Source organism: Pseudomonadota bacterium (assembly GCA_030859565.1).
Lineage (GTDB): Bacteria > Pseudomonadota > Gammaproteobacteria > JACCXJ01 > JACCXJ01 > USCg-Taylor.
Genome location: JALZJW010000008.1, coordinates 1 through 51,833, shown reverse-complemented (window position 1 = coordinate 51,833; position 51,833 = coordinate 1). Strand labels below are relative to the sequence as shown.

Below are 51,833 nucleotides of genomic sequence, written 5' to 3'. Positions count from 1 at the left end.
GTTTATCGCCGGGCGATTCGATTCGATTACGGACCGACCTGGGCCAACGGAACTTTACGCTCGCCGGTGTTTATTATCACTATGGATCCGATCAGGGACTCGTCGCGATAAGCAGACCTATCTTCGACCGTTACTGGCGCGACACGGGTGTGTCTAGCGTAGGAGTCTATGCCGCCCCAGGCGTCGATCAGGAGCGACTAAAAGCGCGGATCAGAGCCTTATCGGGGCCATCGCAGATGATTGCGGTGAAATCAAACCGGGCTTTATTCGTGAGCTCATTGCGCATCTTTGACCGCACGTTCCTCATCACCACGGTTCTACGGGTGCTCGCGGGCTGCGTCGCCTTCGTTGGCGTTTTTAGCGCCTTAATGGCGATGCAACTGGAGCGGGCGCACGAGCGCTGTGTGCTTCGCGCCTGCGGGGTAACCCCCAGGCAGATCGGAAGGCTCATCATCTTAGAAACGGCCTTTATGGGCCTCATCGCCGGTATCATCGCTCTCCCGGTAGGCATCATCATTGCCGTGGTGCTCGAGATGGTGGTGATACCGCGTTCCTTCGGTTGGGTCATGACGGTACACATTGTTCCCTCGATTCTGCTTCAAGGCCTGATGATCGGCGTATTGGCGGCCGCGTTCGCCGCCCTCTACCCCGCCTGGAGAACCACCCGCGGCACGCTGGCCGATCTCAGGCGGCATGAGTGAGCAGTGATCCCCATCTCGCCGCGCGGCGGATCTCTGCAATGACGAGAAGCCGGGCGTCGGCTCCCTGGACATCCCACCGATCACATCCCTCTGGAATCGATTGGAGGGCTATCTATTTCTTGGCGGGGTTACTAACATGGCGCGACGCTGCTATCCGATTACCCTGGCTTGGTACGAACGAAGTTCATGCTGATCCCGCTCAGAGACGATCTCCGTCTTCGATCTCGCCCGCTCGTGACCTACACACTCATCGGCGCATGTATTCTCCCATTTTTGTTGCAGCAATCATTAGAAGAGGTCGAGTTTCAGCGTCTAATTTATAGTTTCGGTTTCATTCCCGCCCTGCTGCTTGAACATGCGCGGCTGGCGCCCGGGCTGGTGTTCGTATCTCCCGAAGCGACGCTGTTTACATCCATGTTTTTGCACGCCGGATGGATCCATCTGATTGGGAACATGCTTTACCTGTGGATATTTGGCGACGACGTGGAAGACTCGATGGGCCGCCGTCGCTATCTAGTTTTCTATTTGCTTTGTGGCCTCGCCGGAGCACTGAGCCATGTCGCGGCGCATCCGACGTCGGGGATACCGGTGGTCGGCGCAAGCGGGGCGGTATCCGGCGTGCTTGGCGCCTACCTGCTCCTGTATCCGCACGCGCGGATCTTAGTGCTCCTGCCGATGCCTAAATTCTCCCGCTTAGTCCGATTACCCGCCTTTTTAGTGCTGGGTTTTTGGATTGTGTTTCAGTTGCTTAATACAGCGTTCGCCGGCGCCCAAGAAGGCGGGGTCGCGTGGTACGTCCATATCGGCGGTTTCGTGACGGGAATGGCGCTGGTTCCACTTTTTAAGTACCGAAAAGTCGGTCTGTTACAACCTGCCCATGGTTCCCGCCGTTGGCTGCGGAAATTATGACGGAATCTTAGCAACCCGGAAACGTGCCCCATCGCCCGCCCCATCTAACGTGGAACGTACGTGATGGCATGGTTTTTTCATCCGCTCTTCGAGCGGTGACTTTTTCGTGGCGCGTATCGTCACCATGAGATTTTGCCGCGATTGGCCCCCGGATCCCATGGGATTCAACTAAAGACCTAGCGAGTATAGCGAATGGTACGTGTCCCCATTTTCAACACGGTCGATTTAAAACGGTTAGTGCGGATCGACCACATTAGTTATTTATATAGATCCGCGTTATCGGAAATAGGCGTCGGAACGCTGTTAGCAATCGTTGCGTTCTGCTCGCTTTGGGGAAGCAACACCCACGGGGTAGCGGCTTTTTGGACTGGCGCCCTGGTGTGCATTTACGCGCTCCGCATCGCGCTAAGCAGTCTTTACCAACGATCGCGCACACGTGATAAAAATGAAGCGCTGTGGTTGACCGCAATTCTTTCAAGCATCGCGATCACCGGTATCGCATGGGGGGTGTTCAATGTAACGATCTCCGCCTACGGCACCGGATATAGTCCGACCTTGATCTTGCTATGCACAGGATGTCTCGCCATGGCTATGCTTGCCATCTACTCGGGCGCATCGGATGCTGTTTTCGCGTATGCGATGCCAGCACTGGCGCCAACCATCGCCTACCATATTTTCCACGTGAACGCAGATAATCTGGCGGTTGCCGTAGTACTAGTAATATATACAGCTACATTGCTTATCGCTTCGCGCCGCTTGAATGAGACGCTATTTGCCTACTGGCGATCCCGCGAAGAAGGCAGGCTTTTGCTCCACGCCGTCGATGACGGCAATGAGCAAGTCAGTACGCTAAATATTGCACTCAAGACCCATGCGGAACAACAAGAACGCACGGCGTCGGAATTGCAGCGGACCACGGCTGTCTTGGAGTCATCGGAGCTAAAAGCCAGGGCCTTAGCCGGCACCCTGGTCCGCATCTCAACCAAATGCTCCATCACGGGTTTGCTCAATACCCGCCATTTCACGGAAATCCTCGCTACGGAATGGCCGCGCCTGATGCGCGACAAGAAGCCGCTCTCCTTGATCATGTTCGATCTCGATGATGGCGAACGGAATCGGGACTTTTACCGATCGACCCAAGGCGCGAAGTGCCTGCGGCGCATAGCCGGTATCATACGGAATTTCTCTCGACGCGCGGGAGACGTGGCGGCCCGTCACGATGGTACACGATTCAGTATCCTGCTGCCGGGAGCCGACACGGCAAGTGCAAACCGCATCGCGGAGAGTTTGCGGCGCGAGGTGGAAACGCAAAGGGTGATTCATGCCGCATTAGATCCGGGAGCGATAGTAACGATCCATACCGGCGTCGCGACAGTGATCCCATCTCGGTCCCGAAACCCGAACGACTTGATCGAGTACGTCGATACCGCGCTCTATGAAGCCAGGTTTCAGGGCGGCAATCGGGTTGTATGTTATCGAGCTTTACAAAATTTTATGCTGGAACGCTGGGACAACCGTACCGACGGACAACCGTCCGAAGAAGGTGTCGTCAAGAAACTCGCGCTTCGCGGCTACCAAGGTCGGACGAATCAATATGAGCCCGATTCCAAGATTTCGGATCATTGCCCCGATATCGATTCGGTCCACGCGGTTTTGCGTGGTCGACTTCGTATCACACTTGACGGTCAATCCATGGTATTACGTCCCGGCGATTGCTTGTTTTTCCCGCCTGGCGCAACTTGCAGCGCCGAGGTTGCTAGTAACGAAGCCGTCTATCTATTGGCGGCGGTAAAGGCTCAATAACCCCCTCATCAACTTCGATTACGCCAGCGGGGAGGAAATCCCGTGGAACGCCCAACGGGAAGGCCTGCGTTTCTCCCCCATTTAAAACCGCATCGCCACGGTTCCCGCTCTATTACCCGGGGAGCAAATTTAAACATCCAACCGCCCATTGCTAAAGGTCCAAATATCAGCGCCGATAGCATGCTGATGCTCGCTCTTGGACCCCATGTTGATCCCTATCTTATTCCTGGCAGGAGTACCTTGATGACAGGGTCAACCGGAGAAATCACAGCGCGCACTGCCACCAATTATGAGGAATTGGCCGAAGCCGTGAACGGCCTTTTTACTGAATCCGACAGCGAAACCGATCAGGCACTCAACCGCGTGGAGCATTATCTGCAACAAAAAGTACGCAGCGTCCTGGACGGTGAATATCCATTAGATAGCTTACCTCTGATGCCGGCCACGGTAAGCGCGCTTCTTCCCAAGCTCAACGAAGCGCCATTTACCGTCGGCCGTGTTTATCCCTTCGCCATGCAAGATCCCGCGGTGGCGGCGGAAATTATTCGTTTTGCAAACGAGGGCTCGCGCAAGGGCTCCGCGAAACCGATTTCCAATCTCAATCAAGCCTTAGAAGAACTTGCGCCGGACACGCTAAGATCGGTATTAACAAAGGTATTGCTTCGGCCCACTATTCCAATTAAACCGATATTCGTTCAACTGATTGGCAAACCTCTGTGGGACCATGCACGTGATTGTGCGCAAGCATGTGCCGAGTTGGCATACGAAAACCAAGTGGATGCGAATGATGCGGCTTTTATCGGACTGACCCACGACGTTGGCAAGTTGGTAATATTCAAGCTTCTATGCGTTGCGTTCCGGGCCACCGGTTCGTCCGTTTCTCCGCGCGCCGCAGTGGTTGCTCAAATCGTACGGCAATATGCGTTTAAACTGTCGCGATTCGTTGCAGAATATTGGAATTTTCCTCAGGTATACGTGCAGGCACTCGAAGATCAGGCGTCCGCCAGCGCTGCGGGTGAGATGTCGTCACTCGCACGCACTTTATACTACGGTAATCTCCTTGCCGAAGCCTATGCAGTGCTTCAGAAATACCGCTATTCCGGCCCCGATCTGGAGCAAGCGCTGCAACAGCTCGGAATGTCCTTATCTCGCGTTTACGATATATTTCCCGCCGCACCGCGACTCGCATACCGATAGCTCCCGCGAGAAATACCTGATATATATATAACGTTTGGCGAAGGATGCCGCGAGAATCGGAACACGGAAGCTGATTTAGTCTCGCAGGTTGGCCTGCAGCTCAGCGCAATCTCTTGCCAACCACTGAGCGCCGAACTTCTCTTTTAGCTGCCGCCGAATCGAGGGGTTCTCGCTCGCCATGGAATCGACCCAGTGCTGTTTTACGACTTTGTGACGCGGGCGAACGCTCGGGTCGAATCCTTTCTTCCGCAGTTCTGACCGTCGTATCTCCAGCGATCCTTCGGTGCTGTACAACCCGAGGGAGATTATCCCCTTTGAAGCCGAGTCTCTGAACAGCATATAGTCTTCCACCCCTTTGGTCTTAAGATCTTCAAGAATAGCGCGAGCGGCGCTTTCGGGCTCAGCTGGCTCTATGAATATCCAGTATCTCTTAGCAGTGATCTTCTCGTCCTGCCTAGTCCAGTTACGCGCGTTCAAGTGACCCAGCCACGATGTCGCCTCGCTCGCCGCCCGTTCATCCACAAACGGCCCGACCGTAAAGCAGAAAACATGCGGTTGACCGGGCGCAGGATCCGCGGAGCGTGCGGCCTTCGATGTAGAATCGGCCTTCGCTTTTTGTTGCTCATCCGCGAGCGCCGTGACTGGCGCCGTTGGCTTGGACGTATTGCTCGCTTGTCCGATGTTTGATACTCTTCCCGCATCGTCCCTATGCTCGGGATCCTCGTCCACGGCTGGGCCGGTACGCGCGCGAGGCGTTCGCGGCAGGTCGAGTTCACGCAATAGTTTCAGACTTTCCACGTGTTGCGGGATGGGCTGATCATGCGTTGCTCTTTTCATAGCATCGCGCAGCAGCGCGTTATATTCCCAGCTAAAGTACAGAATATTAGCGGTCAGGAGTACGAATACAAACCATTTCATGGCTGAGGACGCCGGCCCCAAATTAGCAAGCCTTGGAGTACGAGGTTTGGAATCATGACGAACCGATGCGTTAACAGAGGTGTGATAAATCGAGCGTCGCCCCCGGTAATAATACACTGAGTTTCATTGAATCGACGCTTGATCTCGTTAGCGACGCGGTCTATACACGCAGCGATCGCGTGAGCCGTTCCGGCCACCACCCCATCTCGGGTGTTGTGCGCCAGGAGCACCGCGTCCCCGGCGCGCGTCTCCTCGATTGCGTCGGTGTGTGCGGCCAAAGCGCGCCGCATGAGCGACAGCCCGGGTAGAACGAGTCCTCCGATGTGCTGACCCACCGGCGACAAACCATCAACTGTCACCGCCGTTCCACAATCCACTAGGCACGCCGGCGATGCATGGCGATGCCAAACCGCGATCAAGCCTAACCAGCGATCCACGCCAAGCTGCGTTGGTTTGTCGTAACCGTTTCTCACACCGCACGCCGCCGCGCTAACCGTTGCAAATTCCGGGGCGACGCGCCATCTCTCCACGGCCCATCGAGTCAGTCGCTCGGCGATACCTTCACCGGCAACGTTCGAGACGAGTAGCCGCTGTGGATTCGGAAGTTTTACCCACGCGCAATCGACTAGCCCGCTGAACGCGCTTCTTGTATCGGCGCTTCCCTGGGCCAGCGTGTATCCATCCTTCCAGAACTCCCATTTGATCCGACTATTGCCAACGTCAACGATTAGCACCAATCGGCCGGCCTCAAACTTAAATCACCTGTTTCAAAACGGCAAGTCGAATCCTCCAACTCCAGGGACAATGCCCCACTCGGGTCGATGCCAAAGGCGCGGCCGACCAGGCGCGCCCCGCGCCAGGATAATTGTACTTTTTGCCCATAAACGACGTCATACCCTCGACACTCATCGTAAAACGGAGCAAATCCGAAACGCTCGAAGAGCGTGAACGCGGTATGAAGTTCGTGCAGCAAGGCCGTGGCAAGAGCATTGCGTGAAACGCCGCGCCCCAGCGCTGTCTGTATATCCGTATACGGTTGTTCTATTTCGCGTAGTCTCCGTTGAGGAAACGCCACGTTGATACCGATCCCGGCCACGGCCGTGTGCTTATTGTGCGGCCCGACCCTGGTTTCAACCAGAATGCCGCCCAGCTTGCGGTTTTTCCACCAGATGTCATTCGGCCATTTTATCCCGACATCATCGATCCCCAGGTTTCTCAGAACGCGCGCTGCGACGGTGGCCGTCGTCAACCCGAGCGACGGCAGGATCTCGGGAGCGACGCGGAGATCCCAGGCGACGGACATACATAACCCGCTTCCAAGCGGAGCCAACCACGCTTTCCCGCGCCGGCCTCGGCCCATGCGCTGGAACTCGGCCAGGCATACATGCCGGTGAGTATCCTCTCGGCCCGCTCTCCCCATAAGCGCCTGGTTAGTGGAATCGATCGAGAACGCTAGATCAAGGCGATGAGGAGCAGAACCGGATCGCTCTAGAGCGGTCACTATCCGATCCGCCTCCAAGAGCTCGATGGGGTGCTTCAATCTCAACCCGTCATCGCCCGCAACCTCGATCTCCACACCGTAAGAACCAAGCAACACGGACAGTGTTTCTAACGGAGGTGTTTCACCGCCGAACGCTGAAGCTACTCTGGCGGTGGAATAGATATTTCCGTCCGCGAGAAGCTTTAAAAGCTGCTCATCCCGCGCCGGGTTAGGTAACAACGCCGATTTGGTTAGCACGGCAATGCTCTGAGATCGTCCCCGTTTAGGCGAATATTATTCGCTATGACGCGCCACAGGGCGGGAGGGATCTGCGCACCATTCGCTCCAGGATCCCGCATAAAGCCGGCCCATCTCCAGCCCGGCGTGCTTGATCGCCAGGAGATTATGGCAGGCAGTCACACCGGAACCGCAATAAACGGAGACCTGCTGCGGAGGCGTTTCTTTGAACAGCGTTGTGAATTGCAGGTGCAATTCGTCCGCGGAGAGAAATAGACCTTCGGCATCGAGGTTATCTTTCCACCAGCGATTTATCGCTCCGGGGATGTGGCCCGCCACGCGATCTATGGGCTCATAGTCTCCGCGATAGCGGGCGGGATCACGCGAATCCAACAGCAATGATGCCCGCGTGAGCTCGTCGATCGTATGCAAGAGATGACGCTCGGGTGCGCCGTGAAACCCCCCCGCGGTGTTGGATTGTTTACCGGCCGTGACCGGAAAGTCCATGGCGATCCATTGCTGCCACCCCCCGTCGAGGACGGCAACCTTGTCGTGCCCCATATAGCGGAGTAACCACCACAAACGCGCCGCGATGGAACCACCAGCGGCGTCGTAGGCCACGACCTGCGTGCGGTCTTCGATACCCAGGCGCACGAACAGCGTTTCCAGCGCTTGCGTGCTTGGCAAAGGATGCCGTCCGTGGTCTATCAAAGGGGAGCCGGTCAAGTCGTGTTCGAGATCGGCGTACACCGCACCCCAAATATGACTCGCACGGTAGGCTACCCGCCCCGCCAGCTTGTTCGTTAGATCAAACCGGCAATCAACGATAACCCATCCGGCCGCACCAAGATGCTGCTTTAAGCGTTCCCGATCAATGATCGTCTCGAACATAAGGCAAATCCTGCACTCGATCCCCTGGCATCGGGATCCCACACCGTCGCGTGCGAGATGGAATGCTGCACAAGCTTGAGCACGCAAACAACGGGAATTCTATACGAAAATAGGCCGGATGCGCATGGGGATCCGCCGCAAACCTTCTCGGGAACAATCGCGCGGCTTGGTTTAACGGCTGCCCTCTTATTGAGTCTATCGTGAGAGCTTGTGAAAAACCTAGGACTTATGGTCAGGTGGGGATGGTTCGCCGAGCTGGCCCGCTACGCTATGGCCTACAAGATGCCGGAAGAACGCGGAACGCTCGCTCGGAGTTAGCTCCGCGATCGCCGTGACTCGTTGGTAGAACTTTCGGAAGTCCTGGTTCACATTGTTAAAAAGCCGTTCGAATGCCCGGGTGTGCTCCCGATAAGTAACGATCGAAGAGAGCTTGGCATTGTTTAAGTCCCGCGCCATCCATGCATCGTAGCCCGAATAGCCCCCCCATTGATCGCGCACCGCGCGGTAGCGCTCGCGTAAATCTGTAAAAATGCCTTGTTTCGCGGCGCGCATCTCCGCTGAAATCAATCGCGATGCGTAGAGGTCCTGCAAGCGCCTCGCCGTATCGAGCACCAGCGTGACGAAGGCATCTTCGTGGCGCTTCGCTAAATCAAAATCTTTGAGTTTTTCATGCTGTTTGGTTTGCACCAGCCAGTGCCGGACGCCTTGCGTGGCCACCGTCGTCGCAAAGGCTTCGTTGAAAGCGCTATCGCCCGGAACATAAACCGTTTGATGCGCCATTTCATGCAGGATAAGCTCGCCGATCCGCGTGTCGCTCCAGCTTAGCATGGTGCTATAGACCGGATCTCGAAACCAGCCGAGCGTAGAGTAAGCCGCGACCCCGCCTACAAAAACGTCGTTGCCGGCCTTCGATAGTCCCGCCGCCGCGCTATGAGCTCGGTTCTCGGAAAAATAGCCGTGATAGCTCAAACAGCCGGCGAACGGGAAACACCAGTTCAAGGGGCTGAGTGAAAACTCCGGAGTTGCGAATACGTTCCACGCAACCGCCCTGCGATCGAGATCCACGAAGGTAAGATAGCTTCCATTATCCGTGAGGCCGAGCGTGTCGATTGCAAAGCTGCGCAGATCCAGAACCACATGCAGTTTATGTCTGATTGGCGCGGGCGTTTGCGGTTCGGCGATAACGGAACTGATCGGTCTCCTTTTTAATAGCAATGCAGCTTGTCCCCTCACCGACTGGGCGTAATAGCTCAAATTCGCCCACGGGCAGTACAAAAGAAGCGATAAAGCCAAAGGCGTGATCCAGTACAAGGCCCCTGCACGCACCTCCGCGCATTCTGCTTCCACCCGTTGAATCATCACATTCCTTCTCGTAAATCTTCGCTGCAAACGCCGGAGACATGCCCGTTCTATGGCGATTCCCGCGAGCCCGGATCCCGGCATAATAAATTCGTTGCAGTGATTCAGTATGCCAAGACCATGCCGAAATAAAAAGTCCGGCAGTCGAGTTTTTCAGATCCAGTGTAGCGATGGTAGAGTGGGGGACACGCGTTTGGATTGCGATCCCGTAACACTGCCGCCCGGCCGCAAGGTCCTGAGGTCGCAAGCTTTAAGGCAGACGACCTACGGCCGGTTGGGTGCGGTATTTGCCCCCGGCGGGACGGTTATAATAATGTCAGCAAGAAATACGGCATCGCTTACCGTTATAAGCTATGTTATCCAAGTATACGCAGAAATTTTTTAATCGAGGACCGTTATGTGCGGAATCGTCGGCGGAGTTGCACAGCGAGATGTGACGCCCATTCTTGTCGAAGGGCTAAGGCGCTTGGAGTATCGCGGATACGACTCGGCGGGGATCGCGGTAATCGATAATAAGCGGTCGTTGGAGCGCCTGCGTGTTTTAGGCAAGGTCGATAAGCTTCAGGCGGCGCTCAAAGACACCGTGGTTCAGGGATCTTTGGGCATTGCCCATACGCGCTGGGCGACCCATGGCGAACCGAGCACCCGCAACGCCCATCCCCACGTCTCCAATGATTGCGTCGCATTGGTGCATAACGGAATCATCGAGAACCACAATAAGCTCCGCTTGCGGCAGAGCGAAAAAGGCTATCAGTTCACCTCCGACACCGATACCGAAGTCGCGGTTCACCAGATATACGACCACATAAAGACCGGGAAAGACTTGCTTACCGCGGTGCTTGACACCGCGCAAGAGCTCGAGGGCGCGTTTGCCCTCGGCGTCATTAGCGCATCGGAACCCGACCGGCTCATTGCTGCGAGGCGCGGCAGCCCGCTCGTCATCGGAATAGGTATCGGAGAAACTTTCATCGCCTCCGATGTTTTCGCGCTCCTGCCGGTGACCCCGAGGTTTATTTTTTTGGAGGAAGGCGATGTTGCGGACATCCGGCGCGACAGCGTCGCGATTTATGATGCCGGGCGCCGGCCCGTCGAACGGCCGATTTCCATCTCGCAACTTTCCGCCGATGCCGCTGACAAGGCAGGCTACCGGCATTACATGTTAAAGGAGATTTTCACCCAAGCGCGGGCGGTGGCCGACACCTTAGAGGGCAGAACCCAAGAAGGCAGGGTCGTCGAGGACGCATTTGGTTTCGGGGCGCATGCTGTTTTCGACCAGGTGCGCGCGGTCCAAGTCATTGCCTGCGGAACGAGCTTCCATGCTGGTCTCGTCACCCGCTACTGGATGGAAGGGGTCGCCGGCATCCCGTGCAGCGTCGAGATAGCGAGTGAATTCCGCTATCGCAAGTCCGTGGTGCAGCCGGGCACATTATTCGTCGCGATCTCGCAATCGGGAGAAACGGCCGACACATTGGCCGCGTTACGACTCGCGAAATCCTCAGGATATTTGGATACCTTGGCGATTTGCAATGTCCCCGAAAGCTCGCTCACGCGCGAAGCCGGCCTCGTCTTCTTAACGCGGGCGGGCCCCGAAATCGGCGTGGCCTCAACGAAGGCATTCACGACCCAGCTTACGGCCATGCTGCTCCTGGTGGTCGCGCTCGGTCGGCGGCGCGGTTTGGATGCAGCGGCCGAGAAAGCGTTGGTGGCAACGATAGAAAGCCTGCCCGGGAAGCTGAACCAGGCATTACTGCTCAACGATCGGGTTAAGCAGTTGTCCGAGCAGTTCGCGGATAAACATCATGCCTTGTATTTAGGCCGTGGCGCGATGTATCCAGTCGCGATGGAAGGTGCCCTCAAGCTGAAAGAAATTTCTTATATTCACGCCGAGGCCTATCCGGCCGGCGAATTAAAGCACGGGCCCTTGGCGCTGGTGGACGAAGATATGCCGGTCATCGCCGTCGCGCCAAACAACGAATTACTGGAAAAGCTGAAATCGAATTTGGAGGAAGTCAGGGCACGAAAGGGCAAGCTTTATGTCTTTGCCGATCCGAGTATCGGAATGCAAAGCGCCAACAACGTCGTTGCCATCGAAGCGGTTTCCGTCGATGACCTCATCGCCCCAATTGTCTATACGGTACCGTTGCAACTGCTTGCCTATCACGTCGCCGTGCTTAAAGGGGCCGACATCGATCAACCGCGTAATCTCGCTAAATCCGTGACCGTGGAATAAAAGCGGTAGGATGGCTGAGCCGACGAAGTCTATGCAATATCGCGTTCTTCTCGTAGACGACGATCGGGACATGATCTCGCTGTTATCCTCGTGGCTGAAGGATGCGGGTTTCGAGGTCGATCCCGTGATGTCGGGAAGCGAAGCGATGGCTCGCATCGATGTTATTCGTCCTCATCTGATAATCACTGATCTCGTGATGCAGGGTATGGATGGCATGACCTTGCTTTCGAAGATCCACCGCCAGAACCCGCTGATGCCAGTGATCATGCTGAGCGGCAAGGCGCAAATCGCCGATGCCGTTAAAGCCATGCACCTCGGGATCGCGGAGTTTCTGACCAAACCTATCGCCAAGGAAGAGCTCGTGGCCCGCGTACGGCATACGCTACGGCTCGCGGCCGGCGAGTCGGACTCCGGTTTGAATTTCGGCAAGGAAATAATATATCGCAGCGCGAAGATCACTCAGCTCTTAGAACAAGCGAAACTCCTCGCCGCGACCGACGTTACGATCTTGATCACCGGCGCCACGGGCACCGGCAAGGAAGTGCTGGCCAAGGCCATTCACGAGGGCAGTGCGCGCAAGGAACAGCCCTTTGTCGCGATCAACTGTGCCGCCATTCCCGAGCAACTCCTCGAGTCGGAGTTATTTGGACATGAGAAAGGTGCGTTTACGGGCGCGCAAACGAAACATGAGGGGCTGTTTCAAGCGGCCAATGGAGGCACGATTTTTCTGGACGAAGTCGGCGACATGCCTTTGGGCTTGCAAGTGAAGCTGCTGCGCGTGTTGCAAGACTTCGCGGTTCGCCCCGTGGGATCGGTCCGCGGGATCCCCGTCAATGTTCGCGTGATCTCCGCGACCAACACGGATTTGGAACAAGGGGTCAAGTCCAGCCGGTTTCGGGAGGACCTGTATTACCGGCTGAACGTGGTACCGCTTCACCTACCCCCCTTAGCGGAGCGCCGCGAAGACATTCAGCCGCTTTTAAATCACTTCTTGGAACGTGTAGGCCAGCGCGACAATAAGAAACGGAAGCGCTTTGCACCGGAGGCGGTTGAATATTTAGCCTCGGCTCCGTGGCCCGGAAACATTCGGCAAATTATGAATGTCGTTGAATTATGCTGCGCCCTCACGAGTACCGATATTATCCCGCTGGCCATGGCGCAAAAGGCGCTGCGGGACCAGCCCACTCATGCTCAGACGTTAAAGGACGCCAAAGAGGATTTCGAGCGAAGTTATCTCGTGAGCGTCTTGCGGGTCACGAACGGCCACGTTTCCCACGCGGCGCGGCTCGCCGGACGCAATCGAACGGAATTCTACAAGCTGCTTAAACAGCATCATATCGAACCGGAGGAGTTTAGAACGTCGCGGCGAGCCTCAGAGGAAGATTAGGGTTGAGAGGTTAAGATCGAAAATAATGGCAACGAGAATTGTTCGCGTAGACCCAGAGCTGAAAGATCTTATCCCGGGCTTTTTGAATAATAGGCGGCAGGATGCATTGACGATTCGCGCAGCCTTAGCGCAAGAGGATATGGAAACGGTGCGGATCCTAGGTCATAGCATGAAAGGTTGCGGGGGCGGGTATGGCTTCAATGCCCTGAGTGAGCTTGGCGGGATTATAGAACGGGGCGCGCAGAACCGGGACAGCGAAGCGATAACGAACGCCGTGGACGAGTTACATGCCTACCTCGAACAGGTCGAGATCAGCTACGATTAATCCCGTGGAGGGGCGTTACCGCGTGAAGGAGGTGCGGCACGCGTCGCCGCCGTTGATATATGCCATAAGCACGATCTTCGGCGCGGCGTTTTCTTTGCTGCTTGTGATGTTAGCGTGGCAGAATGCGCTCGAGGCCGAGAAAAAGGAATTCGCTTTTGACTCGATACTGTTACGGGATACAGTCAAACTCAGCGCTTCGGCCGCTCATAACTCTCTTTACAATATCGCCGCGCTTGTGGAGGGGCTGGATGCCTCTGCGGTAGCCACATTACCCGCCTTTCTGAAATCGCTGCTCGCGCGTAATCCATTCATCGAATCAATTTCGTTTCATAGGAGCGGCGTTTCTCTAAATCACTCGCCGAAAGATATGGCGTTGAGACCGGATGCGAGCGGGGATCCTCCGCCCGCGGGCCCCACGATCTTGTGGGGTAGCGGCGGCGAGTTATACATCGGTCGAAACCCCGCGAAAGAAGCGCTCTACAACGATCAAATTCTCTCCGACCCGCGTTTTACGGATGCCCTGCGGGCGGCGGTCGACACCGGTATGGTGGTCCCTGGCCCCCCCGCCTCGGACACTGAGAGAATTCGTCCCTATACGCTCATCAAAGCGATCGGCGCCGGTCCGGCGCAGGGCGCCGGCGCGGACCAACGATCGAATACCGTGCCCGCCCCGTTTGTGGCTATCCTCGTGAATCCCGGCCATTTATTCAGCGAGTCCCTATTACGCGATGATGTTTCGGTAAGCTTGTATACGGAATCCCAGGGCGTCACGGGACGGCAACTCGTATTCGAGCAGCGCGGCGCCGTGGCGCCGGAAAACGCGAATTTTTCCATCGGCGCGTTCAAGGAAGAAACACTTGCGCAGTTTCCCTATTATTCGATGAAGTTGGTCGTGGAAAAGCAAGTGCTTTGGAGAGAGATCGACAAGGGATTGATCGCTACCGCCATCGTGCTAGGAATCGGTGTGACGACATTAATCGTAGCCCTCGCCCGGGCGAGGGAAATACAGGCGTGGGAGTTAAGCCGGCGGAATCAGGAAATCGAACGCCAGGTTAGCTTGCAAACCAAAGAGCTTGCCGTTACCCGTGATGCGGCCATCAAGGCATCCACGGTGAAAACCGAGTTTCTGGCAAGCATGAGCCATGAGATCCGGACGCCGCTGAACGCGATTATCGGCATGGGCGAGCTGCTCAGCGAGACGCCGCTGACGCGCGTGCAAAAACGCTATGTCGGCGTCTTCAAAAAGGCTGGAGAAGCATTGCTGGCGCTGGTAAACGAGATACTGGACCTCTCGAAGATCGAAGCCGGGCAGTTGGATCTCGAGGAAATCCCGTTCAATTTACGTACTTTGATCGAAGAAACAGTCGATATTCACGCGTTGAGAGCCGACGAGAAGAATCTCGAGTTGCTCTGTCACATCGGCACGGATGTTCCGGCCCAAGTGAAGGGCGACGCGGCGCGGCTGCGCCAGATCCTTTTAAACCTCGTCGGGAATGCAATCAAATTCACCCAAAAGGGCGAGGTAGTGGTCAAGGTCTCGCCTAATCCCGACATAAGCGATCCCTATCGGCTTTTATTCTCGGTAGAGGATACCGGGATCGGCATTCCCGCGGACAAAATCGACACGATCTTCGATAGCTTTTCCCAAGCTGATTCATCCACGACCCGACAGTACGGAGGGACGGGGCTCGGCCTCACGATTTCCAAGCGCTTGGTGGAGCTTATGGGTGGGCGGATACGTGCGGAGAGTGTCGAAGGAAAAGGTAGCGTTTTATCGTTCGCGATCACTCTGGGATCCGTCCCGGAACCCCAGGCTAGAATTGCTACGGATGCATTCTTTAGTCTTAAGGAGGTTCGTGTGCTCATCATCGATGATAATTCGACTAATCGACTGATCTTGCGCGAAGTACTGAGCGCTCAAGGCGCGTTGGTGAGCGAGGCCCACGGAGGCGCGGAGGGCATCAAGCTATTCCGGGAGGCGAGCCGCACGGGCCAAGATTACGCTGTCGTCATTACCGATTGTCGCATGCCGGAGGTCGATGGCTTCGCGGTGGTTGAGGCGTTGCGTACCGCGGGCGGATGGTGCAAAACGATACTAATGGTATCTTCCTCGCAACTTTCCAGTGATATGAGCACAGCCAGCGCGCTTGGGATCGGCGCCTACTTGATCAAGCCGGTAAAGTCCGTGGAGCTGATCAAAGCAATCAATGTCGCCATGCTAAAAACCTTAGACGAAACGCAAGACCACATCGTCACAACGCCGTCACTTGCACGGCGTGCGGAAAATTTACCTATCCTATTGGTGGAAGACACGCCCGATAACCGGCTGCTCATCAAAGCTTATCTGCGAAAAACGCCATACAAAATCGAGGAGGCTGAAAATGGGAGCGTGGCGCTCCAGAAGTTCAAGGCCCGCGCCTATGGTCTGGTATTGATGGATATCCAGATGCCGGTGATGGACGGTCACCAGGCAACGCGCGCCATGCGCGAGTGGGAAACGGAACAGGGCCGCGCTCCGACCCCGATTATCGCCCTGACGGCTCATGCCATAAAGCAGGAAATGGATAAGAGTATCACCGCGGGATGCACGGCGCATTTAATCAAACCGATTAAGAAGGAAACGTTGTTGCAAATCGTCCAGAAATGTTTGCCGGTGTCACCAGCGAGTTAGAGACCCCCGCGGCGACACCGCGAGAGGGAGATCAATACCTTAATCGGGCGGGAGGCGCGCCTGCCGATGTCTCGGGTCATGGCGTGAGAGTTGGTGAAAAAACCGTCGCGAGCGAAGGGAGGTCGCGTTCCGCCGGAGCGCAGGAACCGGAGTGTATATTGAAATACATGAGGATTCCGAGCACCGCCGGAACGCGAGATCCCGAGCGTAGTAGGTTTTTTCACAAACTCTGAGCCGCGGGCATCTTTAAGAAACGTTCTGCGCCGCGACCATGAAATAAAGCATAGGGATCGAAAACATCGTATTGAAGCGGCTCGCCAACATCGCCGTGCGCGCTGCCGCTTTTTTTTGCTCGTCGGACGCCTCGACCATGCCCAGGACCTTTCGCTGGTTAGGCCAGATGATCATCCACACATTGTAGGCCATAATGAGGCCCATCCACATGCCGATCCCGATGTAGGTGTCCCGGCCACCGGTCCCGATGCCGAGGATAAGGGCGTTGACGATATAACCGTTCATGATCGCTACCAGGAGCCCGGTCACGACCGTCGACAACGCGGCCCACCGGAACCAGAACAACGCCGTTGGCGCGATGACCTTGCTGATGGCGGGTTTGTGCTCATCGGGGATCTTGGGCATCGAGGGGATCTGCACGAAATTGAAGTACCACAGGAGCCCGATCCACATCACGCCGGAAATCACATGCAGCCACCGGAATAAGAAGGTAAACCATGCGTACGACGCCTCGACGGCGCCGACCGCGAGGGCTAAAACCGTGACCAGGACGGCCCCAAAGATAAGCGTTCGTTCGAGCTTATCTAAACCGACTTTGGCCAGCGTATCGAAGATTTTCACCATAATAGCGTTCATGAGTTGCCTCCCCTTTTATTATTCCAAACCCACCGGATCCACACTACGTCAAGAAGGAGCGGATATCAATAACTCCAAGGAGTTATACCCGAGATCCCCAGGCCAGTAAGAGTTCGCGCGTGTCACCGGTTCGGCATCGGTCGCGCGCCCCGCGTGTACACTATAAACCATGGATCCGATGAACCAAGGCATACGCTACCCGCCGAACCGGGCTCGTGACGCGTTGCATCGCGTGCTGTTCGGTCTCGTCGCGGCGCCCGGTCCCAGCTTTCAGGACTGGATCCTGCGTCATTTCTTCGAACGCCTCTACCGGCGGCCCAACCCCTGGTCTTACGAGGGTTCACCGTATCAAAACCACAAATGCGGCCAGGCGCTCGCGCGGATCCCACAGAACGCCTACGGGCGGGTGTTAGAGGTCGGGTGCGGGGAAGGGGCGTTCTCCGAGCGACTCCTTGCGGAGCGCGACGTGCGTGAGTTTATCGGCGTGGACATCTCCACGCGCGCAATCGTTCGGGCGCAGAGCCGCTGTTCCCGGCACGAAAACGCGCGCTTCGACGCGGAAAACATCTTCTCGGCGCGTCTCCCGGCCGCGTTTGACCTCATCGTCGTCTGCGAGGTCCTCTACTACCTCGGCGGATCGGCGCCGGATCTCGCGGCGCTGCTCATCCCGATGCTGTCTCCCCGCGGCCGCTTGCTCTTGGTGCATCTTTGGCCCGAGGCCGAACAGTTGCACCGCGCTTTCCTTGCGAGTGGCGATCTGAGCGTGCTCGATGAGCTCATCGATCGGCACAGCGTGCGGCCGTTCTGTGTTTCTCTACTGGGGAGGGGACCTTGAATTAAGCGCGATCGCGTTCAGTTTACCGCCTCCGCGGGCTTCGCCGCGGCGCCTTTCCGGATGGTGGCCACCGTAATGACAAGGATGCTCAGGAGCATCGCCCCGATACCGATTATTTTGATCGCGGGAAACTCTTCGCCAAACACACCGTAACCGGCCAACAACGTCACCGGCCGTTGGGTAATGATCACCAAGGGCACGCTGACCGAGACATCACCGTGCGCCAAGGCGATCTGCATGAAGATAAAGCCGATGAGGCTGAATATGACGATGAATAGGACAGGCCAAAGGGTGATAAACGCGCTGAGACTTTCCCAGGAGGTGATCGAAAAATAGCCGAGCTGCGAGGCGATCAGATTGGTATTCACCTTGAGAAACATTTCGACGTTTCCGAAAGCGATCCCGGCGCAAGTGGCGAAATAGATTTCATGGATCGGGCGCTCGTCCCGCAGCGCCGCCGCCACTAGAGCGATGATCGCGATCAACGACAGCCCGGTGACGACACCCAGTGGTAATAGGAAGGTTTCGTGGCCTGTCGATGGATTGCTGACAAAGAGCAGGATGACCGTACCCAAGATCGCGGTGATCACACCGATCCATTGCTCCCGGGAGAGAATTTCCTGCAGGAACAGATAACCTAGGATCAGCGTAAAGACATAGGCAAAGTTCAGGAGCGGGTAGACCAGCGTGATATCCGCCAACGACTGGATCTCGATGATGATCAGGTTGGCGCTTGCCCCCGCCAGCCAACCCGCGAGCCAGTACTTGTTGCGGATTGCCGCCCGCGCCTTTTGTTTCCAGCTCGCGCCCTGCGGCAGCTCACGTTGGAGCGCATACTTGCAAAGCACCGCGCTCGCCCCGTACAGGACGCAACAAAAGATCACGATCGCTCCGTATAGAAACATTTATACTTCGGTTCTTTGAGTCCGCGCGGACTGCGCAAGCGCTTACCCGTTCGATGATGACACCAATCCGCGCCGATTGTAACCCTGTAGGATAAAAGTGAGGCTGCGATGAAAAACGCTGAGGCCGCTGGCGTCGATACGACGGCCTTGGCCCACCAGGTCGGGAAAAAGCTCGCCATGCACATCGGCGCGCTGGTTAGCCTGGCAATCGTCACGCTTGCCCTCTGGGTCTTGTATCACACCCTGCACGAGATCCATCTCCGTGACGTCATTAATAGCTTCAACGAACTCCCGGCTGCATCGATCCTCTTAGCGTTCCTGATCACCGCGGTAAGCTACTTCGTCGTCACCGGCTACGACGTTCTCGCATTGCACCATCTCCAAAGGCCCTTACCGTACTGGCGCGCAGCGCTCGCCTCGTTCCTCGCCTCGGCGTTTGGCAATAACGTCGGGTTCACCATGCTCACCGGCGGCTCGATAAGGTATCGGATCTATTCGCAAGCGGGGCTCTCGGCGATCGAGATCGCCGGCGTCACCACCATGTGCTCCCTGACCACCGTGATGGGGATGGTCTTTATCTTCGCGGTGTCGCTGCTGTTTGCGAGCGGGGACGTCAGCGACACCGCGCTTCAACTCCCGCCGGGCGTGCGCCGCTACGTGGGCTTTTCCATCATGGCCGTGATACTGGGGTATTTAATCGTGTCCGCCCTACGCCCGATCACATTCACGACCGAGAATTGGTCGCTGCGGCTCCCGACCGCCAAGACCGCCTTGGCGCAAGGCGGGCTCGCGACGTTCGACCTGCTCCTCGTCGGCACCCTGATTTATACCCTGCTGCCAACGCATGCGGGAACCGACTTTATTAGCTTTTTAGGCATCTTCGCGCTCGCCCTGATGGCCGGTAGCATGAGCAACGTCCCGGGCGGCATCGGGGTGTTCGAGACCGTACTGCTGCTCGGTCTTCCCGAGATCCCACCCGCCGCGCTGCTAGGTTCCGTGCTCTTGTTCCGATGCGTATATTACCTCTCGCCCTTGAGCCTCGCGGCCATCCTGTTCGCCGCCTACGAGCTGGTTTTGCGGCGCGCCCGCATCCTTCGCATCCACGGTGCCGCCACCGATTGGCTGGCGGAAATTGGTCCTCAGATCATGAGCGTAATTATCGTTTTCGCCGGCGTCGTGCTGCTTTTTTCGGGCGCCATACCCACCTACGGCGAGCGACTACGCATCCTGCGTGACTCCGTACCGCTTGGCATTGTCGAGTTCGCCCATCTCGTCGCTAGCGCCGCAGGGGTTGGGCTCATTATCCTCGCGCGCGGCATTTCCCGGCGCTTGTCCAGGGCCTATGGTCTCTCGGCGCTACTGCTCGGGATCGGGATCCCAGCCGTCCTGCTTAAGGGCTTGGACTACCAGGAAGCGGCCATTCTCGCTACCGTCCTCATCGTGCTGCTGCCCACGCGCAGGGCGTTTCAGCGTCGCGCCTCCCTGTTTAGCCAAGGGTTTACCGTGGGATGGGTCTCCGCGCTAACGGCGATCCTAGCGGTCACGATTTGGCTCGGGCTCTTCAATTTTAAGCACCTTACCTACTCCCACGAGCTTTGGTTGCAATTCGCCTACGATGCCGATCTGTCGCGCTTCCTGCGCGCTATGTTCGTCGTCTTCTGGATCACGGGCGGCGTCATGCTTGTTAACCTAGTTCGCCCGGACCCGGTACCCGAGCCTCCACATGATCTCGACAAAGCCCGGCGCATCGTGCGAAAAGACCCCGATACGCGGGCGAACATCGCCCTTCTCGGCGACAAGCGTTTGCTTTTCAGCCACTCAGGAAATGCCTTCATCATGTACCAGGTCCAAGGCAAAAGCTGGGTCGCCTTGGGGGACCCCGTGGGCGCACCGGAAGAGCGGTCGCGGTTGATCTGGGCCTACCGCGAGCTATGTGACCGCTACGGCGGCTGGCCCGTGTTTTACTTGGTGGATGCCGCCAACCTTTCCCTGTACGTCGACCTCGGACTCTCGCTCCTCAAGCTCGGCGATGAGGCTCGGGTACGCTTGGATGAATTTTCACCCCTCAACGTCGCCAGCGCCCAATTGCGTGAGGTACACCGCAAGGTTCGCGAGCAAGGCATGCGCTTCGAGATGGTGCGCTCCGCCTATGTCGCTCCGCTGCTCCCGGAACTCAAAGAGGTCTCCGAGGCTTGGCTGCACGAAAAGCAAGCCCGTGAACAGGGCTTCTCTAAGGGATATTTCGACGAGGGTTACATTGGCCGGCTTCCCATCGCCGTGGTCCGCGCTGGGCAGCGCATCGTCGCCTTCGCTATCTTGTGGGCCAGCCGCAACAAAGAGGAACTGGCGCTCGACCTTATGCGTTACCATCCCGATGCCCCGGCCGGGATCATGGATTATCTTTTAGTCGAGCTCATGCTCGGCGGCAAGGCGCAAGCTTATCGCTGGTTCAACCTCGGGATTGCCCCGCTCTCAAGCCTCGACGCACACCCCCTCGCGCCGCTTTGGCAGCGCATCGGCAAGCTCATGTACCGGCAGAGCGAGCACTTCCAGAACATCGAAAGCCTGCGCCGTTACGAAGAGAACTTCAAACCCGTATGGCGCCCAAAATACCTCGCCTCGCCGGGAGGTTTCAATCTGCCAAGGATCCTCAGGGACATCGGGCACTTGATCGCGGGCGGTCGAAGCGCGTAGCCGGACGCTAGATTCGGCATGAGAAACTACAAGATTGCGCTGGTGAGTGACTGGTACTACCCGCGGGTGGGCGGTATCGAGTACGCGATCGACGCGCTCGGCCGTGGGCTTGTCGCGCTGGGTCACGAGGTACACATCATCGCGCGGCTTTACGGCCGCGCCTCGGCAAATGAGGCCAGTAACGGCCTTCCGATTGTAAGGCTGGAGGGTTGTCCGGTATCGGAACATCTCTTGGCTCCGCGGGGATATAGATCGCTGCGAGAAACCTTGCGCGCGGGGGAATTCGATATTATTCATGGTCACGGCCTCGACTCGCCGATGGCGATGGTGTCGCTCACTATCGCCGCCAAGCTCGGGATCCCGAGCATTATCACCAGCCATTCGCTGTTGGGAGACTCGCTGTTACAACGCGCCCTCGCAGCGGGCGCCAATATCTTTCTCCGGCCTGCACAAGCGATCATTGCCGTAAGCTCTCCCGTCGAGCGCCAGGCACGGGCGATGTTCAGGGGCGCGGTCTTTCGCATCCCGAACGGCATCGACACGAGATCCCCCAACGGAGCGCTGGAACCCATCGCCCTGCCCCAAGGCCATGGGCCGGTCGTCGCCACGGTGGCGCGGATGAATAAACGCAAAGGCGTTCAGGATCTCATCGCCGTCGCCACGATATTAGTACCAAAACACCCGGACCTCCTGTTCCTCATGGTCGGCGACGGCCCGCTGCGACTCCGCCTCGAACAAGGGATCCAGGCGTCAGGGCTCGGCCGGCATTTCCTGTTTACCGGTGGCGTTTCCCGCGCGACCGTGTTACACCTTTTGGGTCAGTCCGATGTCTTCGTCTCGCCTTCGCCGCGCGAGGCCTTCGGGATCTGCGTGCTCGAGGCGTTTCTGAAAAAGGTCCCGGTCGTCGCCCGGGGAAACACCGGGGTTTCAGACATCATTTGCCACGAGCGGACGGGCTTCCTTGCCGACGACGTGGCCGGCATTGCACGCTATATTGATGCGCTCATCCAGGACCCGGAACTGCGTTCGGCCGTCGCTCATCGAGCTCACGAAGAACTCAACAAATACCGGTGGAACACGGTCGCCAGGCAGGTCGAGGATGTCTATGAGTTTGTGAAAAAACCGTCGCGAGCGAAGGGAGGTCGCGTTCCGCCGGAGCGCAGGAACCGGAGTGTATATTGAAATACATGAGGATTCCGAGCGCCGCCGGAACGCGAGATCCCGAGCGTAGTAGGTTTTTCACAAACTCTATGCGCATGCCACCCGTGAAACGCGCCGTTATTTCGGTTGACGTAGAGCAAGACTGTCCGCCGTTCCTCGATTCGATGCGCGGCGTCGAGCAGGGCTTGCCGCGGCTACTCGCGATGTTCGCGGCCGAAGGCGTATCGGCAACGTTCTTTTCCACCGGCCGGATCGCCGAGCTATATCCCGAGCGCATCAGGGATATCTGCGCCGGGGGCCATGAGGTGGGCGGTCACGGCTATTCACACCGGCGCTTCGATCACATGGACGATGCCGAAGCAAGGACCGATCTGGCAAAGACTCGACAGGCGCTCGATCCTTTCAATTCGCGGTTAACTTCCTTCCGTGCGCCCAATCTGCAACTGCCCGCACGCTATGTGCCGTTACTGAGCGCCCACGGCTTCGGTATCGATTCATCGCTGGCCGCTTACAAACCCCCTTTCGCGCGCACAACCGTGGTCGCAAACGGCATCACGCGCGTTCCCGTGTCCGTGACCTCCTCCGTACTGCGGCTACCGCTACCACTCGTCAAGGCCGTGCTTGGGCGGGCGCGCGACCCGGTGCTGTTCGTGCATCCCTGGGAGTTCGTCGATATGTCTGGGACGGGGATCCGCCTCGATTGCCGCTTCAATACCGGCGAGCCGGCGCTCGCAAACCTAAGTGCGATCATTCGCTGGCTCAAAAAGACCGGCTACCGATTCCTGACCTTAAGCGAGCTTGCATCCGCGCAGACCACGCGGGGTGGATCAGAAGGGTAAATACGCGAGCGTATCACCGAGGCGCCGGCTTAAAGCGTAACCACGGCCCGCCAGCATCGCCTCGCACCGTTTTCGTTCCACCCGGCGCATATATTCGTGCTCATAAAGCAGCACCCGCGGCCGCACGCTTTCAAAATCGATCTGCCGGAGGATTTCGTGGTCGTGACCTTCGGTATCGATGCTCAAAACATCGACCCGGGTAACGGCATGTTTCCGCAGTAAGGAACTCAAGGTGACGCAGTGCACGATCTCCTCGACAATGTAGCGTTCGAGGTCGGGGATCGCCCAGCGGTGGGACAGCAGCACCTCGCGATGAAAGCTCCCCAAGCCCGCGCACCACTGGGGCAAATAATCACAATCCTCCCGGATGCGAAATAACGCCCGTTGCTCTTCACGGTCCGAAATAGCGGCGTTCTCAAAGATGAGGTTCGGGTGAGCGCGATAGTTTTCTTGGAGCGTTGCGAAATAACACCGTGCCGGCTCGACCAATAACCCCGGCCAGCGGTAACGCCGCACGTAGTGGTAGAGAGGGTCGTAGATCACGCCGTCGTTGGCCCCGATCTGGACAAAAAACAAATCCGGAATGGTAGCGCCGCAGTAGTTCATCACCTTGCGCAAGGTCGGCCACGGCGGCAGACGGCATAAGAGGTCGAATAACTTGACCAAGCCCAAGCGAAGCTTGAGCCTAGCGTCGAGCGGCGGCACGCTAAGGGCCGGCGGCACGGGCAAGCAAGCGACGGTAAACCAGCAGCGTCCTTTGCCCGGCCGTCCACAGCGTCGCTAAGGCGAGAAGATAAATCACTTCGACCAAGAGGCCCGAGAGGAGGCCGATGACCAGCAAGATCACCCGCTCCGGCCGCGTGACTAACCCTTCCGCGCATGCAATCCCCAAGATTTCCGCACGCGAGCGGACATAACTCGTCATCATCCCGCCGAACATCGCGATGAATACGGCGGTGGCCGCGAGTGCGCGGCCTTCCAGCGCGAATTGATACGCGATCGCCGCGAACATGCTCGCTTCCCCGACGCGATCGAGGAGCGAGTCGAGGAACCCGCCCAGTTCGGTCACCCGGCCCGTGATCCGCGCGAGCATACCATCAACCATATCGAACGAGCCGGCGCCCCAGAAAAGCAGACCGGCGGCCACCGGGTATCCAAGCAAGAACACCCAGCTCGAGACAATCGTTACCAGGCAACTGGCGAACGTCACTTGGTTCGGCGACACGCCGCAGCGCGCTAATCCATGTGCCACCGCATCCGCCAAGGCGAGCACCCCGCGCTTCGGATAACTGCCTATCAGCAGAGCGAGCCGCCATCCTCTTGTGAGCGCTGGGATCATGCTTGCAGCACCAAGCGTAATCGAAGGTGACAACTTTCTCCACGCTAGCGTGGAAGGCCGGGGGGATCCCTAAGCGATGGCCGCCGGAACCTCCCGCCGCGTCTGATCGGAAAGCTCATGCGGATCGCGAAAACCGCCTTTGATGAAGGCTTCCGTCATCCGAAAGGCCTCGTCATCCTGGATCTGAAATGGCGGGTGTTTGTAAAAAAAGGCCGCGGGCGCGTGCAACACCCCAGATTGGCCTCGCTCCAGCGCCAGTTTGGCGCAACGAATGGCGTCGATGGCGACCCCCGCGGAGTTCGGCGAGTCTTCCACCGATAGCCTTAACTCGATATTTACCGGGACATCCCCGAAGATCCGGCCTTCCATCCGGACGAAGCACACCTTGTTATCTTTCTGCCAGGGGACGAAGTCACTCGGACCGATATGGATGTTCTCGTCGGATAATCTCTCCCCCGCGACCGATTGGACCGCCTCGGTTTTCGAGCGCCTTTTCGATTTCACCCGGGCACGGTTCAGCATATTGAGGAAATCCGTATTACCGCCGGTATTGAGCTGGTAGGTGCGCTCCAGCTTCACGCCGCGTTTACGGAAGAGATCCGTGAGCACGCGGTGGGTGATGGTTGCTCCCAACTGGGATTTGATATCGTCGCCGATAAGCGGCAGCCGGGCTTCGTAAAAGCGGCGCGCCCATACCGGATCACTGGCTATAAAAACAGGAATATTGTTGACCAAGGCCAAGCCCGCCTTCAAGGCGCAACCGGCATAAAAGCGTGTCGCGTCCTCGGAACCGACCGGCAGGTAGTTGACCAGTATCTCGGCGCCTGACTCCGATAATGCGCGCACGACTTCCTCTTCGCTCGGCTCGGGCGCAAGGGCCGTGACGAAGCTATGCCGCTCATCGTAATCGTGCATGTGCTCGGATACCCCATCGAGCACGCGGCCCATGCGCACCGTGACACCGGCTCTGGCGATGTCCCGATGAAACACCTGTGTACAGTTCGGCGGCGCAAAGATCGCTTGCGCGAGGTCCTGGCCCACTTTACGCCTATCGATATCGAATGCCGCGACCACCTCGAGATCCCGCGGGAGGTACCCGCCGATGTCCCAGTGCATTAAGCCGACGGCCTCCTCCGGATTTTTCTCCGCATAGTAATGAATACCCTGGATCAGCGAAGAGGCGCAATTTCCAATGCCCACGACGGCCAGCTTGACCTTTTTGTTGTTCATTATTCGTTACCCCTATAGCCAGACTCAGCGCTAAACTAAAGTGCGTCGATGGTGACTTTAGGCGCCCTTCGGGGGTAAAGCAAGCGTGCGGAAATCAATATACTTCGCGGGCGGGGTATGAACCCCGCCCTTGACCAAAGGGGAGAGCTGCGCTTCTCCCCTTTGGAAACCCCATCGCTAACGTACCCGCGACAAGACCGCGGGGTATGCGTTTAATAAGAGCGCGGGACTCTACTGCAGTCCACTAGAGGGACTATGCAGGCAAATCATGCGGCTCCTGGTTCTTTGCCGAGGGCGATTCCGGAGCGGCGCTCCTCCAGCATGCGCTTGACGTAGTGGGCGGATTCTGCCGCGGCGCGCTCCGGGCGCCTGCCGCGGGCGTGGATACCGCAAACTGCGGTAGTGCAGGAATGATCGAGCCCCGGATCCCACCGCGAGCGGCCGGCCGCATCGCGGCCATAGGTCAAGTAGACGGAAAGTGTATCGAGGCCGGTCCCGGGACGCTCCCCGATAAAATGCACGATCACGTCCGCATCGATCAGGGCTCCGATATGGTATCCGGCCCGCACCCGCCCATCGGTCACGACGATATCGATTGCGCCTAAGCGGCAATCGGCGAGAGCGTGCCTAAAGGCAGGCAGGACGGCGCGCAGGTTTTCGTTGACCGCGTTGGCATTGAGCCCATCGGAAATCACGACTTGCACCTGCGGCTTGCGGTAAGGATACAACGAGCGCACGGCCGCGGTATCCACGGCCCGGATACGTTCGCCGGCGCCCGGGTGGGCGATGTAGTCGTCGCGGTTTTCGGCCGCGGACCGCACCCGGAGACGGCGCGGGCACACATCGCCGATCACGGCATCCGCCAAGCGCGCGTAGAGCGCGTTGCGGGCGTGTGTGTAGATCTCATCCAGCCGTGTCTGAACCTCGGGCGGCGCGGCATACGCTCCGGCATAGCCGTATCCGAGATCGAAGCCCTTTTGTTGCATTGCCGCAATCCGCTTGCGGCCTTCCTCGCACAGCAATTCCCTCTCCCGGGTGTCACCGCCGACCTGGCGGTAGGACGCATAGAGATCGACCGTAGCCTCGGCCGGCGGCCGGACCTCACCGGCCTCCGACATGACACCGAGATCGGTCAACCGATGCCGCATCTTGGTCGTGATGCGGCGGCCGCATAACTCTCTCAAGCGCGGGTGTTCGCGAAAGGACGTGGTCATATAACCCAGCATCGGATCCGCATTCCCTGCCACCGCCATCAGATAGGCGGGGGCGGCCTCGGCGACGATGGACTGAGTCAGACTGTGCAATTGCGCCGGGTCGACGCCCATGTGAAAGGTCGAGCACACATCCAGGCCCATCGTCAACCCGTGGAGCTTCGCCATGACCGTGTCTTCGAGGCAGGTCCGGCGGAGCTGGTCCGGGCCTCGAAATACCTCGGGCCCGATGAATCCGGCCACGTCGTTCACGATCATCCATGCCGGTCGATCCGGAAAACGCTTGCGTAACGCCTGCCCAATGACCCGGGCGACGCCGTAGGTGCGGGCTTCCAAGGTCACCATGTCGATGCCTTCGGCGGCGCCATTGGTAACCTCCGATCCCTGACCCGTCTCGAAATACAGGCCATCGAACCCGAAGGCGAGATCGGCGATCCCATCGACATCCAACCCGACCATGCCGAGCAAGGCCTTGGACGTACCCGCAAGGCTCTGAAACCCCACGTCCACGCGCGTCCGCCGGCGCGCCTCGGTCTGCTTCACGATATCGGAGAGCACGCAGTAGCGCGTCGGCAGCTCCAGCCGGTCCACCACGCTTTGCAGCAGGCGTTCCAAGCGCACGATGGTCTCGACATCATCACTCGCCGGGTTCAATCCTATGATCACATCACCGCAACCGTAGCACAGTCCTTCGAGGATGGAGAACAAGATCTCTTCGTCGTCATCGCCCGGGCTGTTGGGCTGGATGCGGGCGCCGAAATGCTCCGGCGCCCCGACCGCGACGCCCTCTGCGGGCCCCGTACCTGGCAGAGGATTAAACAATCGTTTGGCGATATGAGAAAGCTCGGCATTGCCCATCAGCTTGACGACTGCCGCGATCATCTCGCTGCTCAAGCGCGCGCCGTACTCCCGGGCCCAGCGCGGCCCCGCGGGCGCCAATAAGCTGTCCTTAACCTGATTGAGCGTGAGATGTGCGATGTCGCCGGGAACGGGCTTCAAGGTCCGCGACAGCGATTCGCTGACGGCATCCTCGACCAGCACGGTCGCGGCCAGGGTCCGCAGCTTGACGGCGCCGAGTGCCCGGCGAGCTTCCGAGCGCACGGCGTTATCACGGGTTCCGCCGACCGGAAGATCCCCTTCCTTGAACTCATTCGCGAGCACGAAGAGTTTTTGCAGCGTTTGGCCATCCACGTGCGGGGCCGAATCACTCCCGATCTCGGTGCACGCTGCCGGGGGAAAAAGCCGGAACGCATACCGCCATGTATTCGGCCCCCCCGGGCGTGCTGTACTGGACCCACTCCCCGGCCGGAGCGATCACGGCCTGCCCGCCGTTGACCTCAATGATGCCGCTTTTTGTCGTAACGCGCAGGCTCCCCCGCAGCACCACGGTGTATTCATCAAATTCGGGTGTTTGGCCCGGCTCGACCCACCCCGAGGGGCTTACCATTCTGGCGATGCTGATACCGCCGGCGCCGGTGCTCACGCGGCCGACGAACTCTTCGATCCGCTTCGGCATACTGCCGGCGCTTTGAACGATGGCCGGAGCATCGATGCGCTTTACCACCCACTCCTCCGGCCCATGACGATTGGATGGCCAGAGAAGCGTGCGTTTAGCGGCACAAAACAACGCACCGCGCCGCAACGCCCGGATAAAGGCGCATCATTTACCCGGCGACCGATTAGAATCGCTTGGGTCTCCTGGGACGATCATCGGTTTTCGGTCTGGCCACATTGACCGTGATATTTCTTCCACTGAGCATCGACCCATTGAGCTCTTTAATGGCTTTCTCAGCTTCCGCTTGGATGGGCATCTCGACGAATGCGAAGCCCTTGGACTGACTGCTGAATTTGTCCGTGATGATCTTAGCTGACTCGACTTGGCCGAATGCGGCAAACGCGTTACGCAGTTCATCGTCCGTGACCCGATACGACAAGTTACCGACATAAATATTCATAATCTATTCATCCCCGAAAATGCGCTATTGACCTAGGAACGCCAGAGCTCAACTAATAGCACAAAATTTGAGCACTGACTCTCAATGCACTGATGAGTACCGTGTGGTTGGCACTCGGTACATCCAAAACTGTCGGCGTGTCTAACGGGTCCACGAAATATGCAGCGAAGTTCGCTGAACGGGCGAGGTCGTTTGAAGTGTCAGAAAGCCGTAGTCACTAAGCAGGCATCGTCGATTCAAGGGGCATACCTTTCGCTTCGCTCGATAGCCACCTTGGGAACGTAGTATAGCGCTTTTTTTTACCGTGGTAGATAGGGATCACAACGCATCAAGGAAGCTCTTGGGTTCTACGCAGTTCCTTGGCGATCATACGCGCGAGATGCTTGTTCCGCGCATCGCGTAATGCAAGCTCCGCGCCCGTCCTGATCATGGCCATGGTCAGGCTGCCGGCCAGTAATAGCAGCAGCATCGCGATCCCCCAAGCGAGAAAATACGAAAGCCTCAAGGCGTCCGGCGCGCGCGACTCCTTCGCGGGCGCCTCGTCCGAGGCCGCCGTGTACGAGGCCAGCACCCGATCCAGATGCGATCCGGATTCAACCGCTGTCGCCAGGACCTCGATGCGGTGAGGCATGCGGTAAAGATTCCAGGCTTCGATGACCACCTTAAGTCCTATCCACAGACCCGCAATCACTAGCACGACACCCAACAGCCGCACAAAGATGTCGATGTATTGAGTTGTCGCCGAGGCGAATTGTGACTCCTCGGGCAACTCCTGCGGAGTGTATGGCATCGGGCGTTTAGAGGGTCGGACTGGCCAGATTTTATCGGCTTCTATTCGCACGGGAATGCTGCGCTAGTGTAGTGTCTCGTAAATAACTGGTCGCGTTTGCCCCGTCATTCCGGGCGAAGGTGCGAAGCGCCGGAGACCCGGAATCCACAAAAGACGTTGGATTCCCGCTTTCGCGGGAATGACGAAGGGGGTATCGACAGAGTGGTGACTGTCTATTTCAGAGACAATACACTAGTACGTTATTCACCATTCGGTCTAACCGCCAGTATCGAGAAGAAGATCGTCGCAAGCCGGCATCATCGATCAAGATCTCAGCGCCGTCAATTGGACATTCGGGGCGTCCCCGCAAGCCGGTTCGCTCCACTGACCCATAAATTCCGCGGAAGAGTCGGAAATACTTTTCCCGGGCGAGTACGTCGCGGTAGTATCACGCTATTTCCAAGGCCAGAAAGACTATGACAGCTAAAAACGCCTTTTACGCACAATCCGGTGGGGTCACCGCCGTCATCAACGCCAGCGCCTGTGGGCTCATCCAAACCGCACGCCGACATCCCGAGCGCATCGCCAAAGTCTACGCCGGACGCAATGGAATCATCGGCGCTCTGACCGAGGACCTCATCGATACCTCCAAGGAGTCGGATGAGGCCATCGCCGCGCTCCGCCACACCCCCGCCGGCGCGTTTGGCTCCTGCCGCTATAAGCTTAAGGGTTTGGAGAAGAACCGCGCGGAATACGAGCGGCTCATCGAGATCTGCAAGGCCCACGGCATCGGTTATTTTTTCTATAACGGCGGCGGGGATTCACAAGACACCTCAAACAAGATCGCACAAATGGCGGCTGCGGCCGGCTATCCCCTCGCCTGCATCGGCATCCCCAAAACCGTCGATAACGATCTGCCGGTCACCGATGCCTGCCCGGGCTTCGGATCGGTGGCCAAATACGTAGCGGTCTCGGTGCGCGAGGCGGCATTCGATGTTGCTTCGATGGCCAAGACCTCGACCAAGGTGTTCATCCTGGAGGTCATGGGGCGGCACGCGGGCTGGATCGCGGCCGCGGGCGGATTGGCACAGGAGCGGCCGACCGATCCCCCGCATATCATCTTGTTCCCGGAGATCCCTTTCGATGAGGCGGGATTCTTGACGCGTGTCAAAAACGCCGTCGACACCGAGGGCTATTGCGTCATCGTGGTCTCCGAAGGACTGAAAAACGCGGCCGGGGAATTTCTATCCGAAGCCGGGACCCGTGATGCCTTCGGCCATGCGCAACTCGGCGGGGTCGCGCCGGTCATCGCGGGATTGGTAAAGACGGGCCTGGGGTACAAATACCACTGGGCGGTCGCGGATTATCTTCAACGCGCGGCGCGCCATATCGCCTCGAAAACCGATGTCGAACAAGCGTATGCCCTGGGGCGGGCCGCGGTCGAATTCGCGCTCGCCGGGAAGAACGCCGTCCTGCCGATCATCGTGCGCAAGTCCGATGATCCCTATGTGTGGGAGGTGGGGGAAGCCCGGCTCGAAGAGGTCGCCAACGTCGAGAAGAAGATGCCGCGCGAGTATATCAGCGCGGATGGGTGGGGGATCACCGACGACTGCCGCCGCTATCTCAGCCCGCTCATCCAGGGCGAGGATTATCCCCCGTATGAAAACGGGCTGCCGCGCTATGTGCGGTTAAGGAACGAGCCCGTGGCGAAGCGGCTAGCAACAGATTTTCGGTTGGCGAAATAGCCACGGTAGCCTGGATGTAGCGGAGTGAAAGCCTACCTTACCACCTCAATCTCGTTTCGGGAATTTTCGTTCCGGCGCCGGTCTTCCTCGGCCTTTCCTTGCAACTGCCGCATGAGTAACTCTCGTGCCCTTTGCATTTGTTCGTTTCCTGCCCGCTCGTCTGCCGCCAGCTTTTCGCGTTCGGCTTCCTTAGCTTGCTGCTCGTGATAGGAGCGCCATGAATCCATCACGAGTTGCGATGCCAGCGCACCGAGGAACACACCGAGGGCGATTTGGATTACTAATTTCACTTCCCGTTAATACCTTTGCATCTCTCGGTTTCCTATTTTCTATGCGGCCGACGATATCCCGGCCGAGCAGGGATTCCGAATGAAAAAAGCCACTGCTTATTTTATAAGCAGTGGCTTAGCTGAAACCGGCGGAGCTACAGCGCCGCCTTATTTAACCGCATTGTACGCCGGCTTTTAGGGAACGGTTGGCAACGTAGCGCTGATGGCCGCTTCGCCGAGGCCGCAGTCGGTGTGTCCGAAAGCACTTGGGCTAACAATAAGGCCCTGCGATGCCGCCCCCATGTCGTAGATAATGTTGTCCGGGCGAGTGGCGTCAGGCGAAACCCCTCCGGGTACGAAATCTAGCCCTAATTCGTGACGCACGCGCCAACCAAAGTTGTGGTCCTTGCACGACGTATCGCCGCTGACACCTAGTCCACCTACGATCTCGCCGGCAGAATTGTAAAGCGCAAAACCGCCCCCAAAGACGATGTGTCCGCCTATCCGGTTCCCGACCATCGGGTCATTGGCTTGGCCGAAATTCTTGGCCGGACCTTTATAAGCGCCTTTGGGGGGGTCGACATTTGTCAGATTGGCAAACTGCACCCCCCACAAGCTGCCGCCGGGTTGGCTGGAAGCATAGAGATTGCCCGTTGAAAGCGCTAATCCCGGGAGGCTTAGGGAGTTCGCGGTATACGCTTTTGCCGCCGAAATCACGCGGCTGGCCGGCCATTGTTCATCCCGATCCGCACCGGTGAACGCAACCGCGCAGACGATACTGTCACGATTCACCACGGTCCCCCACATGTGAAGACGGAAGCCGCCATTATCTAATGGATCGCCGGCCGGCGCGGTGGCACCGGAGGCCGCGAGAGCAGCGAGTAATTCGGCGTGAGTCGGCAATCCCTGGCACGGATTGTTCCTACCTTTCTTGGCGTACGCGGCGCCCGAGGCCAGGCTCAAAGCGATGGCGCTGGCGACGGTGAGCATGGTTAAACGATTGAAAACTTGCATCGCTGATTCCTCCATGTGTTATCAGTTAACGAAAATAAACAACATTATTCCAGCTTGCTCGGCCCATGATCCCCGGCTGGCACCCTGCTGCACGGTGTGCTAGTTTTTTGCCGCGTCCCCAAGGCCGAAGCGCGGCGAGTTTAAGCGAAAGCAAGTTTTTATAGCAAGAACCGGCGGCTTTTTTGTGAAATATTGCACATTCTTTGCGTTCTTTCGCCGCACCCTAGCTCACCCGATGCAAGCATAGTTACAATAGAGCAACGACACGGAGCGTCACGGGCAAATTCGGTGAATCGTTATCCGTCGGCAAATTGTCCCCTCTACATGAAGCCCCGCGCGGCGTAGCCATGAGCTCATTAGCGACGATTACAGAACCTCCACGCACAAGCGCCGAACGCCTGGGCAGCCACTTGATTGCCGCAGGCAGGCTCTCGCGAGACGGTTTCGAGAGCGCCTTGCGCCTGGCGCAAACCAATGCCGAACATCTAGGGACGGTGCTGGTCAAACTGGGCCAGGTTTCGGAGCGGGACCTCGCGGACGCCCTCGCGGCGCTGCTCGAACTTCCGCTTCTCGCCGCGGACGACTATCCGGTCACGCCGCTCTATGAAGAACAGGTCTCGGCGAAGTTTCTGAAAACCGCCCGGGCGATCCCCGTCTTCGAGCATGATGGCGCCTTGGTCGTGGCGATGACCATGCCCGAGGATACCTATGTCATCGAGGCGCTCACGCTCGCCTGTGGGCGGCCCGTTCGGCCGGCCATCGGCGTGACTTCGGAGATCCTCGCCGCGATCGAACGGCTGTACGGAACCGGTAAAACGGTTCTCGACCAGATCGTCGATGACATCGAGACGCGAACCGAGGTGAGCGAGCAGGAAGATATCGAGCGGCTCAAGGATCTGGCCAGCGAAGCCCCGATCGTGCGCTTGGTGAACCACCTCATCAATCGCGCCATCGACTCGCGCGCCTCCGACATCCACATCGAGCCGTTCGAGAACCGGCTCAAGGTGCGCTACCGCATCGACGGCGTGCTGCACGAGGTCGAATCCCCGCCCGCCCGCTCCACCGCCGCCGTGATCTCGCGCGTGAAGATCATGGCCAAGCTAAACATCGCCGAACGCCGCCTGCCCCAGGACGGCCGCATTCAATTGCGCGTACAAGGCAAGGAGATTGATCTTCGCATATCGACGGTCCCGACACTGCACGGGGAAAGCGTGGTTATGCGGGTATTGGACAAACAGGCCATCAGCTTCGAATTCCAGCCGCTCGGTTTTAGCAACGAGGTGCTCAAGGCGTTTCTCGAGATTCTGGATCTTCCCCACGGGGTCTTGTTGGTGACCGGGCCCACGGGAAGCGGCAAGACGAGCACGCTGTACGCGGCGCTCAAGCGGCTCAATACCGCCGAGCGTAAGCTTTTCACCGTCGAGGATCCGGTGGAATACCAGCTCGAGGGCATCAATCAGATCCAGGTAAAACCGCAGATCGGCCTTAATTTCGCCAACGCCCTGCGATCCATCGTGCGCCAGGACCCCGACGTCATCATGATCGGGGAAATCCGCGATCTCGAAACCGCGCAGATCGCGGTCCAGTCGGCGCTTACCGGCCATCTGGTGCTCTCCACCCTCCATACCAACGATGCGGGCAGCAGCGTCACGCGTTTGCTGGACATGGGCGTGGAAGACTATTTACTGACTTCGACGGTCAACGGCGTCCTGGCGCAGCGTTTGGTTCGGACGCTGTGCATGCAATGCCGGCGTCCCTATGAGGCGCTGCCCGAGATCGTAGAGGAACTGAAACTGCGCGACTATGTGCAAGAAAAGAACGTCGTGCTTTATGAGCCCGTCGGCTGTCCTCAATGCGCGGGGACGGGGTTCCGAGGGCGCACCGCGATCCTCGAGTTTCTTGCCATGACGGACCCGATCCGGCGGCTGGTACTCAAGCGCGCCGATGCCGGGGAAATCCAAGCCGCGGCGATCGAAGCCCGCATGCGCACCATGTTCCAAGACGGCGTTGATAAAGCGCTCCACGGGATCACGGCTATCGAAGAGGTGTTGCGCGTGACCAGCGTCTCCTGAGCATGGCGCTTTATCGCTACAAGGCCGCCAACCCCGAGGGCGAGGTCCTCGAAGGCGAGTTGGAAGCACGCGATCAGGCCGCGGCCATCGAGCGCCTGCAATCCCTCGGTTACATCCCGATCCGGGCCGAGGAAACTCTAGCCGGGGGCGCCAGGCGCTCGGGCTGGATCACGCTGCGGCGCTCAAAGCGCTTATCGCAAGCCCAGTTAGTGGCCCTGACCCAAGAGCTCGCCACCTTGCTGCGCGCGCGGCTGCCGCTCGACCGCGCCCTGGAGGTGCTCATTGATCTCTCCGGCCAAGGAACCGCAGGCCAATTGCTGACACGCATCCGCGAGGGCGTCCACGGCGGCGCCACGCTCTCGGCCGCCATGGAAGCCCAAAGCGGCGTCTTCTCGCGGCTATATCTCAACATGTTGCGCGCGGGCGAAGCCGGCGGCGCCCTCGAGCTGGTGCTGACGCGTCTTTCCGAGTACCTCGAGCGCGCGCGGGAGTTGCAGGAGAGTGTCACCTCCGCGCTCATCTATCCGGCCATACTTCTCGGCGTGGCCGGGCTCTCGGTGCTGGTGCTCCTGGTGTATGTAGTGCCGCAATTCGAGCAGTTATTTTCGGACGCGGGCGCGGCTTTGCCGTTCGCCACCCAAGTGGTCATCTCGATGGGGAATTTTCTGCGTGATTACTGGTGGCTGCTCATTCTGGCCGCCGTGTTGATTGGACTCTATTTCCGCAAGCAACTCGCGCAACCCGCGACGCGTTACCGCTGGGACCAGCGTTTCCTCAAGCTACCCATGGCCGGAGAGCTGATCACGAAGATCGAGGTGGCGCGCTTCAGCCGCATGCTCGGCACCCTGCTCACGAACGGCGTGCCCTTGTTGAGCGGGCTATCGATCGTGAAAGAGACCCTGGGGAACCAGGTCTTGGCGGAGGGCGTGGGCATCGTCGCCGAGCGCCTGAAACACGGCCATGGGCTTGCCGAACCCTTGACAGAGATCGCTTATTTTCCTCGCCTTGCCGTACACATGGTCCGCGTGGGGGAAGAGACCGGACAGCTCGAAGAGATGCTCATGCAAGTGGCCGAGGTCTATGATCGCGAGGTGCGGGCCACCGTCAAGCGCATGCTGGCGCTCTTGGAACCGGTACTGATCCTGGGCCTCGGTCTCGTGATCGCGGCCATCATCATGTCGATCCTGGTCGCGATCTTAAGCGTAAACGAGCTTGCGTTTTAAACTTACGTCAACCAGAGGGACTTAGCGAAATGAAACGAACTAAGGAACGCCGTTCACCGCGGGGTTTCACTCTCATCGAGTTGCTGGTGGTGCTGGTGATCCTAGGGCTGCTCGCGAGCCTCGTGGGACCCCAGGTCATGAAATATCTGAGCGGGGCGAAAAGCGACACAGCGCGGCTGCAATTAGAGGATCTCGCCGCCACTTTGGACATGTACCGGCTGGAGATCGGCCGCTACCCCACGAGCGACGAGGGACTCGATGCGTTGGTCGAGGCACCGGCCGGGACCGAGCGCTGGAACGGACCGTATTTGAAGAAGAAGCAAGTGCCCAAGGATCCTTGGGGCTTCGACTATCAGTACCGGTTTCCGGGTGAGCACGGCGATTTCGACCTGTACACCCTTGGCGCGGACAACGCCGAGGGCGGTGAGGGCGAGAACCGGGACATCGCCAATTGGAATTAGCACGTGCCCTCTCCGGCAGGATTCACCCTCGTCGAGCTATTGGTGGTCTTGGTCATCGGCGGCCTCATGCTGGCGCTGGTCCCGCCCATGTTCTCGAAAGGCGCGACGGGCGTGGAGCTGCGATCCGCCGCGCGCGAACTGGCCGCGGCGCTACGTTACGCCCGTAGCCGGGCGATTAACCGCCACGTCGAATCCACCGTGACGGTAAACGTCGCCGATAAGCGCTATGTGATCAGCGGACGCAAAGGTACCCGGACGCTACCGCAAGGGGCGGACATCAAGCTCGACACCGCCCGCTCGCAGACGCGTTCCGTAACCACCGGGGCGTTTCGATTCTACCCGGACGGCAGCTCGACGGGCGGCCAGATCACCCTCGCGAGCGGGCCTTTACGCTATGTCGTCGATATCAGTTGGTTGACCGGCCGCGTTGCGATTCACTGATCACAGCCGGCGCGCGCGCGGCTTTTCCTTACTCGAGGTTTTGGTCGCGTTCTCGATCTTGGCCATCGCCTTAGGCGTGCTGCTGCAAATCTTCGCTACCGCCCTGCGTAGCAGCAAGCTCGGCGCCGACTATACGGAGGCGGTCTTGTGGGCCGAATCGTTGCTGGCGGACGTGGATCTGGAGACGGCGCCGTCCGGCGAGGAGTCGGGAGAGACCGGTGGCCGCTATCAGTGGACACGCCGCATCGAACCCTATTTTCCCGCCCATCTCGACCCGGAAAAGCTGCCGCTCGACGCCTACCGAGTCACGGTCAGCGTGCTCTGGCAAGAAGCCGCGAAAAGGCGCGCGGTCAGTCTAATAAGCTTGAGGCTTCGGCCGCGGCCGCGCCGATGACGACGCAGCAGCGCGCGGGCGGCGGATTCACGCTCGTCGAACTCTTGCTCGCACTTACACTCACCGGCCTCATCATGGTGGCGCTCTACAGCGGATTGCGGATCGGGACCCGCGCCTCCGATGCCGCCGAGACGCGGGCAGCCCTGACCGAGGATCAGCGGGCGGTCGCCGGTTTCATCTCCCGCCAGATAACCCGCGTCTATCCCCTCGTCTGGCTCGACCAAGCCGAACAGCAGATTGTATTTCGCGGCGGATCTCGATCCCTGACTTTTACCGCTAACTCGCCTGTCCGGGGTGAGCCGGGCGGGCTTTATATCGGCGCGATCGAGCTCGTTAGCGGCGGCCGGCTCGTATTCGCCTATTGGCGCGCGGAACCCGATCTCGACGACCCGTTGGTGGCCCCCGAGCACGCCCGACGGACCGTGATACTCAACCACGTTAAGGACGCCCTGTTCTCATACTACGGGAAATCCCGCCGCGTCACCGGATGGCACGACACCTGGAACGATGACCAACGCCTTCCGGCGCGGATGCGGCTCATTATCAACACCACAAGGCATGGCGACTGGCCCGTGCTCGTGATCCCGATCCATGCGGAACCGGACACCGGTGAGCCACAACTGCTCATGCAAACCCCCGAATCCGCAGACGAATCGGACCCGAACCTGGATTCTGATGAGTTCGGCGATGACGATCCCGGTGATTTCTAGTATTGCTAGTGTGGTGTCTCTGAAATACCTATACAGTCACCAATATGTCGATACCGCCTTCGTCATTCCCGCGAAAGCGGGAATCCAGCGTCTTTTGTGGATTCCGGGTCTCCGGCGCTTCGCACCTTCGCCCGGAATGACGGCGCAAACGCGGCCCGTTATTTACGAGACACTACACAGTAGAGCGTTTCGCGAATTCATTTAGGGGCATTTCTAAAAATAATCGTCATTCCGGCGAAAGCTGGAATCCAGGCCCTACGCTGGTTTCCTGGATACCAGCTTCCGCTGGCATGACGTCAAACTGAAACCCACTAATAGCGTTCCGGACGTTTACGCACTATGAAAGCTATACAGGCGCCGGCGATGGAGCAGGGATTCGCGCTCCTGATCGTCCTCTGGGTCGTGGCCTTACTGAGCATCGTAGCCGCCAGTTTGGCCTTCAGCATGCGAACCGAGACCACGCTGGCTCACGATCTCGTGGCACAGGCACAGGCCCGCGCGCTCGCCGAGGCGGGCGTGTATCGGGGCATCCTTGAACTGTACAATCGCGATCGCTTGCGCCGCTGGCGCGGCGATGGCAGCCCTCACCGGGTACGCCTCGCCGGTGTGCCAATCACGGTGTCACTGCAGGACGAAGCAGGCAAGATCGACCTCAATAGCGCTCAACGCGGCTTGCTCGACGCCTTGTTCCGGGTATCGGGTATCGAAGACGACCGGCGTGATGCGCTGCTCGACGCAATAGAAGACTGGCGCGACCCGGATAGCTTGCGGCGCTTGAACGGCGCCGAAGATCAAGAATACGAAGCGGCCGGCAGGACCCACGGGGCCAAGGACGCCGCGTTCAACACGGTCGAGGAGTTGCAACAGGTGCTCGGTGTGACGCCGCGCTTGTTCAAGCGTCTGCGGCCCGCGCTTACCGTGCACTCCCATTCGGCCGGGATAGACGATCGGGTGGCCCCGCCCGCGGTCCTGCGGGCATTGCTGCTATCCGGTGAAGACGCCGAGCGTGATCTTGAGGAAGCCCTTGCCCGGCGCGACGATGCCGCGGAACCGGGCCAGAACGCGCGCGATACGCTCAAGCCGATCACCGACGCTCGCTTTGTTGTGCCAAGTAATGGTGTAATCTATACCGTGCGGGCCGAGGCCAGGTTACCGCCCCAGACGCGCGCGTCCATAGCTGCAACTATAAAGCTAGTTCACCGCTCCGGAAAACCGTATACCGTGCTCGCGTGGCAGGAAGGCGATTGAGAGTTAGAGAAAAAAGCAGTGTCTAGCGACTCGAGGCTAAACATCGATTGGGTGCGGGCACAGGCACACGCATTCTTCGATTGGTGGTCGAGTGAGCTTTGGATGCTGTTGCCGGACTCGATACGGCGGCTGGCGAGCATAGAGCCGGAACGCTGGGTCATTCAGTGGCTCGACACCGAGATCGAGGTTGGCCGGGAGGACGGCGTGCAGGATCCCGCCGCGCCCCGCTTTCGCTTTTCCACCACCGCCCCCTCGGAGGCTGCGTTGGCGGCATTGCGGCATCTCGGGAGCGATCGGACGCCCGCAATCGAAGTGATACTTGAACTACCGCCGCAGCGCGTCTTGCGCCGGGAGGTACACCTACCGCTGGCCGCCGAGGAAAACCTCAGGGAGGTCCTCGGTTACGCCATGGACCAGGAGACGCCGTTTAAAGCCGGCCAGGTTTACTACGACTTTCGTCTCCTCGAACGAGTTACCGCAGCAAAGCGTCTGCGGGTCGAGCTGGTCGCCATCCCTCGCGCCTCATTGGATGAGATCCTCGGCAAACTCGCGCCGTTCGGCCTGCATCCCGACCGGGTACGGACGCCGGAAGCGAGAGACAACGGCAATGAGATCAATTTACTGCCGCTCGACCGGCGGCGGGTGAAAACGCCTGTCTGGCAGGGCCTGAATCTCGCCCTCGCGGCCGCCGCTGCCGGTCTACTGGCCGGCGCCGTGACCGTACCCTTGATACAGAAGCAGCGGTCCATTACCGTGATCGAGAGCCGAATCGCCGAAGTTAAGACCAAGGCCCGAGCCGTGGACGATCTGCATCGGCAGCTCGAAGTCTTGGCCAGCGACTCCCGCTTTCTCATCGAGAAAAAGAAAACAACGCCAGTCACGATCGGGGTTCTGGACGAGCTTACGCGCGTGCTGCCCGACGACACCTGGCTGTACCAGTTTGAGATCAACGGAACGGAAATGACGATGCAAGGTGAATCTTCCACCTCCTCAGCGGTCATTGGCCTCGTAGAGGCATCGCCGTTATTCAAGAATGCCTCGTTTCGGTCGCCCGTGACCCAAAACCGCTTAACCGGCGCCGAGCGTTTCAATCTCGCCGCCGAAGTGGAGACCGACTCATCGTGATGGAGCGCCTCACCGCGGGTCAACGCCAAGGGGCGGCCGTCGGCCTACTCTTACTACTGCTCGCCGCGTTGTACATGGTCTTGATTCAACCGCTGGTTTCGACCTATCGAGATTACGGGGAGCGAATCGCGGATCTCCAGAATCGACTGGCCGGTTACGAGCGCGTCGCGAGCCGTAGCACCGACTTACAGCAACAGTCTGTGCGGCTCAAGGAGCAACTATCCAAGCAACAACGCGGGTATTTGCAGGGCAAAACGCGCGCACTCGCGGCCGCGGAGATGCAGCAGCATGTTAAGAAGGTCGTTGAAGCAAACGCCGGACGGCTCAACAGCATTCAGATCATGCCCGACACGACGGAGAACGGGGACAAAACCGACGTCAAGCAACCCGTATCGATCAAGGTCCAAATGTTGGGTTCCACCGAGACGGTACAACGCGTGTTTCACACCTTGGAGGCAGGACAGCCGCGCATGTTTGTCGATCAAGTGTATCTGCGCGGCCGGAGCGCTTACCAGTTCCGGCCGGGTAAACCACCGAATGACGAGATGGATATTCGCTTTAGTCTCTCCGGCTTTATGGCGCTTGAGAAGTCGTGAAAGCGCTAGGGTCCATGAGTGCCGTCACCCTGACGCTGGGCGCGCTGTGTACGCTACTGGGTCTCGTGCTCGCCTATGAGTTTGCCGTCCCCTCGGAACCAGTGCAGGTCGACGCGGCATCTGCGGACCTGCCTTGGAAGGCGCCCGCCGTCGAAAGCGACTTTACCTTACCGCCGTTGAGTCAATTCCAGGAAATCATCACCCGCCCCCTATTCTTGAAGACCCGCCGTCCGGCACCGAGCGCGAATACCGGCGCCGCGACGCAGTCCACTGCGGATACCCCTTTGAGCAAGTATGCCGTCTCGGGCGTCGTGATCACGCCCGAGCAACGCTTCGCCTTGATTCGCGGAATTAACGACAACATGCTTCAGCGCGTCGCGGACGGCCAGGCGTTTCATGGTTGGACCGTGAAAGCGATCGAGCATGATGGTGTGGTTTTCACACGGGAGCGGGAACAAGAACGTCTACCGCTGCTCCGCAAGACCCCGGAGAAGTTCAAGGTGGCTGCCCAGCGCGCCGCGCTCCTGGCCCGCAGACAACCCGCCGTCCCCGCGCCACGGAAGCCCGCCGCGCCACGCCAAGCTAGGGATCCCGAATCCGGCGATCCGCCCGAAAAAGGCCCTGACGATTAACGAACCTTTTTTAGAAGTGATGTTATATTTATAAAATAACACCATGACTATGAAGATTTTTGTATTAAGTTCAGTTATAGTAGCGGGATAATTGTCCGCTGGCCGGCACAGGCTCCTCACCACACCTTCGCGCGACTTGCTAAGCTGTAATGGCCTTCAGCTCTCTATGGGTTCGATGGATCTTAGTAGTCGCCGGCCTTAGCGTTGGTGGCGCCTGTGCCGTGTCGCGTCCCCACAAGGCGGAACCGAGCGTTTCCATCGCCGGCGCGCCGTCGCCCCCGGTGATCCAGCCCGCGCCTCCGCCCATCAGCGAGTTCATCTCGCTGGAAGACCCCGACGGCAAGAAACCCCTTAAGACCAAAGTCGAGATGTATCCCGGGAGCGGTACTTTCGTGAAACCGCAAGGCGGATACAAAGGTCCACCGCCGAGTGACGATACGGGAGAATACACGCTCAACTTCGAAAACACCGATTTGCAGGAGGTGGTTAAGGCGGTCCTGGGCGATCTCCTCAAGGAGAACTATTTCATCGACCCGAAGGTGGCCGGGACGACCACGATCCAGACGACTCGGCCGCTCAAGCGGCACGAGTTGTTGCCGACGCTGGAAAACCTGCTGCGCTTGAACGGCGCTTCGTTGCTGCGAACCGAAGGCATGTACAAGATCCTCCCCTCCGCGCAAGCCGCCCGCGGTTCCCCGCCATCGTCGGTGAGCCGGCTCGCGGCCGCGCGTGGTTATACGATTCGCGTCGTGCCGCTGCGTTACATCTCCGCCCGCGAGCTCCACAAGTTAATCGAGCCCTTCTTGCCTCAAGACGCGCCCCAAATCGTAGACGCGCAACGCAACCTTTTGATCCTGACCGGGAGCGAGCAGGAAATCCAAGCCGCCGTGGAACTCGTGGAGCTGTTCGACGTGGATTGGCTCAGCGGGATGTCGATGGCGCTGTTCAAGCTTCAGCACGCCGATGTCAAGTCGCTGCACGGCGAGCTGGAAAAGATCTTCGGGGATAAAGACAGTCCCTTGACCGGTGTTGTCCGGATGGTGCCGGTGGAGCGCCTCAACGCGCTGCTCGTCGTCTCCTCGCGTCCAGATTATCTCGACCAGGCGCGGAACTGGGTCGAGCGCTTGGATCAGATCGGCGAATCGGTCAGCCCGCGTCTCTATGTTTATCGCGTACAGAACGGCAAGGCGGCTGATCTTGCCGCCGTGCTCGGCGGGATCTACGGCGCCGAGGCGAAACCCTCCGCACCGGGCGCGCCACCGCCGGAATTCGCTCCCGGCGAAACCCAAACCACGCTCGAAAGCGAGGCCGAGGAAGCCGGTCTCTCGACCCGTCGTTCGAAGGCCAAAGGGCAGGAACGCGGCGGAGTGTCGGTGGTCGCGACCGAAACTTTGCGCATCATCGCCGATGAGACCAACAACGCACTTCTGATCATGGCCAAGCCGCAGGACTACAAGATGATCGATGCCGCGCTGAAACGCCTGGATGTCATTCCGCTGCAGGTCCACATTGAGGCGAGCGTGGTTGAGGTCACGCTGACCGACAACCTTCGATATGGTATCCAGTGGTTCTTTAACAACAAAGTGAACGACGAGCGACGCGGTCGAGCGACCTTGGATTTAGGCGATGCGGCGGATTTAGCAGCGTTGGGGGGGGTTCCTAATTTTTCATATGCGATTTTCGATTCAAATAATGACGTCAGAGTGGTGCTCAACGCCCTCGCGGAAGAGACCAAGCTGAACGTGTTGTCCTCCCCTTCCTTAATGGTCTTGGATAATCAAACCGCAACTATCAAAGTTGTAAACCAAATCCCCGTGGTGACCACGCAACAACAATCCACCCTCGTGGACACCTCGAACCTTCTTAGCCAGGTCGAGTTCAAAGACGCCGGTGTTATCCTCGAGGTGACGCCGCGGGTTAACCTCGGCGGACGCATCACGCTCGATCTCACTCAAGACGTGACCGATGTCGGCGATCCCGTACAGCCTTCGGGCAACCGTTCGTTCTTCCAGCGCAACATTCAAAGCGCGGTGACCGTCCAGAGCGGCGAGACCCTCGTACTCGGCGGCTTGATCAGCGAGAACAAAAGCAGTGGCAACAGCGGTATCCCGTTCCTCAAGGACCTACCGGTGCTCGGGGCTCTCTTCGGCGGGACGGAGGATAACCTCAGGCGCACGGAGCTTATCGTCCTGCTGACCCCGAGGGCCGTTCGCGACCAGGCCGAGGCACGCGCGGTGACCGACGAGTTCCGGCACCGGCTGCGCGAGCTCGAGACGACGGGTCCGGGAGGATAACGGATAATCGGCCGATAGCGAGCGGCGGTTGGCACGCGCTATACTTTTCCGCGCGAGGGGATGCCCGGGGCATCCTCCTAATAATAATCGGGGGCACTCAGCAGAGCGATCCCAACCAAAAAACGAGGAGAACCATCCATGACACCGAAAGAAATCATCGATCTCATCAAGGCCAAGAACATCGAAATCCTGGACCTCAAATTCCAGGATTTCCCCGGCACCTGGCAGCATTTTTCGATACCAGTGAGCCAGGCCGCGCCGGAAATCTTCGACGAAGGACTGGGTTTTGACGGATCCAGCATCCGTGGCTGGCAAGCGATCCATGCCAGCGACATGATGGTGGTGCCGGACCCGGTCACGGCCGTCATCGACCCCTTTACCGAATGCCCGACACTCTCGTTGATCTGCAATATCGTCGATCCGGTCACCCGCGAGCAATATTCACGCGATCCCCGCTACGTCGCGGCCAAGGCCGAAAATTACCTGAAGAGCTCCGGCATTGGCGATATCGCGTACTTCGGGCCGGAAGCGGAGTTCTTCATCTTCGATGGCATTCGCTTCGACCAAAATGCCCACGAGGGTTATTACCACGTCGAGTCCGCGGAAGGGGTGTGGGACTCGGGGAGCGACAACGGCCCGAACCTGGGCCACAAACCGCGCCACAAGGAAGGCTACTTCCCCGTACCCCCGACCGACTCGCAGCAAGACATTCGCACCGAGATGATCCTGGAGATGGAGAAGGCCGGGATCGTGGTCGAAAAGCACCATCACGAAGTGGCCACTGCGGGGCAAGCGGAGATCGATCTGCTTTACGACTCACTCACCCGCATGGCCGACAAGATGATGATGTACAAGTACATCGTCAAAAACGTCGCCTTGCGACACGGCAAGACCGTCACCTTCATGCCGAAACCGCTGTTCGGGGATAACGGATCGGGCATGCACACCCACCAGAGTATCTGGAAAGGGGGTCAGCCGCTCTTTGCCGGCGACAAATATGCCGGGGTGAGCGATCTCTGCCTGTGGTACATCGGAGGCATCTTGAAGCATGCCCCGGCGCTTTGCGCTTTCGTGGCCCCGACCACCAACTCCTACAAGCGCCTCGTGCCCGGCTTCGAGGCTCCCGTTAATTTGGCCTATTCCTCGCGCAACCGCTCGGCGTCGATCCGCATCCCGGTATATTCCCCGAGCCCCAAGGCCAAGCGCATCGAAGTCCGCTTTCCCGATCCCTCCTGCAACCCCTATCTGGCCTTCGCGGCGATGCTAATGGCGGGTCTCGATGGAATCATGAACAAGATCAACCCGGGCGATCCGCTCGACAAGAATCTCTACGACTTGCCCCCCGAGGAGCTGGCCAAGGTCCCGAGCTGTCCCGCTTCGCTCGAAGCCGCGCTCGACGCGCTAGAGAAAGACCACGACTTTTTATTCCGGGGAGATGTCTTTACCGCCGATGTCATCGAGACCTGGCTCGACTACAAGCGCGCCAAGGAATGTGATCCCATCCGGCTGCGTCCGCACCCCTATGAGTTCGCACTTTACTACGACGCGTAAGCGTTCCGAAGGCGGAGCACCGCCCTCCCCGCGCGCTCGTAGCTCAGGGAGCTGTAATTAAAAGCCTGGTCAAAACTCGAGGTGCTTGGGCGTGCGCGGGAACGGGATCACGTCGCGGATGTTGGTCACCCCGGTCACGAGCATCAGGAACCGCTCGAAGCCGAGTCCGAAACCGCTGTGAGGTGCGCTGCCGAAGCGGCGCGAGTCCAGATACCACCAATAGTGTCCCTCGTCGAATCCCATCGCGTTGATGCGCGACCGGAGCACATCGTAGCGCTCTTCGCGCTGGCTGCCGCCGATGATTTCTCCGATCCTCGGCACCAGGACATCCATCGCGGCGGCCGTACGTCCATCGTCGTTGAGCCGCATGTAGAACGCCTTAATGTCCTTGGGATAGTTATAGACGATGACCGGTTTCTTAAAATGACGCTCGGTGAGGTAACGCTCGTGCTCGGTTTGCAGATCGGAGCCCCATGCCGGCTCGAACTCGAAGGATTCGCTCGAGCGCCGCAGAAGCTCGATGGCATCGTCGTAAGGCAAGCGTTCAAAGGCGCTCCCGGCGATATTCTCAAGTGTCGCCATTAAGGCCGGATCGACGAAACGCGCGAAGAGCCGCAGATCCTCGCGGCAGCGATCCAGCGCGTCGGTGACGAGATAGCGGATGAACTCCTCCGCGAGGTCCATGTCCGCGTCGAGATCATAAAACGCCATTTCCGGTTCGATCATCCAAAATTCGGCCATGTGACGGGCGGTGTTGGAATTCTCGGCGCGGAAGGTCGGACCAAAGGTGTAGATCTCACCGAGCCCGAGCGCGAACATCTCCCCCGAGAGCTGGCCGGAGACCGTCAGCTTCGCTTCTTTTCCGAAGAAATCCTCGCTGAAATCGACCTGCCCGTCTCGCTTCGGAACGTTTCTCAAGTCCAGCGTGGTGACGCCGAACATTGCTCCGGCCCCTTCGCAGTCCGAGGCGGTCAGGATCGGGGTATGGATATAGCAGAAACCGCGGTCTTGGAAAAATTGGTGAATAGCATGCGCAAGCCGCGAGCGCATGCGGAACAGGGCGCCGTATTTATTGGTGCGCGGCCGCAGGTGGGCGATGGTGCGCAAGAATTCGTCGGAATGCCGCTTCTTCTGCAGCGGGTAATCCGCGGGACAGGTCCCGATGACCGTGATCCTATCGGCTTGGATCTCCCACTGCTGCCCGCTCCCCGGAGAGGCAACCAGCTTGCCTTCGACCGCAATCGCCGCGCCGGTGCCGAGATCCTTTGCTTCAGAATAGTTGCCGATTCCGGCGTCCACGATGACCTGGATGTTTCTGAGACACGACCCATCGTTGATCTCGAAAAAGGAAAAATCCTTGGAATCCCGGCGGGTCCTGACCCACCCCTTGACGAGCACCCGCTCGCGCGGGGCGTCGCCATCGAGGAGTGTCACGATTTTGTCTCGTTTCAGCGCAACGGTCTCTTTCACGGATCCCTAACTTCTTTCAGGTCTTAGGCAAGGTAACGCCGCGCTGCCCCTGGTACTTTCCTCGGCGGTCTCGATAAGAGGTCTCGCAGGGATCATCCGATTCGATAAAGATCACCTGCGCGACGCCCTCATTTGCATAGATCTTCGCGGGCAAGGGCGTGGTGTTCGAAAACTCCAAGGTCACATGCCCTTCCCATTCGGGCTCCAAGGGGGTGACGTTGACGATGATTCCGCAGCGGGCATAGGTCGACTTCCCGAGACAGATGGTGAGCACATTGCGCGGGATACGGAAGTACTCGACGGTGCGCGCGAGCGCGAAGGAGTTCGGCGGGATGATGCATACGCTCGCCGCCACATCAACGAAGCTCTGCGGATCGAAATTCTTGGGATCGACGATGGTGGTATTGATGTTGGTGAAGATCTTAAACTCGTTGGCGCAGCGGATATCATAGCCGTAGCTCGAGGTGCCGTAGGAAATGAGCCTGCCGTCACCGTTGGCGCGAACCTGGCCGGGCTCGAACGGTTCGATCATGCCATGCTCTGCGGCCATGCGCCGGATCCAGCGATCCGATTTTATGGACATCCTTACGTATTCTGGATCACGATCTTCGGGAAGCGCGCCGAGTAGTCCTTGGCTCGCAGCGAGAGCTTCGCCGCTATCTTGCGCGCGAGGTCGTGGAAGATCCGCGCCGCCCGCGAGCCGGGGTCCATGGCCACCGTCGGCCGGCCATTGTCCACCCCCTCGCGGATCCCGATCTCGAGCGGCAAGGATCCGAGGAGATCCACGTGGTACTGCGCGGCCATGGAAGCGCCGCCGCCTTGGCCGAAGATGGGCTCCTCGTGCCCGCACTGGCTACAGACGTGCGTACTCATGTTTTCGACGATGCCGAGCACCGGCACCTCGACCTTCTCGAACATTTTGAGCGCTTTGCGCGCATCAAGCAGCGCGATGTCTTGCGGCGTGGTGACGATCACCGCGCCGCTGACCGGGATTTTCTGGCACAAGGTCAATTGAATGTCGCCCGTGCCGGGCGGGAGATCCACGACCAAGTAATCGACGTTGCGCCACTTCGTACCGGTGAGCAACTGCTCCAGGGCCGAGGTCACCATCGGGCCGCGCCAGATCATCGGCGTCTCTTCGTCGATGAGATTGCCGATCGAGATGGCTTGGACGTGATAGCTAACCAAAGGCTCAAAGGATTTACCGTCGATGGTCTCGGGTTTCCCGCGGCAGCCCAACATCCGGGGCTGGCTCGGACCGTAGATATCGGCATCGAGGATCGCGGCCTGCGCGCCTTGGGACTGAAAGGCGAGCGCCACGTTAACCGCAACGGTTGATTTACCCACCCCACCCTTGCCCGAAGCGACGGCGATGATATTCTTGACCTCGGGTAAGGGAGAGACGCCCTTTTGCACCGAATGCGAAATGATCTTCTGAGTGACCCCGACACTTGCCTCGCGAACGCCCTCGACATTGCCGAGTACTTCCTTGAGCGCACCCTTCAAGGATTCGCTCCAGTCTTTGATCGGATAACCGAGTTCGACCGCGACGCGCACGCAATCGCCGTCGATGCGTATATCTTTGACTGCCTTGGCGCTGACGAGATCACATCCGAGATAAGGGTCTTGATAGCGCCTCAGCGCGGCTTCGATGTGCTCTTTCGTGACGGTTGTCATCATAGATTTCGGCCAGGATTTCGGCCAGGCGGACGAACGGCTATTTTACACTATATCCTAAGGTTGCAAGACGCAATGACACGGCATTGGCTTGATGTTAACTTAAGAAATCCCTATTGAAGGAGTATTACCGCCGTGAACGGACCGAGAGACATCCTGGTCACCAGCGCCCTCCCCTACGCCAACGGTCCCATTCACCTCGGGCACCTGGTCGAATACATTCAAACCGACATCTGGGCGCGGTTCCAGCGGATGCGCGGCCACCGCTGCTACTACGTGTGCGCCGACGACACCCACGGCACGCCCATCATGCTGCGCGCCGAGGCCGAGCAGGTCGCCCCCGAGCAACTCATCGCGCGGATGCAGGGGGAACACCTGCGCGATTTTACGGAGTTTCACATCGCATTCGACAATTACTATTCAACCAACTCGCAAGAGAACCGCGCGTTGGCCGAGGGCATCTACCTGAAGCTAAAAGCCCGGGGGCTGATCGAAGCGCGCACCATCGAGCAGCTCTACGATCCGGTCAAGAACATGTTCCTGCCGGATCGGTTTATCAAGGGTGAATGCCCGCGCTGTCATGCCCGGGACCAGTACGGAGACGCCTGTGAGATCTGCGGCGCCACCTATCAACCGACCGAGCTTATCAATCCCTATTCCGCCCTCTCCGGCGCGGCTCCGATCCGCAAGCAATCAGATCATTATTTCTTTCGCTTGAGCCAGTGCGAGGACTTTCTCAGGGAATGGACGCGCGCCGGTCACTTGCAGCCCGAAGCCGCCAACAAACTCAATGAATGGTTCACCGCCGGTCTTAAAAATTGGGATATCTCGCGCGATGCCCCGTATTTCGGTTTCGAGATCCCGGAGGCGCCGGGGAAATATTTCTATGTCTGGCTGGATGCACCGATTGGTTACATGGCGAGTTTCAAGGATCTCTGCGAGCGCGCGGGACTCGACTTCGAGGCGTACTGGGGAGCGGCGTCGAAGGCCGAGCTCTATCACTTCATCGGGAAAGACATTCTCTACTTTCATGCCTTGTTCTGGCCCGCATTGTTGCATTATTCGGGCTACCGCACGCCCTCCCGCATCTTCGCGCATGGCTTCCTCACCGTGAACGGAGAGAAGATGTCCAAGTCGCGCGGGACCTTTATCACTGCCCGCAGCTACCTCGATCACATCAAAAACCCCGAGTACCTGCGCTACTACTATGCCGTTAAGCTCAACGGCACGATGGAGGACATCGACCTCAATCTCGCGGACTTCGCCTCCCGCGTAAATGCGGATCTGATTGGAAAATACATCAACATCGCGAGCCGGGCGGCCGGATTTATCACCCGGCGCTTCGACGGCGAATTGGCTGCTGCGGTTCACTGTCCGGAGGACGCCCGCGCGCTGATCCAAAACTCCTTGGACACGGCCGGCCCGATTGCCGAAAATTACGAAGGCCGTAATTACGGGGCGGTCCTGCGCGAAGTCATGCGCGTCGCGGACACCGTCAACCAATACTTCGACCGGCACCAACCTTGGATACTAGAAAAAAATCCCGTTCGTAAGGAAGAATTGCAACTGGTCTGCTCAAAGAGCTTGCATGCGTTTTATGTCCTTTCGGTCTACCTCGCGCCCATCCTCCCCAATCTCACGGAAAGGGTCGCGCGGGATCTTTTTGGACTCGACCGGAGTTTTAACTGGCGTGATCTGGACACCCTGCCAGCACGTATTCGCCCTTACCGGCACTTGATCACGCGCATCGACCCCAAAACCATCGAGGCCCTAGTCGCCGCGAATCGTGAGAGCTTGAAACCGAGCACGGTTGCTCCTTCGGCCACGCTTGCTAGCGAAACAATTACCGTCGAAGACTTCGGCAAGATAGATCTGCGCATCGCCCGCATCGTCAATGCCGAGCCCGTCGAGGGCGCCGATAAACTCGTTAAACTCTCTGTCGATCTCGGCGGCGCGCAACGCACGGTATTCGCCGGTATCAAGTCGGCCTACGCCCCCGAGCAGTTGATCGGCCGGCTCACCGTGGTCGTCGCCAATCTCGCGCCGCGCAAGATGCGTTTCGGGGTTTCCGAGGGCATGGTGCTCGCCGCCGGCGCGGGCGGAAAGGACATCTTTCTGCTCGCCCCCGATGAGGGTGCGCAACCGGGCATGCGGGTGAAATAGCCCGCCGGTCAACATCAGTGACACCTCAGCGGCTCACGGTGATGCGCCATCGGCGGCAGCCGCGTCATTGCCTATCCTAAAGGCGTTGGCTGGAATGCGACTGTCCCGTCGGCCGGTACGTTCTATTTTCTTCCCGTTGACCGAGGGATCAGGCGGTATTACTATGTTAATACCTTCGTTAATGGAGCACCAGTGATGTCCATCACGAGCCTCAAGCTGTCTGATGAGTTAAAGGAACGCATCGCTGCCCTCGTGGAGGGAAGCGGCCAGTCCGCGCATGCATTTATGGTAGAAGCCATCGCAAGAGAGACTGAACGCGCGGAGTTGCGTCGCCAATTCCTTGAGGATGCTCGCAAGGCTGAGGGCGACGTGCTACGTGCCGGCAAAGTGTATGATGCCGAGGAGGTCTTTGACTATCTTGAAGCTAAGGCGAAGGATGGAGGCGCCAAGCGCCCGCGTGCCAAGACATGGCAGCGGTCCAGCTGAGTCCGCGCGCAGTAACGGATCTCGAGCGGATATTTGAATTCATTGCCGAACGCGACCCCACTGCGGCCCTCGCGACGATAAAAGGCGTTCGCGAAGCAGTCCAGCTCCTGGCACGCCACCCCCTGATCGGCCGCCTCGTTGACACTCACTGCCGTGAGCTGGTTATCTCGAAGGGGCGTACCGGTTACGTTGCATTATATCGTTGGTTCGAGGCGACCGAGAGTCTATTCCAATGCAAGATGAGTCTGAAGGGAGGGCTTATTTCTAATACAAGATGAGTCTGAAGTAAGGCGGCGACTGTTCATGATGGGAGGATGAAGACCATCATGAACGACGGACAATTAGA

46 protein-coding genes are annotated in these 51,833 nt (G+C 58.8%); 27 read left to right on the top strand and 19 right to left on the bottom strand.

The window, feature by feature from the left end:
- The 4 genes from M3436_02515 to M3436_02500 form a co-directional block, all read left to right on the top strand.
- Positions 1-701, top strand: a 701-nt coding sequence (locus tag M3436_02515) for an ABC transporter permease (protein ID MDQ3563043.1), incomplete at its 5' end; no start/stop codon positions are given.
- Positions 702-887: 186 nt separating this feature from the next.
- Complete coding sequence (locus M3436_02510) at positions 888-1,610, top strand: rhomboid family intramembrane serine protease (GenBank protein ID MDQ3563042.1); 723 nt, start codon at positions 888-890, stop codon at positions 1,608-1,610.
- Positions 1,611-1,802: 192 nt separating this feature from the next.
- A complete protein-coding gene (locus tag M3436_02505; protein ID MDQ3563041.1) occupies positions 1,803-3,413 on the top strand; it encodes a diguanylate cyclase in 1,611 nt (536 codons plus the stop codon).
- 42 nt (positions 3,414-3,455) lie between these two features.
- Positions 3,456-4,610 carry an HDOD domain-containing protein gene (locus M3436_02500; protein ID MDQ3563040.1) on the top strand — a complete coding sequence of 385 codons (1,155 nt, stop codon included), beginning with the start codon at positions 3,456-3,458 and terminating at the stop codon, positions 4,608-4,610.
- Between the two features lie 75 nt (positions 4,611-4,685).
- Here the strand turns inward: M3436_02500 and M3436_02495 are convergent, their stop codons facing one another.
- From M3436_02495 to M3436_02475, 5 genes are all read right to left on the bottom strand, one after another.
- Positions 4,686-5,528 (bottom strand): hypothetical protein, encoded by an 843-nt coding sequence (locus M3436_02495; GenBank protein ID MDQ3563039.1) that lies wholly within the window; start codon positions 5,526-5,528, stop codon positions 4,686-4,688.
- Entirely contained in the window at positions 5,525-6,262 is a 738-nt protein-coding gene (locus tag M3436_02490) for a type III pantothenate kinase (protein ID MDQ3563038.1), read from the bottom strand. The genes M3436_02495 and M3436_02490 overlap by 4 nt, the downstream gene beginning before the upstream one ends.
- A complete protein-coding gene (locus tag M3436_02485) occupies positions 6,256-7,266 on the bottom strand; it encodes a biotin--[acetyl-CoA-carboxylase] ligase (GenBank protein MDQ3563037.1) in 1,011 nt (336 codons plus the stop codon). The genes M3436_02490 and M3436_02485 overlap by 7 nt, the downstream gene beginning before the upstream one ends.
- Before the next feature lie 36 nt (positions 7,267-7,302).
- Complete coding sequence (locus M3436_02480) at positions 7,303-8,136, bottom strand: sulfurtransferase (GenBank protein ID MDQ3563036.1); 834 nt, start codon at positions 8,134-8,136, stop codon at positions 7,303-7,305.
- Between the two features lie 219 nt (positions 8,137-8,355).
- Positions 8,356-9,495, bottom strand: coding sequence for an aminopeptidase (locus M3436_02475; GenBank protein MDQ3563035.1), 1,140 nt, complete (start codon positions 9,493-9,495; stop codon positions 8,356-8,358).
- Positions 9,496-9,892: 397 nt separating this feature from the next.
- Here M3436_02475 and glmS point away from each other — a divergent pair, with 397 nt between their 5' ends.
- The 4 genes from glmS to M3436_02455 are packed head-to-tail and all read left to right on the top strand — an operon-like array spanning position 9,893 to position 16,108.
- Positions 9,893-11,725, top strand: coding sequence for a glutamine--fructose-6-phosphate transaminase (isomerizing) (gene glmS, locus M3436_02470; GenBank protein ID MDQ3563034.1), 1,833 nt, complete (start codon positions 9,893-9,895; stop codon positions 11,723-11,725).
- 31 nt (positions 11,726-11,756) lie between these two features.
- Entirely contained in the window at positions 11,757-13,112 is a 1,356-nt protein-coding gene (locus tag M3436_02465; protein ID MDQ3563033.1) for a sigma-54 dependent transcriptional regulator, read from the top strand.
- A 25-nt stretch (positions 13,113-13,137) separates the two neighbouring features.
- Positions 13,138-13,437 (top strand): Hpt domain-containing protein, encoded by a 300-nt coding sequence (locus M3436_02460; GenBank protein MDQ3563032.1) that lies wholly within the window; start codon positions 13,138-13,140, stop codon positions 13,435-13,437.
- A gap of 4 nt (positions 13,438-13,441) precedes the next feature.
- Positions 13,442-16,108 (top strand): response regulator, encoded by a 2,667-nt coding sequence (locus tag M3436_02455; GenBank protein MDQ3563031.1) that lies wholly within the window; start codon positions 13,442-13,444, stop codon positions 16,106-16,108.
- Positions 16,109-16,354: 246 nt separating this feature from the next.
- On the opposite strand, the gene M3436_02450 is transcribed toward M3436_02455, so the two are convergent.
- On the bottom strand, positions 16,355-16,978 hold the full coding sequence (locus M3436_02450) for a urate hydroxylase PuuD (protein ID MDQ3563030.1): 624 nt from the start codon (positions 16,976-16,978) through the stop codon (positions 16,355-16,357).
- Between the two features lie 169 nt (positions 16,979-17,147).
- Between M3436_02450 and M3436_02445 the strand changes: the two genes are divergently transcribed.
- Positions 17,148-17,813 carry a nodulation S family protein gene (locus M3436_02445; protein MDQ3563029.1) on the top strand — a complete coding sequence of 222 codons (666 nt, stop codon included), beginning with the start codon at positions 17,148-17,150 and terminating at the stop codon, positions 17,811-17,813.
- A 17-nt stretch (positions 17,814-17,830) separates the two neighbouring features.
- Here the strand turns inward: M3436_02445 and M3436_02440 are convergent, their stop codons facing one another.
- Positions 17,831-18,718, bottom strand: a complete 888-nt coding sequence (locus M3436_02440) for an EamA family transporter (GenBank protein MDQ3563028.1) — start codon at positions 18,716-18,718, stop codon at positions 17,831-17,833.
- 108 nt (positions 18,719-18,826) lie between these two features.
- Here M3436_02440 and mprF point away from each other — a divergent pair, with 108 nt between their 5' ends.
- The 3 genes from mprF to M3436_02425 all read left to right on the top strand — a co-directional run bounded on the left by mprF (position 18,827) and on the right by M3436_02425 (position 23,412).
- Positions 18,827-21,412: a bifunctional lysylphosphatidylglycerol flippase/synthetase MprF gene (gene mprF, locus M3436_02435; GenBank protein ID MDQ3563027.1), complete on the top strand. Its 2,586-nt coding sequence runs from the start codon at positions 18,827-18,829 to the stop codon at positions 21,410-21,412.
- An 18-nt stretch (positions 21,413-21,430) separates the two neighbouring features.
- Entirely contained in the window at positions 21,431-22,594 is a 1,164-nt protein-coding gene (locus tag M3436_02430; protein MDQ3563026.1) for a glycosyltransferase family 4 protein, read from the top strand.
- Positions 22,595-22,668: 74 nt separating this feature from the next.
- The gene (locus M3436_02425) at positions 22,669-23,412 is read left to right on the top strand and encodes a polysaccharide deacetylase family protein (protein ID MDQ3563025.1); all 744 of its coding nucleotides are present in this window, start codon (positions 22,669-22,671) and stop codon (positions 23,410-23,412) included.
- Here M3436_02425 and M3436_02420 read toward each other — a convergent pair.
- The 7 genes from M3436_02420 to M3436_02390 form a co-directional block, all read right to left on the bottom strand.
- A complete protein-coding gene (locus M3436_02420) occupies positions 23,401-24,135 on the bottom strand; it encodes an FkbM family methyltransferase (GenBank protein MDQ3563024.1) in 735 nt (244 codons plus the stop codon). The two genes, M3436_02425 and M3436_02420, sit on opposite strands and share 12 nt — an antisense overlap.
- Positions 24,119-24,751 carry a CDP-alcohol phosphatidyltransferase family protein gene (locus M3436_02415; protein ID MDQ3563023.1) on the bottom strand — a complete coding sequence of 211 codons (633 nt, stop codon included), beginning with the start codon at positions 24,749-24,751 and terminating at the stop codon, positions 24,119-24,121. Before M3436_02415 ends, M3436_02420 begins: the two co-directional genes overlap by 17 nt.
- 69 nt (positions 24,752-24,820) lie before the next feature.
- Complete coding sequence (locus tag M3436_02410; GenBank protein MDQ3563022.1) at positions 24,821-25,981, bottom strand: inositol-3-phosphate synthase; 1,161 nt, start codon at positions 25,979-25,981, stop codon at positions 24,821-24,823.
- A gap of 266 nt (positions 25,982-26,247) precedes the next feature.
- A complete protein-coding gene (gene eutB, locus M3436_02405; protein ID MDQ3563021.1) occupies positions 26,248-28,383 on the bottom strand; it encodes an ethanolamine ammonia-lyase subunit EutB in 2,136 nt (711 codons plus the stop codon).
- Positions 28,384-28,396: 13 nt separating this feature from the next.
- Positions 28,397-28,756, bottom strand: a complete 360-nt coding sequence (locus tag M3436_02400; protein ID MDQ3563020.1) for a cupin — start codon at positions 28,754-28,756, stop codon at positions 28,397-28,399.
- Positions 28,757-28,871: 115 nt separating this feature from the next.
- Positions 28,872-29,147, bottom strand: coding sequence for an RNA-binding protein (locus tag M3436_02395; protein ID MDQ3563019.1), 276 nt, complete (start codon positions 29,145-29,147; stop codon positions 28,872-28,874).
- Between the two features lie 328 nt (positions 29,148-29,475).
- Complete coding sequence (locus M3436_02390) at positions 29,476-29,937, bottom strand: hypothetical protein (protein ID MDQ3563018.1); 462 nt, start codon at positions 29,935-29,937, stop codon at positions 29,476-29,478.
- Positions 29,938-30,392: 455 nt separating this feature from the next.
- Here M3436_02390 and M3436_02385 point away from each other — a divergent pair, with 455 nt between their 5' ends.
- A complete protein-coding gene (locus tag M3436_02385) occupies positions 30,393-31,661 on the top strand; it encodes a 6-phosphofructokinase (GenBank protein MDQ3563017.1) in 1,269 nt (422 codons plus the stop codon).
- Positions 31,662-31,693: 32 nt separating this feature from the next.
- Here the strand turns inward: M3436_02385 and M3436_02380 are convergent, their stop codons facing one another.
- Positions 31,694-31,951, bottom strand: coding sequence for a hypothetical protein (locus tag M3436_02380; GenBank protein ID MDQ3563016.1), 258 nt, complete (start codon positions 31,949-31,951; stop codon positions 31,694-31,696).
- 174 nt (positions 31,952-32,125) lie between these two features.
- The gene (locus M3436_02375; protein MDQ3563015.1) at positions 32,126-32,959 is read right to left on the bottom strand and encodes a heme-binding protein; all 834 of its coding nucleotides are present in this window, start codon (positions 32,957-32,959) and stop codon (positions 32,126-32,128) included.
- Between the two features lie 332 nt (positions 32,960-33,291).
- Here M3436_02375 and gspE point away from each other — a divergent pair, with 332 nt between their 5' ends.
- The 12 genes from gspE to glnA all read left to right on the top strand — a co-directional run bounded on the left by gspE (position 33,292) and on the right by glnA (position 45,691).
- Positions 33,292-35,016: a type II secretion system ATPase GspE gene (gspE, locus tag M3436_02370; GenBank protein ID MDQ3563014.1), complete on the top strand. Its 1,725-nt coding sequence runs from the start codon at positions 33,292-33,294 to the stop codon at positions 35,014-35,016.
- A 2-nt stretch (positions 35,017-35,018) separates the two neighbouring features.
- A complete protein-coding gene (locus M3436_02365) occupies positions 35,019-36,239 on the top strand; it encodes a type II secretion system F family protein (GenBank protein MDQ3563013.1) in 1,221 nt (406 codons plus the stop codon).
- A gap of 29 nt (positions 36,240-36,268) precedes the next feature.
- The gene (gspG, locus tag M3436_02360) at positions 36,269-36,700 is read left to right on the top strand and encodes a type II secretion system major pseudopilin GspG (protein MDQ3563012.1); all 432 of its coding nucleotides are present in this window, start codon (positions 36,269-36,271) and stop codon (positions 36,698-36,700) included.
- Positions 36,701-36,703: 3 nt separating this feature from the next.
- Positions 36,704-37,141 (top strand): GspH/FimT family pseudopilin, encoded by a 438-nt coding sequence (locus M3436_02355; protein MDQ3563011.1) that lies wholly within the window; start codon positions 36,704-36,706, stop codon positions 37,139-37,141.
- Positions 37,128-37,535 (top strand): prepilin-type N-terminal cleavage/methylation domain-containing protein, encoded by a 408-nt coding sequence (locus tag M3436_02350; GenBank protein ID MDQ3563010.1) that lies wholly within the window; start codon positions 37,128-37,130, stop codon positions 37,533-37,535. Before M3436_02355 ends, M3436_02350 begins: the two co-directional genes overlap by 14 nt.
- Positions 37,532-38,245 (top strand): prepilin-type N-terminal cleavage/methylation domain-containing protein, encoded by a 714-nt coding sequence (locus M3436_02345; protein MDQ3563009.1) that lies wholly within the window; start codon positions 37,532-37,534, stop codon positions 38,243-38,245. Before M3436_02350 ends, M3436_02345 begins: the two co-directional genes overlap by 4 nt.
- Positions 38,246-38,584: 339 nt before the next feature.
- The gene (locus M3436_02340; GenBank protein ID MDQ3563008.1) at positions 38,585-39,493 is read left to right on the top strand and encodes a general secretion pathway protein GspK; all 909 of its coding nucleotides are present in this window, start codon (positions 38,585-38,587) and stop codon (positions 39,491-39,493) included.
- A gap of 18 nt (positions 39,494-39,511) precedes the next feature.
- The gene (locus M3436_02335) at positions 39,512-40,618 is read left to right on the top strand and encodes a PilN domain-containing protein (GenBank protein ID MDQ3563007.1); all 1,107 of its coding nucleotides are present in this window, start codon (positions 39,512-39,514) and stop codon (positions 40,616-40,618) included.
- Positions 40,618-41,214 carry a type II secretion system protein GspM gene (gspM, locus tag M3436_02330; protein ID MDQ3563006.1) on the top strand — a complete coding sequence of 199 codons (597 nt, stop codon included), beginning with the start codon at positions 40,618-40,620 and terminating at the stop codon, positions 41,212-41,214. Before M3436_02335 ends, gspM begins: the two co-directional genes overlap by 1 nt.
- Complete coding sequence (locus M3436_02325) at positions 41,211-41,846, top strand: hypothetical protein (GenBank protein MDQ3563005.1); 636 nt, start codon at positions 41,211-41,213, stop codon at positions 41,844-41,846. The genes gspM and M3436_02325 overlap by 4 nt, the downstream gene beginning before the upstream one ends.
- A gap of 221 nt (positions 41,847-42,067) precedes the next feature.
- Complete coding sequence (gene gspD, locus M3436_02320) at positions 42,068-44,140, top strand: type II secretion system secretin GspD (protein MDQ3563004.1); 2,073 nt, start codon at positions 42,068-42,070, stop codon at positions 44,138-44,140.
- A 138-nt stretch (positions 44,141-44,278) separates the two neighbouring features.
- Positions 44,279-45,691, top strand: a complete 1,413-nt coding sequence (gene glnA / locus M3436_02315) for a type I glutamate--ammonia ligase (protein MDQ3563003.1) — start codon at positions 44,279-44,281, stop codon at positions 45,689-45,691.
- A gap of 69 nt (positions 45,692-45,760) precedes the next feature.
- Here glnA and asnS read toward each other — a convergent pair whose 3' ends face one another.
- Genes asnS through apbC form a run of 3 tightly spaced genes read right to left on the bottom strand, consistent with a single transcriptional unit; the run spans position 45,761 to position 48,838 of the window.
- Positions 45,761-47,143, bottom strand: a complete 1,383-nt coding sequence (gene asnS, locus M3436_02310; protein MDQ3563002.1) for an asparagine--tRNA ligase — start codon at positions 47,141-47,143, stop codon at positions 45,761-45,763.
- A 34-nt stretch (positions 47,144-47,177) separates the two neighbouring features.
- Positions 47,178-47,744 (bottom strand): dCTP deaminase, encoded by a 567-nt coding sequence (dcd, locus tag M3436_02305; protein MDQ3563001.1) that lies wholly within the window; start codon positions 47,742-47,744, stop codon positions 47,178-47,180.
- 2 nt (positions 47,745-47,746) lie between these two features.
- On the bottom strand, positions 47,747-48,838 hold the full coding sequence (apbC, locus tag M3436_02300) for an iron-sulfur cluster carrier protein ApbC (protein MDQ3563000.1): 1,092 nt from the start codon (positions 48,836-48,838) through the stop codon (positions 47,747-47,749).
- Between the two features lie 135 nt (positions 48,839-48,973).
- On the opposite strand from apbC, the gene metG reads away from it, so the two are divergent.
- Together metG and M3436_02290 are read left to right on the top strand one after the other, a co-directional pair.
- On the top strand, positions 48,974-51,001 hold the full coding sequence (gene metG / locus M3436_02295) for a methionine--tRNA ligase (protein ID MDQ3562999.1): 2,028 nt from the start codon (positions 48,974-48,976) through the stop codon (positions 50,999-51,001).
- Between the two features lie 195 nt (positions 51,002-51,196).
- Complete coding sequence (locus M3436_02290) at positions 51,197-51,487, top strand: ribbon-helix-helix protein, CopG family (protein ID MDQ3562998.1); 291 nt, start codon at positions 51,197-51,199, stop codon at positions 51,485-51,487.
- The last annotated feature ends 346 nt before the right edge of the window (positions 51,488-51,833 follow it).

What these genes read in the sequence shown, in the direction of transcription:
- M3436_02510 (MDQ3563042.1), top strand. Translation starts at nt 888, where the DNA reads ATGCTGATCCCGCTCAGAGACGATCTCCGTCTTCGATCTCGCCCGCTC.
- M3436_02505 (MDQ3563041.1), top strand. Translation starts at nt 1,803, where the DNA reads ATGGTACGTGTCCCCATTTTCAACACGGTCGATTTAAAACGGTTAGTG.
- M3436_02495 (MDQ3563039.1), bottom strand. Translation starts at nt 5,528, where the DNA reads ATGAAATGGTTTGTATTCGTACTCCTGACCGCTAATATTCTGTACTTT.
- M3436_02480 (MDQ3563036.1), bottom strand. Translation starts at nt 8,136, where the DNA reads ATGTTCGAGACGATCATTGATCGGGAACGCTTAAAGCAGCATCTTGGT.
- M3436_02475 (MDQ3563035.1), bottom strand. Translation starts at nt 9,495, where the DNA reads ATGATTCAACGGGTGGAAGCAGAATGCGCGGAGGTGCGTGCAGGGGCC.
- glmS (MDQ3563034.1), top strand. Translation starts at nt 9,893, where the DNA reads ATGTGCGGAATCGTCGGCGGAGTTGCACAGCGAGATGTGACGCCCATT.
- M3436_02465 (MDQ3563033.1), top strand. Translation starts at nt 11,757, where the DNA reads ATGCAATATCGCGTTCTTCTCGTAGACGACGATCGGGACATGATCTCG.
- M3436_02460 (MDQ3563032.1), top strand. Translation starts at nt 13,138, where the DNA reads ATGGCAACGAGAATTGTTCGCGTAGACCCAGAGCTGAAAGATCTTATC.
- M3436_02450 (MDQ3563030.1), bottom strand. Translation starts at nt 16,978, where the DNA reads ATGAACGCTATTATGGTGAAAATCTTCGATACGCTGGCCAAAGTCGGT.
- M3436_02445 (MDQ3563029.1), top strand. Translation starts at nt 17,148, where the DNA reads ATGGATCCGATGAACCAAGGCATACGCTACCCGCCGAACCGGGCTCGT.
- M3436_02440 (MDQ3563028.1), bottom strand. Translation starts at nt 18,718, where the DNA reads ATGTTTCTATACGGAGCGATCGTGATCTTTTGTTGCGTCCTGTACGGG.
- mprF (MDQ3563027.1), top strand. Translation starts at nt 18,827, where the DNA reads ATGAAAAACGCTGAGGCCGCTGGCGTCGATACGACGGCCTTGGCCCAC.
- M3436_02430 (MDQ3563026.1), top strand. Translation starts at nt 21,431, where the DNA reads ATGAGAAACTACAAGATTGCGCTGGTGAGTGACTGGTACTACCCGCGG.
- M3436_02425 (MDQ3563025.1), top strand. Translation starts at nt 22,669, where the DNA reads ATGCCACCCGTGAAACGCGCCGTTATTTCGGTTGACGTAGAGCAAGAC.
- M3436_02415 (MDQ3563023.1), bottom strand. Translation starts at nt 24,751, where the DNA reads ATGATCCCAGCGCTCACAAGAGGATGGCGGCTCGCTCTGCTGATAGGC.
- M3436_02410 (MDQ3563022.1), bottom strand. Translation starts at nt 25,981, where the DNA reads ATGAACAACAAAAAGGTCAAGCTGGCCGTCGTGGGCATTGGAAATTGC.
- M3436_02395 (MDQ3563019.1), bottom strand. Translation starts at nt 29,147, where the DNA reads ATGAATATTTATGTCGGTAACTTGTCGTATCGGGTCACGGACGATGAA.
- M3436_02390 (MDQ3563018.1), bottom strand. Translation starts at nt 29,937, where the DNA reads ATGCCATACACTCCGCAGGAGTTGCCCGAGGAGTCACAATTCGCCTCG.
- M3436_02385 (MDQ3563017.1), top strand. Translation starts at nt 30,393, where the DNA reads ATGACAGCTAAAAACGCCTTTTACGCACAATCCGGTGGGGTCACCGCC.
- M3436_02375 (MDQ3563015.1), bottom strand. Translation starts at nt 32,959, where the DNA reads ATGGAGGAATCAGCGATGCAAGTTTTCAATCGTTTAACCATGCTCACC.
- gspE (MDQ3563014.1), top strand. Translation starts at nt 33,292, where the DNA reads ATGAGCTCATTAGCGACGATTACAGAACCTCCACGCACAAGCGCCGAA.
- M3436_02365 (MDQ3563013.1), top strand. Translation starts at nt 35,019, where the DNA reads ATGGCGCTTTATCGCTACAAGGCCGCCAACCCCGAGGGCGAGGTCCTC.
- gspG (MDQ3563012.1), top strand. Translation starts at nt 36,269, where the DNA reads ATGAAACGAACTAAGGAACGCCGTTCACCGCGGGGTTTCACTCTCATC.
- M3436_02345 (MDQ3563009.1), top strand. Translation starts at nt 37,532, where the DNA reads ATGACGACGCAGCAGCGCGCGGGCGGCGGATTCACGCTCGTCGAACTC.
- M3436_02340 (MDQ3563008.1), top strand. Translation starts at nt 38,585, where the DNA reads ATGAAAGCTATACAGGCGCCGGCGATGGAGCAGGGATTCGCGCTCCTG.
- gspM (MDQ3563006.1), top strand. Translation starts at nt 40,618, where the DNA reads ATGGAGCGCCTCACCGCGGGTCAACGCCAAGGGGCGGCCGTCGGCCTA.
- glnA (MDQ3563003.1), top strand. Translation starts at nt 44,279, where the DNA reads ATGACACCGAAAGAAATCATCGATCTCATCAAGGCCAAGAACATCGAA.
- dcd (MDQ3563001.1), bottom strand. Translation starts at nt 47,744, where the DNA reads ATGTCCATAAAATCGGATCGCTGGATCCGGCGCATGGCCGCAGAGCAT.
- apbC (MDQ3563000.1), bottom strand. Translation starts at nt 48,838, where the DNA reads ATGACAACCGTCACGAAAGAGCACATCGAAGCCGCGCTGAGGCGCTAT.
- M3436_02290 (MDQ3562998.1), top strand. Translation starts at nt 51,197, where the DNA reads ATGTCCATCACGAGCCTCAAGCTGTCTGATGAGTTAAAGGAACGCATC.